This is a genomic window from Pseudomonas imperatae, from assembly GCF_057128625.1.
This window is the reverse complement of record NZ_JBSKHP010000012.1, coordinates 1-54,426: the sequence shown is the minus strand read 5'-3', so window position 1 is coordinate 54,426 and position 54,426 is coordinate 1. Positions and strand designations below refer to the sequence as shown.

55 protein-coding genes and 2 pseudogenes (1 of these 57 only partly in view) are annotated in these 54,426 nt (G+C 65.9%); 30 read left to right on the top strand and 27 right to left on the bottom strand.

What is annotated here, in order from left to right:
- From ACWKWX_RS16615 to gabT, 5 genes are all read right to left on the bottom strand, one after another.
- Positions 1-348 carry the 5' portion of a LysR substrate-binding domain-containing protein gene (locus ACWKWX_RS16615; protein ID WP_416423835.1) on the bottom strand. 540 nt of this gene lie to the left of the window's left edge, so 348 of the gene's 888 nt are visible here — the first part of the coding sequence; its start codon is at positions 346-348; its stop codon lies beyond the left edge, outside the window.
- A 140-nt stretch (positions 349-488) separates the two neighbouring features.
- Positions 489-1,952, bottom strand: coding sequence for an aldehyde dehydrogenase family protein (locus ACWKWX_RS16610; protein WP_483828337.1), 1,464 nt, complete (start codon positions 1,950-1,952; stop codon positions 489-491).
- A 125-nt stretch (positions 1,953-2,077) separates the two neighbouring features.
- Entirely contained in the window at positions 2,078-2,566 is a 489-nt protein-coding gene (locus ACWKWX_RS16605) for an Lrp/AsnC family transcriptional regulator (RefSeq protein WP_158153280.1), read from the bottom strand.
- Positions 2,567-2,611: 45 nt separating this feature from the next.
- Positions 2,612-3,253, bottom strand: coding sequence for an HAD family hydrolase (locus ACWKWX_RS16600; RefSeq protein ID WP_416423833.1), 642 nt, complete (start codon positions 3,251-3,253; stop codon positions 2,612-2,614).
- Between the two features lie 65 nt (positions 3,254-3,318).
- A complete protein-coding gene (gene gabT / locus ACWKWX_RS16595) occupies positions 3,319-4,614 on the bottom strand; it encodes a 4-aminobutyrate--2-oxoglutarate transaminase (protein WP_483828336.1) in 1,296 nt (431 codons plus the stop codon).
- Between the two features lie 190 nt (positions 4,615-4,804).
- Between gabT and ACWKWX_RS16590 the strand changes: the two genes are divergently transcribed.
- Positions 4,805-5,731 carry a 2-hydroxyacid dehydrogenase gene (locus ACWKWX_RS16590; RefSeq protein ID WP_483828335.1) on the top strand — a complete coding sequence of 309 codons (927 nt, stop codon included), beginning with the start codon at positions 4,805-4,807 and terminating at the stop codon, positions 5,729-5,731.
- A gap of 55 nt (positions 5,732-5,786) precedes the next feature.
- Here the strand turns inward: ACWKWX_RS16590 and ACWKWX_RS16585 are convergent, their stop codons facing one another.
- Positions 5,787-7,244 carry an NAD-dependent succinate-semialdehyde dehydrogenase gene (locus ACWKWX_RS16585; protein ID WP_483828334.1) on the bottom strand — a complete coding sequence of 486 codons (1,458 nt, stop codon included), beginning with the start codon at positions 7,242-7,244 and terminating at the stop codon, positions 5,787-5,789.
- Between the two features lie 190 nt (positions 7,245-7,434).
- Here ACWKWX_RS16585 and ACWKWX_RS16580 point away from each other — a divergent pair.
- Both ACWKWX_RS16580 and ACWKWX_RS16575 read left to right on the top strand, forming a co-directional pair.
- A pseudogene (locus ACWKWX_RS16580) lies at positions 7,435-8,253 on the top strand (MCP four helix bundle domain-containing protein); the annotation flags it as partial.
- Positions 8,248-9,111, top strand: a complete 864-nt coding sequence (locus ACWKWX_RS16575) for a methyl-accepting chemotaxis protein (RefSeq protein ID WP_483828441.1) — start codon at positions 8,248-8,250, stop codon at positions 9,109-9,111. The pseudogene ACWKWX_RS16580 and the gene ACWKWX_RS16575, both read left to right, overlap by 6 nt.
- An 87-nt stretch (positions 9,112-9,198) precedes the next feature.
- On the opposite strand, the gene argE is transcribed toward ACWKWX_RS16575, so the two are convergent.
- From argE to ACWKWX_RS16525, 10 genes are all read right to left on the bottom strand, one after another.
- Positions 9,199-10,350, bottom strand: a complete 1,152-nt coding sequence (gene argE, locus ACWKWX_RS16570; RefSeq protein WP_483828333.1) for an acetylornithine deacetylase — start codon at positions 10,348-10,350, stop codon at positions 9,199-9,201.
- Positions 10,351-10,355: 5 nt separating this feature from the next.
- The gene (locus ACWKWX_RS16565) at positions 10,356-11,567 is read right to left on the bottom strand and encodes an NAD(P)/FAD-dependent oxidoreductase (RefSeq protein WP_483828332.1); all 1,212 of its coding nucleotides are present in this window, start codon (positions 11,565-11,567) and stop codon (positions 10,356-10,358) included.
- On the bottom strand, positions 11,564-12,940 hold the full coding sequence (locus ACWKWX_RS16560) for an FAD/NAD(P)-dependent oxidoreductase (RefSeq protein WP_483828331.1): 1,377 nt from the start codon (positions 12,938-12,940) through the stop codon (positions 11,564-11,566). Before ACWKWX_RS16560 ends, ACWKWX_RS16565 begins: the two co-directional genes overlap by 4 nt.
- The gene (locus ACWKWX_RS16555) at positions 12,922-13,230 is read right to left on the bottom strand and encodes a (2Fe-2S)-binding protein (RefSeq protein WP_416423826.1); all 309 of its coding nucleotides are present in this window, start codon (positions 13,228-13,230) and stop codon (positions 12,922-12,924) included. The genes ACWKWX_RS16560 and ACWKWX_RS16555 overlap by 19 nt, the downstream gene beginning before the upstream one ends.
- Positions 13,227-15,071 (bottom strand): ABC transporter ATP-binding protein, encoded by a 1,845-nt coding sequence (locus ACWKWX_RS16550; protein WP_483828330.1) that lies wholly within the window; start codon positions 15,069-15,071, stop codon positions 13,227-13,229. Before ACWKWX_RS16550 ends, ACWKWX_RS16555 begins: the two co-directional genes overlap by 4 nt.
- Entirely contained in the window at positions 15,072-15,932 is an 861-nt protein-coding gene (locus ACWKWX_RS16545) for an ABC transporter permease (RefSeq protein ID WP_483828329.1), read from the bottom strand.
- Entirely contained in the window at positions 15,929-16,885 is a 957-nt protein-coding gene (locus tag ACWKWX_RS16540; RefSeq protein WP_416423823.1) for an ABC transporter permease, read from the bottom strand. The genes ACWKWX_RS16545 and ACWKWX_RS16540 overlap by 4 nt, the downstream gene beginning before the upstream one ends.
- Positions 16,886-16,993: 108 nt before the next feature.
- Entirely contained in the window at positions 16,994-18,637 is a 1,644-nt protein-coding gene (locus ACWKWX_RS16535) for an ABC transporter substrate-binding protein (protein ID WP_483828328.1), read from the bottom strand.
- A gap of 82 nt (positions 18,638-18,719) precedes the next feature.
- On the bottom strand, positions 18,720-19,994 hold the full coding sequence (locus tag ACWKWX_RS16530) for an NAD(P)/FAD-dependent oxidoreductase (RefSeq protein WP_483828327.1): 1,275 nt from the start codon (positions 19,992-19,994) through the stop codon (positions 18,720-18,722).
- 64 nt (positions 19,995-20,058) lie between these two features.
- Complete coding sequence (locus ACWKWX_RS16525) at positions 20,059-20,730, bottom strand: haloacid dehalogenase type II (protein WP_476300692.1); 672 nt, start codon at positions 20,728-20,730, stop codon at positions 20,059-20,061.
- Positions 20,731-21,232: 502 nt separating this feature from the next.
- On the opposite strand from ACWKWX_RS16525, the gene ACWKWX_RS16520 reads away from it, so the two are divergent.
- Together ACWKWX_RS16520 and ACWKWX_RS16515 are read left to right on the top strand one after the other, a co-directional pair.
- Positions 21,233-22,060, top strand: a complete 828-nt coding sequence (locus ACWKWX_RS16520) for a GNAT family N-acetyltransferase (RefSeq protein WP_483828326.1) — start codon at positions 21,233-21,235, stop codon at positions 22,058-22,060.
- Positions 22,061-22,077: 17 nt separating this feature from the next.
- A complete protein-coding gene (locus ACWKWX_RS16515) occupies positions 22,078-22,785 on the top strand; it encodes a cupin domain-containing protein (protein WP_483828325.1) in 708 nt (235 codons plus the stop codon).
- Between the two features lie 175 nt (positions 22,786-22,960).
- On the opposite strand, the gene ACWKWX_RS16510 is transcribed toward ACWKWX_RS16515, so the two are convergent.
- Positions 22,961-23,470, bottom strand: a complete 510-nt coding sequence (locus tag ACWKWX_RS16510) for a helix-turn-helix transcriptional regulator (RefSeq protein ID WP_483828324.1) — start codon at positions 23,468-23,470, stop codon at positions 22,961-22,963.
- Between the two features lie 670 nt (positions 23,471-24,140).
- On the opposite strand from ACWKWX_RS16510, the gene ACWKWX_RS16505 reads away from it, so the two are divergent.
- From ACWKWX_RS16505 to ACWKWX_RS16480, 6 genes are all read left to right on the top strand, one after another.
- Positions 24,141-24,362 (top strand): hypothetical protein, encoded by a 222-nt coding sequence (locus tag ACWKWX_RS16505; RefSeq protein ID WP_483828323.1) that lies wholly within the window; start codon positions 24,141-24,143, stop codon positions 24,360-24,362.
- A 64-nt stretch (positions 24,363-24,426) separates the two neighbouring features.
- Positions 24,427-24,681 (top strand): DUF3077 domain-containing protein, encoded by a 255-nt coding sequence (locus tag ACWKWX_RS16500; protein WP_416423814.1) that lies wholly within the window; start codon positions 24,427-24,429, stop codon positions 24,679-24,681.
- 197 nt (positions 24,682-24,878) lie between these two features.
- Positions 24,879-25,163 (top strand): hypothetical protein, encoded by a 285-nt coding sequence (locus ACWKWX_RS16495; protein ID WP_483828322.1) that lies wholly within the window; start codon positions 24,879-24,881, stop codon positions 25,161-25,163.
- Positions 25,164-25,247: 84 nt separating this feature from the next.
- Positions 25,248-25,565: a hypothetical protein gene (locus tag ACWKWX_RS16490; protein ID WP_483828321.1), complete on the top strand. Its 318-nt coding sequence runs from the start codon at positions 25,248-25,250 to the stop codon at positions 25,563-25,565.
- A 578-nt stretch (positions 25,566-26,143) separates the two neighbouring features.
- Positions 26,144-26,398, top strand: coding sequence for a hypothetical protein (locus ACWKWX_RS16485; protein WP_416423813.1), 255 nt, complete (start codon positions 26,144-26,146; stop codon positions 26,396-26,398).
- A 339-nt stretch (positions 26,399-26,737) separates the two neighbouring features.
- A complete protein-coding gene (locus ACWKWX_RS16480; RefSeq protein ID WP_483828320.1) occupies positions 26,738-28,312 on the top strand; it encodes a DUF4403 family protein in 1,575 nt (524 codons plus the stop codon).
- A gap of 307 nt (positions 28,313-28,619) precedes the next feature.
- Here the strand turns inward: ACWKWX_RS16480 and ACWKWX_RS16475 are convergent, their stop codons facing one another.
- On the bottom strand, positions 28,620-29,162 hold the full coding sequence (locus ACWKWX_RS16475; RefSeq protein ID WP_416423808.1) for a hypothetical protein: 543 nt from the start codon (positions 29,160-29,162) through the stop codon (positions 28,620-28,622).
- 176 nt (positions 29,163-29,338) lie between these two features.
- Positions 29,339-30,211: a LysR substrate-binding domain-containing protein gene (locus tag ACWKWX_RS16470; protein WP_483828319.1), complete on the bottom strand. Its 873-nt coding sequence runs from the start codon at positions 30,209-30,211 to the stop codon at positions 29,339-29,341.
- Between the two features lie 126 nt (positions 30,212-30,337).
- Here ACWKWX_RS16470 and ACWKWX_RS16465 point away from each other — a divergent pair, with 126 nt between their 5' ends.
- Entirely contained in the window at positions 30,338-30,949 is a 612-nt protein-coding gene (locus ACWKWX_RS16465; RefSeq protein WP_483828318.1) for a LysE family translocator, read from the top strand.
- A gap of 32 nt (positions 30,950-30,981) precedes the next feature.
- On the opposite strand, the gene ACWKWX_RS16460 is transcribed toward ACWKWX_RS16465, so the two are convergent.
- Complete coding sequence (locus tag ACWKWX_RS16460; RefSeq protein ID WP_483828317.1) at positions 30,982-31,299, bottom strand: TM2 domain-containing protein; 318 nt, start codon at positions 31,297-31,299, stop codon at positions 30,982-30,984.
- A gap of 221 nt (positions 31,300-31,520) precedes the next feature.
- On the opposite strand from ACWKWX_RS16460, the gene ACWKWX_RS16455 reads away from it, so the two are divergent.
- From ACWKWX_RS16455 to ACWKWX_RS16445, 3 genes are all read left to right on the top strand, one after another.
- Entirely contained in the window at positions 31,521-31,973 is a 453-nt protein-coding gene (locus ACWKWX_RS16455; protein ID WP_473006323.1) for a thiol-disulfide oxidoreductase DCC family protein, read from the top strand.
- Entirely contained in the window at positions 31,970-32,341 is a 372-nt protein-coding gene (locus ACWKWX_RS16450; RefSeq protein WP_483828316.1) for a DoxX-like family protein, read from the top strand. The genes ACWKWX_RS16455 and ACWKWX_RS16450 overlap by 4 nt, the downstream gene beginning before the upstream one ends.
- Positions 32,342-32,490: 149 nt before the next feature.
- On the top strand, positions 32,491-33,309 hold the full coding sequence (locus tag ACWKWX_RS16445) for a hypothetical protein (protein WP_483828315.1): 819 nt from the start codon (positions 32,491-32,493) through the stop codon (positions 33,307-33,309).
- Positions 33,310-33,376: 67 nt separating this feature from the next.
- Here ACWKWX_RS16445 and dapF read toward each other — a convergent pair whose 3' ends face one another.
- Both dapF and gstA read right to left on the bottom strand, forming a co-directional pair.
- Complete coding sequence (dapF, locus tag ACWKWX_RS16440) at positions 33,377-34,204, bottom strand: diaminopimelate epimerase (RefSeq protein ID WP_483828314.1); 828 nt, start codon at positions 34,202-34,204, stop codon at positions 33,377-33,379.
- A complete protein-coding gene (gstA, locus tag ACWKWX_RS16435; protein ID WP_483828313.1) occupies positions 34,201-34,848 on the bottom strand; it encodes a glutathione transferase GstA in 648 nt (215 codons plus the stop codon). The genes dapF and gstA overlap by 4 nt, the downstream gene beginning before the upstream one ends.
- Before the next feature lie 119 nt (positions 34,849-34,967).
- Here gstA and ACWKWX_RS16430 point away from each other — a divergent pair, with 119 nt between their 5' ends.
- On the top strand, positions 34,968-35,282 hold the full coding sequence (locus ACWKWX_RS16430) for a winged helix-turn-helix transcriptional regulator (protein WP_416423798.1): 315 nt from the start codon (positions 34,968-34,970) through the stop codon (positions 35,280-35,282).
- Between the two features lie 33 nt (positions 35,283-35,315).
- On the opposite strand, the gene ACWKWX_RS16425 is transcribed toward ACWKWX_RS16430, so the two are convergent.
- Entirely contained in the window at positions 35,316-36,224 is a 909-nt protein-coding gene (locus ACWKWX_RS16425; protein ID WP_416423797.1) for a LysR family transcriptional regulator, read from the bottom strand.
- 173 nt (positions 36,225-36,397) lie between these two features.
- Here ACWKWX_RS16425 and ACWKWX_RS16420 point away from each other — a divergent pair, with 173 nt between their 5' ends.
- Complete coding sequence (locus ACWKWX_RS16420; protein ID WP_473006316.1) at positions 36,398-36,826, top strand: DoxX family protein; 429 nt, start codon at positions 36,398-36,400, stop codon at positions 36,824-36,826.
- Positions 36,823-37,689: a pirin family protein gene (locus tag ACWKWX_RS16415; protein ID WP_483828312.1), complete on the top strand. Its 867-nt coding sequence runs from the start codon at positions 36,823-36,825 to the stop codon at positions 37,687-37,689. Before ACWKWX_RS16420 ends, ACWKWX_RS16415 begins: the two co-directional genes overlap by 4 nt.
- A gap of 102 nt (positions 37,690-37,791) precedes the next feature.
- Here the strand turns inward: ACWKWX_RS16415 and ACWKWX_RS16410 are convergent, their stop codons facing one another.
- Both ACWKWX_RS16410 and yjdN read right to left on the bottom strand, forming a co-directional pair.
- Positions 37,792-38,340: a GNAT family N-acetyltransferase gene (locus ACWKWX_RS16410; protein WP_483828311.1), complete on the bottom strand. Its 549-nt coding sequence runs from the start codon at positions 38,338-38,340 to the stop codon at positions 37,792-37,794.
- Positions 38,341-38,451: 111 nt separating this feature from the next.
- Entirely contained in the window at positions 38,452-38,880 is a 429-nt protein-coding gene (gene yjdN / locus ACWKWX_RS16405) for a VOC family metalloprotein YjdN (RefSeq protein ID WP_416423793.1), read from the bottom strand.
- 168 nt (positions 38,881-39,048) lie between these two features.
- Here yjdN and ACWKWX_RS16400 point away from each other — a divergent pair, with 168 nt between their 5' ends.
- The 10 genes from ACWKWX_RS16400 to ACWKWX_RS16355 all read left to right on the top strand — a co-directional run bounded on the left by ACWKWX_RS16400 (position 39,049) and on the right by ACWKWX_RS16355 (position 50,635).
- Positions 39,049-39,885 (top strand): aldo/keto reductase, encoded by an 837-nt coding sequence (locus ACWKWX_RS16400; protein WP_416423792.1) that lies wholly within the window; start codon positions 39,049-39,051, stop codon positions 39,883-39,885.
- Positions 39,886-39,926: 41 nt separating this feature from the next.
- A complete protein-coding gene (locus tag ACWKWX_RS16395) occupies positions 39,927-40,595 on the top strand; it encodes a class I SAM-dependent methyltransferase (RefSeq protein WP_483828310.1) in 669 nt (222 codons plus the stop codon).
- A 171-nt stretch (positions 40,596-40,766) separates the two neighbouring features.
- On the top strand, positions 40,767-41,276 hold the full coding sequence (locus ACWKWX_RS16390) for a sigma-70 family RNA polymerase sigma factor (RefSeq protein ID WP_416423790.1): 510 nt from the start codon (positions 40,767-40,769) through the stop codon (positions 41,274-41,276).
- 3 nt (positions 41,277-41,279) lie between these two features.
- Positions 41,280-42,230 (top strand): FecR domain-containing protein, encoded by a 951-nt coding sequence (locus tag ACWKWX_RS16385; RefSeq protein ID WP_473006312.1) that lies wholly within the window; start codon positions 41,280-41,282, stop codon positions 42,228-42,230.
- Between the two features lie 103 nt (positions 42,231-42,333).
- Positions 42,334-44,763, top strand: a complete 2,430-nt coding sequence (locus ACWKWX_RS16380; RefSeq protein ID WP_483828309.1) for a TonB-dependent siderophore receptor — start codon at positions 42,334-42,336, stop codon at positions 44,761-44,763.
- 127 nt (positions 44,764-44,890) lie between these two features.
- Positions 44,891-45,406, top strand: coding sequence for a sigma-70 family RNA polymerase sigma factor (locus ACWKWX_RS16375; RefSeq protein WP_416423787.1), 516 nt, complete (start codon positions 44,891-44,893; stop codon positions 45,404-45,406).
- Positions 45,403-46,359 (top strand): FecR domain-containing protein, encoded by a 957-nt coding sequence (locus tag ACWKWX_RS16370; protein WP_483828308.1) that lies wholly within the window; start codon positions 45,403-45,405, stop codon positions 46,357-46,359. Before ACWKWX_RS16375 ends, ACWKWX_RS16370 begins: the two co-directional genes overlap by 4 nt.
- A gap of 52 nt (positions 46,360-46,411) precedes the next feature.
- Positions 46,412-48,868, top strand: a complete 2,457-nt coding sequence (locus tag ACWKWX_RS16365) for a TonB-dependent siderophore receptor (RefSeq protein WP_483828307.1) — start codon at positions 46,412-46,414, stop codon at positions 48,866-48,868.
- Between the two features lie 347 nt (positions 48,869-49,215).
- Positions 49,216-50,052: a helix-turn-helix domain-containing protein gene (locus ACWKWX_RS16360; protein ID WP_483828306.1), complete on the top strand. Its 837-nt coding sequence runs from the start codon at positions 49,216-49,218 to the stop codon at positions 50,050-50,052.
- A gap of 94 nt (positions 50,053-50,146) precedes the next feature.
- Positions 50,147-50,635, top strand: coding sequence for a winged helix-turn-helix domain-containing protein (locus ACWKWX_RS16355; protein WP_416423783.1), 489 nt, complete (start codon positions 50,147-50,149; stop codon positions 50,633-50,635).
- 43 nt (positions 50,636-50,678) lie between these two features.
- On the opposite strand, the gene ACWKWX_RS16350 is transcribed toward ACWKWX_RS16355, so the two are convergent.
- A complete protein-coding gene (locus tag ACWKWX_RS16350; RefSeq protein WP_483828305.1) occupies positions 50,679-51,554 on the bottom strand; it encodes a LysR substrate-binding domain-containing protein in 876 nt (291 codons plus the stop codon).
- A gap of 145 nt (positions 51,555-51,699) precedes the next feature.
- Here ACWKWX_RS16350 and ACWKWX_RS16345 point away from each other — a divergent pair, with 145 nt between their 5' ends.
- The gene (locus tag ACWKWX_RS16345) at positions 51,700-52,992 is read left to right on the top strand and encodes an NAD(P)/FAD-dependent oxidoreductase (protein ID WP_483828304.1); all 1,293 of its coding nucleotides are present in this window, start codon (positions 51,700-51,702) and stop codon (positions 52,990-52,992) included.
- Positions 52,993-53,027: 35 nt separating this feature from the next.
- Positions 53,028-54,116: pseudogene (locus tag ACWKWX_RS16340) on the top strand (polyamine ABC transporter substrate-binding protein).
- Positions 54,117-54,274: 158 nt separating this feature from the next.
- On the opposite strand, the gene ACWKWX_RS16335 reads toward ACWKWX_RS16340, so the two are convergent.
- A partial coding sequence (locus ACWKWX_RS16335; RefSeq protein WP_483828440.1) for a hypothetical protein occupies positions 54,275-54,426 on the bottom strand: 152 nt, incomplete at its 5' end.

Below are 54,426 nucleotides of genomic sequence, written 5' to 3'. Positions count from 1 at the left end.
GGTGAAATCGGCCAGGCGGCGCACCAGCCATTTCTGCGCCAGCTCGGCGGTGACGGCAATGCGCAGCACGGCCTGGGAGGCCGGGTCACGCAACTCGTCACAGGCCTCGCCCACCAGTTCGAACGCCTGTTGCAGGCGTTGCAGCAGGCGCAGCGCGGCGGGCGTGGGGCGCACCTGGCGGCCTTCGCGCACGAACAACTCCACGCCCAGTTCGCCTTCCAGCTGGCGGATCTGGTGGCTGACGGCGCTGTCGGTGACGCACAGCTCGGCGGCGGCACGGCCGAAATGGGCGTGGCGGGCAGCGCATTCGAACGTGCGCAGGGCGGTCAGGGATGGCAGGCGGCGCATACAAGGGTCCTTGTGGTGATCAGAGTGCGTAGCCGCTGCCGCCAGGCTGCGCTGGCCCCTGAGTGCGCTGAAGATTTCCAGTGTGGTTGAGGGCCAGCGCAGCCTGCGGCAGCGGCTACGCGATTGTGTTGATCCCGCCGTTATTCGTAACCGATGATGGCCTTGGTTTCCAGGTATTCCTCGAAGCCGTGCACGCCGAATTCGCGGCCGTTGCCCGAGCGCTTGTAGCCGCCGAACGGGGCGTGGGGGTTCCAGGCCGGGTGGTTGAGCAACACCTGGCCGGCGCGGATGCGCGCAGCCACCGCGCGCACCACGCCCAGGTCGCTGCCCTGCACGTGGGCGCTGAGGCCGTAGACGGTGTTGTTGGCGATGGCCACGGCTTCGTCGAGGCTGTCGTAGGGGATGATGCACAGCACCGGGCCGAAGATTTCTTCCTGGGCGATGGCCATGTCGACGTCTACCTCGGAGAAGATGGTCGGCCGCGCGTAATAGCCAACGTCCAGCCCCGCCACCCGGCCGGGGCCGCCGCAGATCAGCTTGGCACCGGCGTCGATGCCGCTGGCGATCATGGCCTGCACGCGGTTGAACTGCGCCTGGTTGGCAATGGGGCCCAACACGGTGTCTGCCGACGCCGGGTCACCCACCAGAATGGCGTTGGCCGTAGCCGCCGCCAACGCCTCGATTTCCGCCAGCCGCGCGCGCGGCACCACCATGCGCGTCGGCGCGCTGCACGACTGCCCGACGTTGCGGAACGCGGTCATCACCCCCAGCGGCACCACCCTGGCAAAGTCGGCGTCGGGCAGCAGCACGTTGGGCGATTTGCCGCCCAGTTCCTGGGTCACCCGCTTCACCGTCGGCGCGGCCGCCTGGGCCACCAGGGCGCCGGCGCGGTTGGAACCGGTGATGGAAATCATGTCGATATCAGGGTGGCTGGCCATGGCCTCGCCCACCTCGGCGCCGCTGCCGTTGACCAGGTTGAACACCCCAGCCGGCACGCCAGCGTCATGCACCAGCTGGGCGAACAACAGCGCGCTCAGGGGCGACAGCTCGCTGGGCTTGAGCACCACCGTGCAGCCAGCGGCAATGGCCGCGGCGGCCTTGGCGGTGATCTGGTACAGCGGCCAGTTCCACGGCGTGATCAGCGCGCATACGCCAATGGCCTCGCGGACGATGGCCGTGCCGTGCTCCACTTTCTGGAACGGGTAAGCCGGCAGCAGGTCACGCACCACGCGAATGTGCTCGGCCGCCAGCGGCACCTGCAAGGTACGGGCGAAGCTGATGGCCGCGCCCATCTCCAGTGACAGCGCCTGGGCGAACTGCTCCGTGCGCTCGAGCATCAGCTCATGCAGCCGCGTCAGCACCTGCACGCGGGTCTCTACCGCCGACACGCTCCACTGGGCAAACGCAGCACGGGCGGCGAGCACCGCGTTGTCCACGTCCGCCGCGGAACCTGCGGCCACCTCGGCCACCACCGCTTCGGTGGCCGGGTTCACCACCGGCAGGCTGCCGGCCGCCTGCACCGGCAGGCACCAGTCGCCGTTGATGTAGAAGCGGCGCGTCAGGGCCGGGTCGATGCTGAAGGTGGTGGCGCTGTGGTCGGTCATTGGCGGGGCCCCGGAAAAAAGGAAAAAACCATGACGCCTACGCTAACAAACCCGCCCCCGCGCCGCGTGCCGTTCGCAGCGCCTGCATGGAAGGTTGTGCTGTATCGTCGGGGGTAAACGGCGCGTTAATGCCGGATCAGCTTGCGCAGGGGCACCACCTCTTTCATCACCGGTGACTTGATGACGATGTAGCTGAAGTATTTGGCGATGCCGATGTTCTTGTCGATGATGCTCTCGATCACTTCCTGGTAGTGCTGGATGCTGCGCGTCATGAAGCGCACCAGGTAGTCGTAGCCGCCGCTGATGAGGTGGCATTCGAGCACCTCGTCGACCTGGCGGATGTTGGCCTCGAACTTGGCGAAGTCCTCGCGCTTGTGGTCGCTGAGGGTGACCTCGGTGAAGATGGTCACCGACTCGGTGATCTTCGCCAGGTTGATGTGGGCCTTGTAGCTGGAGATGTACCCCGCCGCTTCCAGGCGCTTCACCCGCTGCAGGCAGGGGCTGGCCGACAGGCCCACGGCGTCGGCGAGGCTGACGTTGGTCATGCGGCCGTCCTTTTGCAGCTCGACCAGGATGTTGATGTCGATGCGGTCCAGTTTGACCATGCCTTCCATTGTGTAGCCCTCGAATGCCAATGTCCCTGAGGTTCTTCAATCAATTCAACGGCGTAACCATAGCTGATGTTGCGACACCAGGTCGGCGAGGCTGTTGATGCACTCGTCCACCGGGCATTCCCCCGCGTGCCGCCGGCCCCGGCGCAGCAGGCACACCGCGCCCTGCTGGGCAGGTTCGGGCAGGCTGGCGCGCACCCACAGCGCCTGCTCGAACGGCACCTGTTGCTGGTCGAGCCAGGCCTGGGCCTCGGCGGGCGCCAGCAGCTCCTCACCCTGGATGCCCAAGCGTTCGCACAAGGCTTCACGGTCCTGGGCGTCGCGGTCACACAGTATCACCAGCCGGTAGAACTTGCGCAGGTACAGCAAGGCCCCCGGCGCGTCCTCGAACAGCGGCCAGGCCACGGGCGTGCGGGCGAAGCTCAGGCTTTCCTCCCAGCTGGCCCGCAGCCCCAGCGCTTCGGCCAGCTGGCGGTGGGTAAAGCACAACAGGCCGGTAAAACCCAGTTCGTCGAACCGCGGATACAGGCCGTGCAGCACCTGTTCGAAGCGGTCCAGCACCAAGGCTTTTTCCGGCGCGGCGGGGCCACCGGTGAACAGGCCCTGCAGCGCCGTCCAGACGCCGCTGTCACGGTCGATCAGCACACCGTCACAGTCCAGCAGCAACACACGATAATCAGTCAGGCGCATGCCAACTTCATCCCTATGATGGACAACCGCGACCCAGGCGGCGACGCCCGGGCCTGTCGTGGAATTCAGGCAATCAAGACCCGTGCCAAGGCGCGGTCGAGAATGGCCAGGGCTTCGTCGAGCTCGGCGTCGCTGGTGGTCAGCGGCGCCAGGAAGCGCACCACGTTGCGGTGCACGCCGCACTTGATCACCAGCAGGCCACCTTCGCGGGCGGCGTCGATGACCTGTTGCGCCAGGGCCGCGTCGGGGCTGGCGCTGCCGTCGGCGCTGACCATCTCCATGGCCAGCATGAAGCCCTGGCCGCGTACGTCGCCAATGCGCGCGTGCCGCTGTTGCAGCGCTTCCAGGCCCTGGCGCAGGCGCGCGCCCAGCTGCTCGCTGCGGGCCAGCAACTGTTCGTCTTCAAAGGCGTCGATCACCGCCAGCGCCGCCGCGCAGGCCAGGGCGTTGCCGCCGTAGGTGCCGCCCAGGCCGCCCGGCGTCGGCGCGTCCATGATCTCGCTGCGGCCCACCACGGCCGACAGCGGCAGGCCGCCAGCGAGGCTCTTGGCCACGGTGACCAGGTCGGGCTGGATGCCGGCGTGCTGGAAGCCGAACCAGCGCCCGGTGCGGCCAAAGCCTGCCTGGATTTCATCGAGGATCAGCACAATGCCATGCTGCTCGGTGAGCGTGCGCAGGGCCTGGAGGAATTCGGGCGGCGCCGTGAGGAAACCGCCGTCGCCCTGCACCGGCTCGACGATGATGGCGGCCACGCGGTCCGGGGCGATCTGGGTGGCGAACACTTCTTGCAGCGCGGCCAGGGCGTCGTCGCTGCTCACGCCGCGGTACGGGTTGGGGTACGGGGTGTGGAAGATTTCCGGGGCGAACGGGCCGAAGTTCTGTTTGTACGGCTGGCTCATGCCGGTCAGGCTGCAGCCCAGCAGGGTGCGGCCGTGGAAGCCGCCGCGGAAGGCAATCACGCCGGGGCGGTTGGTGTGGCCACGGGCGATCTTGATGGCGTTCTCCACCGCCTCCGCACCAGACGTGAACAGCGCCGCCTTGTGCGGCACGTCAGCGCCCACCAGTTGGCTGAGGCGCTGGGCCAGCTCGATGTACGGTGGGTAGGCCACCACCTGGAAGCAGGCGTGGGAGACCTTTTGCAACTGCGCCTGCACCGCTTCGACCACTTTCGGATGGTTGTGCCCGATATTGAGCACGCCAATGCCACCGACGAAGTCCAGGTAGCGCTTGCCGTCCACGTCCCACAGCTGCGAGCCCTGGGCGCGGTCGATGACCAGCGGGTGGGCAGTGAGCACGCCGCGCGGCACCGATTGTTCACGCTGCTGCAGCAGGCGGGGAGTATCGTTGAGTTTGCTGTTCATCAGGGTTCCTCTGGCCATGCCCGGGAGTGGGTCTCGATGCCTTCCAGAGTACGGCTTGCGCGGAGCCGACTTGGCCGAACTTGCCTGCCAGCCTGCGCAGATCCACTGTTTTGCACGGCGCAAACGGCAGAATCGCTTGGCGCCGATGGCCCACAATAGGCCCAGCCCTTTTCATGCCGCCGAGGACACCATGGCCCTGCTCTACAAAGCCGACCCCCAGCGTGGCGAGCGCTGGCGACAACTGTTCGCCGCCCACGCCCCCGACATCGAGTTCCGCCAGTGGCCAGACATCGGCGACCCGGCCGACATCCACTACCTGGCCGCCTGGCAGGCGCCGGACGACCTGGCCACCCTGCTGCCCAACCTCAAGGCGCTGCTGGCGATTTCCGCCGGCGTCGACCAGCTGAACCTGGCCACCCTGCCCGCCCACCTGCCGGTGGCACGCATGCTCGACCCCGGCATTACCCAGGGCATGTGCGAGTACGCGACGTGGGCGGTGCTCAGCCTGCACCGCGACATGCTGCGCTACCGCGCCCAGCAACAGGCGGGCGTGTGGGAAGACCACGCGCTGGTGCCGGCCAGCCAGCGCCGCGTGGGCGTGATGGGGTTGGGCCAGCAGGGCCAGGCCATCGTCAACGCCCTGCAACCCTTCGGTTTTGCCCTGAGCGGCTGGGCCCGCAGCGCCCACGACCTGCCCGGCGTGGCGTGCTTTGCCGGTGATGCCCAGCTGCCGGCGTTCCTGGCCCAGTGCGACATTCTAATCTGCCTGCTGCCGTTGACCGAGCACACCCGTGGCATCCTCGACCGCCGCCTGTTCGCGCAACTGCCCCAGGGCGCCGGGCTGATCAACATGGGCCGTGGCGCGCACCTCAACGAAGCGGATTTGCTCGACGCCCTGGCCAGCGGCCAGCTCGGCGGCGCGGTGCTGGACGTGCTGGCCGAGGAGCCGGCAGCCGCCGACCACCCGTTCTGGCAGCACCCGCGCATCGTGCTCACCCCGCACATTGCCGCCATGACCCAGCCCGACAGCGCCTTTGCGGTGCTGCTGGACAACATCCGCCGGCACCAGCGCGGCGAGCGGTTGAATGGGCAGGTAGACCGCAGCGACGGTTATTGACGCGGCCTGCGGCCGCTGCTACGGGCCGTAGCAGCTGCCGAAGGCGGCGTCTGGTTCAGACACCGCCGATATGGAAGGCCTTGATTTCCAGGTACTCGTCCAAGCCATAGCGCGACCCCTCGCGCCCCAGGCCCGACTGTTTCACGCCACCAAACGGCGCCACTTCCATGGAAATGACCCCGGTGTTCAGCCCCACCATGCCAAAGTCCAGGGCCTCGCCCACCTGCCACGAACGCTGCAGGTTTTGCGTGAAGTAATACGCCGCCAGGCCATAGGGCGTGTCGTTGGCGATGGCGATGGCCTGGGCTTCGCTGTCGAAGCGAATCAACGGCACCAGCGGCCCGAAGGTTTCTTCCTGGGTGCAGAGCATGCCGGTGGTCACGTCGGCCAGCACCGTCGGCGCCACGAAGGGGCTGGTGGCATCCGGCACGCCGCCGCACAGCAGGCGTGCGCCCTGCCCCAGCGCATCGTCGACGTGGCGGGCGACCTTCTCCACCGCCGCCTGGTTGATCAGCGGGCCCAGGGTCACGCCGTGTTCCAGGCCATTGCCCAACTTCAGCGTGGCGACTTCCTGTAGCAGGCGTTCGGCGAAACGCTCGTAGATACCGCTCTGCACCAGGATGCGGTTGGCGCACACGCAGGTCTGCCCGGCGTTGCGGAACTTGCTCAGCATCAGCCCGGCCACGGCCTGCTCGATGTCGGCGTCATCGAAGACAATGAACGGCGCGTTGCCGCCCAGTTCCAGGCTCAGGCGCTTGATGTGCTCGGCGCTCTGGCGCATCAGCAGGCGGCCCACGGCGGTGGAACCGGTGAACGAGATCTTGCGCACGGTGGGGTTGCCGGTCAGCTCGGCGCCGATGGCCTGGGGCAAGCCGGTGATCACGTTGAACACCCCAGCCGGGATGCCCACGCGCTCGGCCAGCACCGCCAGGGCCAGGGCCGACAGCGGCGTCAAATCCGACGGCTTGACCACGATGGTGCAGCCCGCCGCCAGCGCCGGCGCGCACTTGCGGGTGATCATCGCGGTGGGGAAGTTCCACGGGGTGATGGCGGCGCACACGCCCACCGGCTGCTTGAGGGTAAGCAGGCGGCGGTCGCCGGCGGGCGCCGGAATGGTGTCGCCGTAGATGCGCCGGGCTTCCTCGGCGAACCATTTGACGAAGCTGGCGCCGTAGCGGATTTCGCCCTGGGCCTCGGCCAGCGGCTTGCCCTGCTCCAGGGTCATGATCAGCGCCAGGTCGTCGAGGTTGTCGAGGATCGCATGGTGCCAGGCCTCCAGCAACAGCGCACGCTGGGCCGCCGGGCGCGCGCGCCAGGCCGGCAGCGCAGCCTCGGCAGCCGCGATGGCATGGCGCGTCTCGGCGCCCAGCAGCGCCGGCACGCGGGCGATGCAGGCGCCGGTGGCCGGGTCGAGCACGTCCAGGGTGGCGCCGGTGTCGGCGGCCAGCCACTGGCCGTTGATGTAGGCGCGTTCGGCCAACAGGGTGGGGTCTTTCAGTCGGTTGCGCAGCATGGGACGGGTCCTGTGAGTCACGGTAGGTCCAGTCTAAAAACATGCGCCGCGCGCGGATGCCGAATACGCCGTGGCAACGGTGGCGAATGCTGAAAAAAAGCCGCCGGCAGCAGGTGCTGCTTAATTTTGACGTACCGGTCTATACAAAGTTGCCGAAGTGTCTATTCCGGGCCTCAAGCTTAAACGTTTCATGCCGAAAGAAGGGTATTACTTTGCCACTATCGAGACCTTCTTGATGAACCTTCGTCACTTGAACATCGCCCCCCGATCACTCTTGTGCTTCGGCTTTTTCGCCCTGCTGATCACCGCCCTCGGGCTGTTTTCGCTGTTCCAGTTCAGCCAGCTGAAAGGCTCGCGCGCCACCCTGCAGGAACAGGTGCTGCCCGCCGTGCAGACCATCGGCCGAATCAAGAGCGACCTGCTGACCATCCGCCTGGGCAACACCAACCTGCGCGTGGCCCTGAGCAGCCAGGGCGCGGAATTGGCACGCGGCAGCATCAACCGCGGCCGCGACGACCTGCAGGCCGACGTGCGCAAGCTCAAGGCCATGCTGCGCAGCGACGCCGGGCTGCAGGCCTATGCGCAGCTGGAAAACGCCATGGGCCGTTACCTGGAGGTGCACACGCGCTTCCTGCAGGCCATCGAACAGAAGCGTGACGACGTCGCCACCGCCCTCAGCCAGCCCACCGGCGAGCAGACCGTGGCCGGCAACCAGTTCAGCAGCGACATCGACGCCGTGGCCCAGCAGGTCAACCAGACCATGGCCGAGTCCGACGTGGTGGCCAACGATGCCTACAGCCAGGCGCGCAACGTGACCATCGGCGCCATCCTGGTGGCCCTGGCCGCTACCCTGGGCCTGGCCACGCTGTTCACCCGCAGCCTGGTAACCCCGGTGGCCCGCGCCCTGGCGGTGGCCGAGCAGATCGCCGCCAACGACCTCAGCAAGCCCATTGTCGTCGATGGCCGCGACGAGCCCGGGCGCCTGCTGGCGGCGCTGGCGCGCATGCAGGCCAACCTGCAACGCACCCTGGCCGAGCTGGGCGGTTCGTCCAACCACCTGGCGTCCACTTCTGAAGAGATGGCCGCCCTGACCCAGGACGCCCTGCACGGCATCCAGCGCCAGAACGACGAAATCAACCAGGCCGCCACCGCCATCAACCAGATGAGCGCCGCCGTCGAAGAGGTGGCGCGCAACGCCGCCCTGGCCTCCACCGCTGCCCGCGACTCCAGCCAGTCGGCGGAAAACGGCCGCCAGCGCGTGGACGAAACCCTGAGCGTGATCAACGCTCTGCACGAATCGGTGGGCGCCACCGCAGTGGAAATCGACGGCCTGGCCCTGCAACTCAAGGACATCAGCGGCGTGCTGGACGTGATTCGCGGGGTGGCCGAGCAGACCAACCTGCTGGCCCTGAACGCTGCCATTGAAGCGGCGCGCGCCGGCGATGCCGGCCGTGGCTTCGCGGTGGTGGCGGATGAAGTGCGGGCCCTGGCCCATCGCACCCAACAGTCCACGGCGGAAATCGAGACCATGATCGTCTCCATCCAGGGCGGCGCCAGCAAGGCGGTGACCTCCATGGGCCAGAGCAGCGAGCGCGCCCGCGCCAGCCTGGAAGTGGCCCAGGGCGCTGGCCAGGCGCTGGCCGAGATTACCGCGGCCATTGTGCAGATCAACGAGCGCAACGTCAGCATCGCCACCGCCACCGAGCAACAGGCGCAGGTGGCCCGCGAGGTGGACCGCAACCTGACCAGCATCCGCGACCTGTCGATCCAGACCTCGGCGGGCGCCGACCAGACCTCGTCGGCCAGTGGCGAGCTGTCGCGGTTGGCGGTGCAGTTGAATCAGGTGGTGTTGCAGTTCAAGGTGTGATGCAACCTTGTGGGAGCTGGCTTGCCAGCGAGGTTTTCAGTGGCCCCAACGGCTCGCTGGCAAGCCAGCTCCCACAGGTTACCGCCGCTACAGGGATTTCAGCAGGGTTTGCAGCAGGCGTTCGCAGGCTTGCAGCTGCGCCAGCTCCACATACTCATCGGGCTTGTGGGCCTGCTCGATCGAGCCCGGCCCGCACACCACCACCGGCACGTTCAGGCGCTGGGCGAACAGCCCGCCTTCGGTGCCGAACGCCACCTTCACCTGCGCCGTCTCCGGCGCGGCAAAGGCCTTCAGCCAACGCACGGCGTCAACCGTGGGCGAGGTGTCCAGCCCCGGGTAGGCGTTCAGGCTTTCAATGCGGATATCCGCCACGCCACTGACCTTCTTCGCCTCGCGGGCAATGGCCTCGGCCTGCTCGGCCAATTGCGCCAGCATCACCTCGGGGTCATCGGCCGGCAGGTGGCGAATCTCGAATTCCAGGGTGCACAGGTTCGGCACGATGTTCAGCGCCTTGCCGCCGTCGATGCGGCCGACGTGCACGGTGCTGTAGGCAATGTCATAGGCGTCGTCGTGGGCGCCCTGCTGTTGCAGCCGCTGCTGGGCGCTGCGCAGGCTGCCGATGAAGTCGCTGGCCAGGTGGATGGCGTTGGCCGCCAGCGGCGCCAGCGACGAATGCGCCTCCTGGCCGTGGCAGTGCACGCGGTACGAGGCCTTGCCCTTGTGGCCCAGGGCGAAGTGCATGTTGGTGGGTTCACCGACGATGCACAGGAACGGCCGCTGCGGCGCCAGGTGCAGCACGTCCAGCAGGCGCCGCACGCCCACGCAGCCAATCTCTTCGTCGTAGCTGAGCGCCAGTTGCAGCGGCCGTTGCAGCGGCTGCCCCGCGGCGCTCAGCAGCGCGTCGAGGGCCACGGCGATAAAGCCCTTCATGTCGCAGGTGCCACGGCCGTAGAGCTTGCCGTCGCTGAGCGTGGCCTGGAACGGTGGCCGGGTCCAGGCCTGGCCGGCCACCGGCACCACATCGGTGTGCCCGGACAGCAGCACGCCGGGCACGTCCCTGGGGCCGACGCTGGCGAACAGGTTGGCCTTGCTGCCGGCTTCGTCGTGCACCAGGGTGGTGTCGATGCCCTGGGCGTTGAGGAGCTGTTGCACGTAGTGGATCAGCGCCAGGTTGGACTGGCTGGAAGTGGTGTCGAAGCTGATCAGTTGCTTGAGAATATCCAGGGTGCGGGTGTTCATGATTTTCACGCTGCAGGGGCCGTTTTTGTGGGAGCTGGCTTGCCAGCGAGCTGTTGGGCCCCTGAAAAGCTCGCCGGCAAGCCAGCTCCCACAGAGGCGAAGCGGTTGATGTGGAAGTCGTGGATACGCGTGCTGGTGCTGCCGGTGGCGATCAGTTCGGCCATCACCGCGCCCACGCCCGGGCCCAGCTGGAAGCCGGCGCCGCAGAAGCCGAAGGCGTAGTACAGGCCGCCCACCTGGCCGCTGGGGCCCATGATCGGCAACGAATCGGGGGTGTAGCTCTCGATGCCGCTCCACACGCGGATGATGTTCAACGGCGCGATGCCCGGCACCAGCCGGCGCATCTGGCTGATCTGGTTGAGGATGCTGCGCGGCTCCACGTGGGCGCGGCGGTTGAGCATGTCCGGCTTGCTGCGATAGCCGCCGCCGATGACGATGTTGCCGCGGGCGATCTGGCGGAAATAGATCACCTCTTCGGGAATCTTGGTGTACACGCCAATCACCGTCTTCAGCGCATAGGGCACCGGCTCGGTGACGGCCATCTGCGGGCCGTTGGTGTCCAGCGGCACCGGCTCGCCGAACTGCGCCGAGAGCTTGTCGCCCCAGGCGCCGGCGGTCACCAGCAGGTTCGGCGCGCTGAAGCGACGGCCGTCGGTGGTGTCGATGTAAAAATCGCCGCCCACCTTCTGCACCTCGCGCACCTCGGTGCGTTCATGCACCGTGGCGCCGGCGCGAATGGCCGCGCGGGCGAACGCCGGGGCGGCCAGGCGCGGGTTGGCATGGCCATCGTGGGGGGCGTAGGAGCCGCCCTGCACCTCCGGGCCCAGGAACGGAAAGCGTTCGTGCAGGGCCTTGCCGCTGAAAATCTGCAGGTCCAGCTCGCGGGCCTCCGGCGCCTGGGCGTAGGCCTCAAGGTCAGCGATGTGCGCAGCGTCATAGCACACGCGCATGTGGCCACTGGGCATGAACTCCAGGTCTTCGCCGATCAGCGCCGGCAGGCGTTTCCACAGGTGGAACGAGCGGTTCGACAGTTCCAGCTGGCACAGGTAGCGGCCCTGACGGCGGACGTTGCCGAAGTTGACGCCGCTGGCGTACTGGCCGATCTGGTCACGCTCCAGCAAGATCACCGAACGGCCATGCTGACGCAGGAAGAACGCCGCGGCGGCGCCCATGAAGCCGCCACCGACGATGACTACGTCCGCCTTTTGCACGGTCATGGTGTTACCTCCTGCAAACTCAGGGTCAAGGGTTTGACCGGCGCCTGGCCGCGCTGACGGCCGACTTCGCGCACCGGCACGCCGGCCTCGGCGGCAATGATTTCAGCGCCGGCCTGGGAGCAGTAGCGCCCCTGGCAACGCCCCATGCCCACGCGGCTGAAGGCCTTGGCGCGGTTGACCTCGCAGGCGCCCTTCTCGCGCACCACGCCGCGCAGTTCACCGGCGCTGATCATCTCGCAGCGGCAGACGATGGCCTCATCCGGCAGGTGCTCGACCTGGGCCGCCGGCCACGGGAACGCCTGGGTCAGGCCGAGGCGGAAGCGCTCCATCTGCGCCAGCAGGCGGCGCTGGGCCTGCACCTGATCGTCCGCCACTGGCAGGCCCAGATCCTTGAGCAGCGCCAGGGCCGCCAGGCGCCCCGCCGCTTCTGCCGCGTCGGCGCCCCGAATGCGCGCACCGTCACCGGCGGCGTAGACGTTGGCCAGGGAGGTGCGGCCGTCTTCGTCGGTCTGCAGCAGCCACTGCCCCGACGCCTCGTCAAAGGCAAAGGCGCAGCCGGCCAGGTCCGCCAGTTGGGTCTCCGGGCGCAGGTGATAGCCCAGGGCGACGGCGTCACACGGCACGTGCAGCCGAACGCCCTTGCCGGTGCGCACGGTCACGCCCTCGACGCCGGTGCGCTCGTCACCGTGGATCTGCAGCGGCGTGACGCCCAGGTGCACCGGGATGCCGGCCTGGTACAGGCCCGCCAGCAGGCTGACGCCGCTGGCCAGCACGCCGGGGCGCGCCATGAGCTTGGGCGTGGCTTTCAGGCGCGAGTACAGCGGCGAGGTGTCGAGCACCGCCGCCACCTTGGCGCCGGCCTTCACGTACTGGCTGGCCACCAGGTACAGCAACGGGCCGGTGCCCATGAACACCACGCTGGCGCCGATGGACACGGCCTGGGCCTTCAGCGCGATCTGCGCGCCGCCCAGGCTGTAGGTGCCTGCCAGCTGCCAGCCGTGTACCGGCAACAGGCGGTCGGTGGCGCCGGTGCACAGCACCAGCGCGTCGTAGTCCAGCGCCGAATGGCGGCCCTGGCTGGCGCAGCACAGCTGCTGGTCGGCCAGGTTCCACACCAGGGTGTCGGGGCGGTAGTCCAACTGCGCGCGCAGCTGGTCGAAGCGCTCGTGCAGGGCGCGGGCCTTGCCGGCCTCGCTGCCGTACAGCTGCGTGTAGTCACGCTTGAAGCCTTCGGGCTGGCGCCGGTAGATCTGCCCGCCGGCGCGGCGGCCTTCGTCCACCAGCGTCGGGCGAATGCCCGCGGCCAGCAGGGTCTCGGCGCAGCGGATGCCCGCAGGCCCGGCGCCGACAATGGTTACCCGCGCAGTGGCCATAGTGCCTCCGGTTGTGCGGTGAGAATGTCCAAGCCGTCGCGCACCTCCTGGCTGCAGGCGCGCAGGCGCTCGCCGCTGCGGGTCCACACCCAGCAGTCCTGGCAGGCGCCCATCAGGCAGAAGCCGGCGCGGCGGCCGTTGTCGAATTCCGAGCCGCGCAGGCTGTCGCCGCAGGTCAGCAGCGCCACCATCAGCGTGTCGCCTTCCAGCGCCTGCACCGGCTGGCCATCGACCTTGAGGTGAACGGCCGGGCGTTGCTGCTCGGCCAGGCGGACAAAACGGGCACTCATGCGTAGGCTCCCTGGGTGGGCAAAATGAGGGTCGGTTGGCCAGCCGCCAGTTGCGGGCTGTCCAGGTGGCAGAGTATCTCGCTGCCGCCGACGATGGCGCGGCGGTTGGGCGCGGTGTGGTTGCACAGGCCTTCCACGCGCAGCGGGCAGCGGTTGAGGAAGGTGCACAGCTCGCGCTGGTTGGCCGTGGGTGCGCTGATGGGCGGCAGCTTGCAGGCCACTGCGGTGCTTTCCAGCCAGCCCTGGCGCAGCGCCGGCACCGAATTGATCAGCAGGTTGGTGTAAGGGTGGAACGGCGCCTGGGCCAGGGCCTGGCGGCTGCCGCTCTCGACGATGTGGCCGCTGTACATCACCGCCACGTCGTCGCACAGGGCGCGCACGGTGGAAATGTCGTGGCTGATGAACAGGTACGACACCTGCAGCTCGCGGCGCAGTTCGGCCAGCAGCTCGAGAATGGCCGCGCCGACCACGGTGTCCAGCGCCGAGGTGACCTCGTCGCAGAGGATCAGGTCCGGCTTGGCCGCCAGCGCCCGGGCCAGGTTGACGCGCTGCTTCTGACCGCCCGACAAGGCGCCCGGGCGGCGCTCGGCGAGGCTGCGCGGCAGCTTCACCAGGTCCAGCAGTTCATCGATGCGCTTGCTCTGCGCCGCGCCTTTCAGGCCGTGGTACGCGCGCAACGGCCGGCCGAGGATATTGGCGATGCTGTGCATGGGGTTCAGCGCCGTGTCGGCGTTCTGGAACACCATCTGGATGCGGCGGAACTGGTCGGCGCTGCGGCCCTTGAGGTCGCCGGACAGCGGCTGGCCGTCGAACAGCACCGTACCGCGCGCCGGTTGCAGCAGGCCAGCCACCACCCGCGCCAGGGTCGACTTGCCCGAGCCCGACTCGCCGATGATGCCCATGGCCTGGCCACGGTGCAGGGTCAGGTCGATGTCTTCCAGCACGCGGATGCGCGGCAGCCCGTGCAGGTCGCGCGGGCCATAGCCGGCGGTCATGCCCTGGATGGTCAGCAGCGGCGTGTTGCCGCGCGCCACGTCGTCCACGCGGATCTTCGCCGCCGGCCGCGCCGCGGCCAGCAGGCTGCGGGTGTATTCGTGGTTGGGCGACTTGAGCAGCGCGGCGGTGCCGTTGTCCTCCAGGATCTGCCCGCCGTTGAGCACGATGATCTGGTCGGCCATCTGCGCCACCACCGCCAGGTCGTGGCTGACGTACACCGCCGTGGCGCCGCGCTCGCGCACCACGCGTTTGAAGGCGCGCAGCACGTCGATCTGGGTGGTCACGTCGAGCGCCGTGGTGGGCTCGTCGAGCACCACCAGCAGCGGGTCGCTGATCAGCGCCATGGCCGCCATGACGCGCTGCAACTGCCCGCCCGAGACCTGGTGCGGGTAGCGCTCGCCGATGTGTTCCGGGTCTGGCAGCGCCAGGTCGCGGAACAGCTCGATGGCCTTCACCCGCAGCTCGTCGCGGCTGCCGCCCACGCCGTGGATCAGCGCGCCTTCCAGCACCTGGTCGATCAGCTTCTGCGCCGGGTTGAAGGCTGCGGCGGCGCTTTGCGCCACGTAACACACGCGGTTGCCACGCAGGGCCTGCAGCTCGCTTTCGCTCAGGGCCAGCAGGTCGTCGTCGCCCACCCGCACCTGGCCACCGGCAATGCGGCAGCCGCGGCGGGCATAGCCCAGCAGCGACAGGGCGATGGTGGTCTTGCCCGAACCGGACTCGCCGATCAGCGCCAGCACCTCGCCGCGTTCCAGGTTGAAACTCACGCCTTTGACGATCTCGGTCTCGCCGTGGTCGCCACAGGCATTCACGCGCAGGTCTTTGACTTGGATGAGATGGCTCATTCAGTGCCCTCCCTTGCTGCGCTGGCGACGGCTGGAAATGCTGTCGATCAGCAGGTTGATGCCCACGGTCATGGAGCCGATGGCCAGCGCCGGAATCACCAGCGCCGGTGCACCCTGGCTGAGGCCGCCGATGTTCTCGCGCACCAGCGAACCGAGGTCGGCGTCCGGTGGCTGCACGCCCAGGCCCAGGAAGCTCATGCCGCTGAGCAGCAGCACGATGAAGCCGAAGCGCAGGCCCAGGTCGGTGAGCACCGGGTTGAGCATGTTCGGCAGAATTTCCACGCAGGCGATGTACCAGCGCGGCTCGCCACGGGTGCGTGCCACCTGCACGTATTCCAGCGCTTCAATGTTCGTGGCCAGGCTGCGGGCGATGCGGTAGCAACCCGGCGCGTAGCTGAGCACCGCGGTGGCGATCAGCAGCTCCACCGAGGCACCGAACGCCGACACCACCACCAGCGCCAGCATCTTGCTGGGGATGGAAATCAGCGCGTCCATCAGGCGGCTGACGCAGCCGTCCAGCCAGCGCGACGACACCACCGACAGCAGCGCCAGCGCGGTGCCCAGGGTGCTGGCCAGCACCGCCGCCACCAGCGCCAGGCCGACGGTGAAGCGCGCACCAATCAGCACGCGGCTGAGCATGTCGCGACCCAGGTAATCGGTGCCCAGCGGGAAGGCGCGGCCCAGGTCGTCGAAGACGTTGCTGGACACCACGTCACCCACGCCATGGGGCGCCAGCAGGCCGCCGAATATGGCCACCAGCAGCCAGAACAGGCACACCACGGCGCCCACCACGCCCAGCACGGGGGTGCGCGGGCGGGCCAGGGGTTTGAAACCAGCGGACTTGCCAATGACGTTGTTCATCGCTGTCTCAGCCTCGGGTTGGAAATAATTGCCACCACGTCGGCCACCAGCACCAGCGCAAGGTAAGCGGCGCAGAACAGCATGGTGCAGGCCTGCACCAGGGCCATGTCGCGGTTGGTGACCGCGTCCACCATCAGGCTGGCGATGCCGGGGTAGTTGAAGATGGTCTCGACGATGACCACGCCGCCCAGCAGGTACGACAGGCTCAGGGCCACGGCGTTGACGATAGGGCCGATGGCGTTGGGCAGTGCATGGCGCAGCACGATGCGCACGGGGCTGGCGCCCTTGAGGCGGGCCATTTCCACGTAGGGGCTGTCGAGCTGGTCGATGACCGCGGCGCGGGTCATGCGCGCCATCTGCGCCACGATCACGCAGCACAGGGTGACCACCGGCAAGGCATAGGCGCGCAGGAATTCCAGCGGCGTGTGCACCTCGGCGGCGAACGACAAGGCCGACAGCCAGCGCAGCTTGACGGCGAAAATCAGCACCGCCAGGGTCGCCACCAGAAATTCCGGCACCGCCACCAGGGTCAGGGTGCAGAAGCTCAGCACGCTGTCCAGGCGCCCGCCACGGCGCATGGCCGAGACGATGCCCAGGGTCAGCGCCACCGGCACCGACACCAGCGCCGTCACGGCCGCCAGCATCAAGGTATTGGGCAGGCGCCCGGCCATCAGCTCGCTGACCGGCATGGCGTTGGACACCGACTCGCCCAGGTGGCCGGTGACCAGGCCCCCCAGCCAGTGCAGGTAGCGGACGATGCCGGGCTGGTCGAGGCCCAGCTGGGTGCGCAGCGCCGCCACCTGTTCGGGCGTGGCGAACTGGCCCAGGGCCTGCTGCGCGGCGTCGCCGGGCAGCACCGCGGTGATGGCGAACACCACCATCGACACGATCAGCAGCGTCAGGGCCACCAGCCCCAGGCGCCGCGCGATCAGCCAGTACAGAGTGTTGTGCATGGTACGTCTCCTGCACCGTTTTTGTGGGAGCTGGCTTGCCAGCGAGCTTTTGGGGGCCTGGAAAAGCTCGCTGGCAAGCCAGCTCCCACAGGCCCGCTAAAGCTCAGGTCACGCGTCCAGCCACACCTGTTCGGCGAACATGTAGCCCATGAAGCCGCCCAGCGGGTTGCTGCCGTAGCCCTTGATGCGCGCATCCACGCCGTCGATGTTGCTGATGAACACCGGGATGCCGATGCCGCAGTGGTCGTGCACCAGGGTCTGCATGTCCTTGTACATCTGGCTGCGCTTGGCGTCGTCGGTCTCGCCGCGCGCGGTCATCAGCAACTGGTCGAACTGCTCGTTCTTCCAGCCTGATTCGTTCCACGGCGCGGTGGACTGGAAGAACTGCGAGAAGATGATGTCGGCGTTCGGCCGCGGATTGATGTTGCCGAAGCTGATGGGGTGCTTCATCCAGTGGTTGGACCAGTAGCCGTCCGGCGGCAGGCGGTTCACGGTCAGGTCCAGGCCGGCCTGCTTGGCCGACTGCTGCAGCAGCACCGCCATGTCCACCGAACCTGTGGCCGCCGGCGAGGCCACCAGCGGCATCTTCACGCTGCTCATGCCGGCCTTCTTCAGCAGGAAGCGCGCCTTGTCCGGGTCGTACGGGGTTTGCGGCAGGTCGGCGTTGTAGTAGCGCGAGCCCGGCGCAATGGGGTGGTCGTTGCCCACCACCGCGTAGCCACGGAACACCGCCGACTTCACCTGTTCGCGGTCCAGCAGGTACTTCATGGCCTGGCTGAAATCGGCGTTCTGGGTGGGCATCTGGTCCTGGCGCAAGATCATGTCGGTGTAGTTGCCCGACGGCGCGTCCACCACTTTATGCCCGGCGCTGGCAGCAATGCGCTGGGTGGAGCGCGGGTTCACCTCGTTGATCATGTGCACGTCGCCCGACAGCAGCGCGTTCACCCGCGACGGCTCGTCGGAGATGGCGATGAACTCGATCTCGTCCAGGTACGGCAGGCCCGGCTTCCAGTAGTTGGGGTTGCGCGCCGCCACCGAGCGCACGCCCGGGCGGAACTCCTTGACGGTGAACGGCCCGGTGCCGATGCCCAGGTTGAAGTCGGTGGTGCCGGCCGGCACGATCAACAGGTGCGACACCGCCAGGATCGACGGCAGCTCGGCGTTCGGCGCGGTCAGCTTGATCTGCACTTCCAGCGGGCCGGTGGCCTTGATCTCGGCGAACTGCTCCATCAGCGGCATCACCTTGGAACCGGTGGCCGGGTCTTTGTGGCGGGTCAGCGAGAACACCACGTCGTCGGCGGTCAGCGACTTGCCGTTGTGGAAGGTGACGCCGCTGCGCAGGGTGATGATCCACAGGCTGGCGTCGGTGTGGTCGATTTTCTCGGCCAATTCCAGCTGCGGCACCAGGTGCGAGTCGAAACGGGTCAGGCCGTTGTAGAACATGTACTGACGGGCGTAGTCGGTGGACAGCGCGCCCTTGGCCGGGTCCAGGGTGTCGGCGGTGGACGAGGACATGCCCGCCACGCGGATGCGCCCGCCCTTCTTGCCCACGGTGGCGGGGCCGGCGTCGGCCTCGGCGGCGAACACCGAGCCGGCGCCGCCCAGCAAGCCACCCACGCTGCTGGCCATGATGCCGGCCACGCCGAGCATGCGCAGCGCTTCACGGCGCGACATGCCACGGTTCAAGCCTTCGAAGATACGTACGCTGTCGGGGCCGGTGATGAGCGCGGATTCGACCTTTTTGTCTGTCATGGCGGTGCTACCTGTCGATAATCGGGTTACACGAAGGGCTCGCGGTTGGCCGCGAACGTGCTTGAAGCGAAAGCAGGTTCAATCAGTGCAAGTGGTCCTGCAGGCGGTAATACGCGCCCACCAACGGCAGGAACCACGGTTTGCCGAAATGCCCCGGAATGGCCGGCCAATCCAGGCTGCGCCAGGGGTTGGCGGCGGCGTTGCCGTCCAGCACATCGGCCATCACCCGGCCCATGTGCACCGACATCTGCACGCCATGGCCGCTGTAGCCCATGGAGTGGAAAATGCCGTCGTGGGAGCCTGCGCGCGGCAAGCGGTCGGCGGTCATGTCCACCAGGCCGCCCCAGCAATAGTCGATGCGCACCTGGGCCAGCTCAGGGAACATCTGCGCCAGGGCGGCGCGCAGAATCTCGCCGCTCTTGGCGTCCGAACGCGGGCTGGACATGGCAAAGCGCGCCCGGCCGCCGAACAGCAGGCGGTTGTCCGGGGTTACGCGGAAATAGTTGCCGATGATGCGGCTGGTCACGTACGAGCGCTGGGCCGGCAGCAGGCGCGCCAGCACCGCCTGGGGCAACACCTCGGTGACGATGATGAAGCTGCCCACGGGCGCCATGCGCCGGCGATACCAGTTCAAGTCCCCCACCTGCGACGCCCCGGAGGCCAGCAACAACTGCCCGGCCTGTACCGCACCGCGCGCGGTGTGCACCTGGTAGCCGCCGGCCTTGGCCTGCCATTGGCTGACCGCGGCGTGCTCGTAGATCAGCGCGCCCTTGCGCGCCGCCGCCTCCGCCAGGCCCACGCCGAAACGCCCGACGTGCATCTGCACGCCGTTGCGCTGCAGCAGGCCGCCGTGAAATTGCCTCGAGTCCACCTCGCTGCGCACGTCTGCGGCCGACAGCAGCTCGACGTCGGCGTCCACCTCGCGGCGAATCAACTCATAGGTCCTGGCCATGCCGGCGAAATGCTCGGGCTTGGCCGCCAGCTTCAACTTGCCGTTGCGCTGGTAATTGCAGTCGATGCCCTCGCTGCGCACGATGTCATCGACGCTGGCCACCGCGCTTTCATAGGCCTGGTAAAACTCGCGCGCCTGGGTGGCGCCCAGCTTGGCCGACAGCGCCGCGTAGTCCTGGGCCACCCCCGTGTTGCACTGGCCACCGTTGCGGCCAGACGCCTCGCCAATCACCCGGCCCGCCTCGAACACCGCCACCCGTGCGCCCTTCATCGCCAGCGCGCGGGCCGCCGACAGGCCGGTAAAACCGCCGCCGACAATGGCCACGTCCACCTGCCCCTCCACAGGGCCCACCTGGCCAAGGCCAAAGGCCGGTGCGGTGTCCAACCAGTAGGATTCACTGCTCATGTCTTGCTCCTGCGGGCCACGGTTGAGTGCAGCTGCCACCGCGGTGGCAGCCAGGGGCGAACGGTCAGAGACCGACCAGGCCCGGCAGGCCGCCGATGTCGGCGATCTGGTTGTACTCGTAGCTGGCGTTGGCCGCCGGCTCGTGGCCACGGGCGACGAAGGCCTTGTTCCTGATGCCCATGTCGTGGGCCGAGAACAGGTCGTAGCGGAAGCTGGAGGACACGTGCAGCACGTCTTCCGGGCCGCAGCCCAGGTTGTCCAGCATGAACTCGAAGGCGGCCAGGCGCGGCTTGTAGACCTTGGCCTGGTCGGCGGTGAACACCTTGTGGAACGGCACGCCCAGCTTGTCGACGTTGGACATGATCTGCGAGTCGCTGGCGTTGGAGAAAATCACCAGGGGGATCTTGTCGGCGATTTTCGCAAGGCCGGCGGTCACGTCCGGGTGCGGGCCCCAGGTGGGCACGGCGTCGTAGTACAGGCGCGCCTCGGCTTCCTTGAAGGCCACGTTCCAGCGCTTGCAGGTGCGCTCCAGGGCGTTCTTCAGAATCACGTCGTAGGGCTGCCAGTCGCCCATCACTTCATCCAGGCGGTAGGCCGAGAAACTCTTGACGAAGGCGTCCATCTTGTCAGCCGGCACACGGTCGGCGAACAGCTCGCGGGTCATGGTGCCCATGTGGAAATTGGTGAGGGTGCCGTAGCAGTCGAAGGTAATGAATTTCGGGCGAAGAAAGCTCATGGTGCCGTTCCTGAGTTCGTGGAAGTCTGTGGCGCAAAGGCCCGGTATACAGTCCCGTGGAGGGCAACCCCTCCGTTGCGCAGCGACTTCATTACAACACCGTGAATTCAGCAGATGGCGTTTAAAGCGCAGCCTTGAAAACACAAAAAACCGTTTTGACGCGCTCCGGCAGCAGAGCGTGCTTCCTGCTCCACACGCGGGCAAACCGCAAAAAAGTGCGCTGTTTTGGGCCCGAAATACGGGGGTGGCGCGGGCGGCCCCAATAAACCACAGCAGATTCTGCGTCAGCGTAGACCAATGCAAGACGGGCGCCAGGTGCGTGCGCAGGCCTTATCTTGGGCTGCCCCTGGTATTTACTGCTGGCGCCCGCCTGGACTGAAGCAGTTAATGTGGCGCGGCGCTCATGGCGCTGCACAATCTGCCGAACTTGCCCCACCCTATTGCCACCCCCTTGGTGCAGGTGCGATACAAGGCGCCATCGCGACTCAAACGGAGCCTTTGCATGACTGATTACCAGTACCGCCCCATGACCGCCGCCGACGTGCCGGCTGCCCATGCTTTATCCGTCGCCTTGAAATGGCCGCACCGCGCCCAGGACTGGGCCATGCTGCAGAGCGTTGCAGACGGCTTCGTGGCCCTGGACCAGGGCCGCGTCATCGGCTCGGCCTTCGCCTGCCACCAGGGCGGCTGGTCGACCATTGGCCTGGTCATCGTCAGCGACGAATACCAGGGCCACGGCATCGGCCGCCGGCTGATGGACCTGGCGCTGGACAGCGTCGGCCCGCGCACCGCGCTATTGAATGCCACCGTGGCCGGCGCACCGCTGTACCGGAAAATGGGCTTCGTCGAGTTCGGGCAGATCCAGCAGCGCCAGGGCACCGTTGGCGTGGTTGCAGCAGCTTCTGCCGGGCGCACCCTGAACGCAGACGATCACCCACGCATGAGCTACCTGGCCAGCGCCGCCACCGGCCTGGACCGCGGCGCGGTGATGCACGCCGTGTTCCCCGACATCGAGCAGGCCGTAGGCCTTGATGTGGACGGCCAGCTGCAGGCCTTTGCCATCATTCGCCCGTTCGGCCGGGGCCGCTGCATCGGCCCGGTGGTGGCGCAAAATGCCGCCCAGGCCCAAGCCTTGATCGCCCAGCTGCTGGCCAGCGTGCCGGATGCCTTCGTGCGCATCGACATTCCCGTGGGCTGCGGCCTGGAAGGTTACCTGGACAGCGTCGGCCTGCCCGGCATCGACACCGTCACCTGCATGAGCCGCGGCGAGATACCCCAGGCCTGCGAAGGCGTGCAGGCGTTTGCGTTGGTGACACAGGCCATTGGTTGATTGATTGAGGAAGTGACATGTCGGCTTCAGTTGCAAGGGTATTGGCGTTTGCGGATGGGCGTGCGGCGTTTCACTCCGGTGAAGCAGGCGCGCTGGCAGAAGGCGACCCGTTCGGCGGGCACCGCAGCACCGTGTTCAGCGACGAACAGGGCTTCGCTGCGGGGCTGGCGGCCGTCTCGGGCCGGTACGACGTGGCGGCCTACCCGTTCACTGAAACGCTGGTGGTGCATGAGGGTGAGCTGAGCTTCACCAGCAATGAACAGACGATTGTGCTGAAGGCCGGGGACTGCCTGGTGATCGCGCGGGGCACGGCGTTTGCGCTGGATGCCAGTGCCGACGGGTTGTGGGCCTGGTTTGCCGCCACGCGCGCCGAGGCGGCCGTGGTGCCTGGGTTGACCGTGGTGAACCGCGACCTGCACCTGAGCCCGTCGGCGCCGCCCGATGACAAGATCCTCATCAGCCGCGCGCCGCAGTGCCGGGCGCAGGGGGTGTTTGAAGAGGGCCCGCTACGAGTTGGCGTGTGGGATTCGACGGCTTATGAGCGGCACAGCCGTGGGCATTTGTGCCATGAGTTCATGCACCTGACTGAAGGCAAGGTGACGCTGCGGTTGGCTGGCGGGGAGGAACTGGTGGTGCATGCAGGGGATACGGTGTTTGTGGCCAAGGGCACGTCTTGTGGGTGGTTGAGCACAAGCTATGTGCGCAAATATTACGCGGTGACCTGAGCCCCGAACGCAACCCGTGGGCACTGGCTGGTGCTGTGGCGGGCGCCCTTGTGGGAGCGGGCTCTGCCCGCGAAAAGAACGCCTCGGTGTACCTGGCTGAATTACGGTCCGCGTTGCTCATGACGCGGCCTGGCGGCCGCTGCTACAGATATCGCGTAGCCAGTGCTGCCAGGCCTTAAAACACCGCAACGGCCATCCCAGGATCACCCGCCACCCGCGCATTTTCCTTCCTGATGTTCACCTGCATCGCCACGCGCGCCACATCCAGCACAACGCGAGGCACCTGCTGGTACCCCTTACCCTCCATCCACCCCAGCACCTCGGCCAGATGCCAAATCGCAGAGCTGCCTTCATGCACCGGCGTTGGAAAGGTTGGATAACTGACCACCAGCTTGCGCATATTCTGCCGCGTTACCCCCATAACCTCGGCAACATCGGTAAGCCCCACCAGATCGGGTGTCGCCTCAATCAAACGGGCCTCGGGCACCGCCCGCTGAACGTCCGCCAACGCGCTTTCAACCGCTTCCCTGGCCGAGGCGGCTGCGCGCACGAATTCGAGCCCCAGCCGCCCTGGCTGGCCTACGCCGACCAATGCATCGTCACACCCCTGCTCTGCCAGGCGCTCGATAAGCGCGTCGGTGTCGTGGGTGGGTAGTTGGTACTTGAGAGTGAAGGTAAATTCCATCCCTGTTGCTCCGTGGCTTGCTGATGACGTGGTGCAGCGCAATTGGTTGTCAGGTGACAACCATGGCACACGCCGAGCCTCGGGGCAAGCTGGGGGTTGGCACGGCAACAGCGGCCCTGCCGCACGCTCTTACACTTTCAACCTTGCAGCATTTTCCGAGGGGATTACCCTACGGCTTCCACAGCGCAATGGCGGCTGTGTGTGGGGCGTCTTCGGATGCGCCGGGTGCCCGCGACCGGTTGACCAACCCGCACACAGCTGCCACCCACTTCCCCCGTAGCAGCTGCCGCCAGGCTGCGTCCCGGTCCCCCCGCACATCTCCAGATACAAATACCATCAGAAAAGTCCTAGGAAATTTCCTACAAGTTCCGCGATAATCGAATAATTAGCTTACATTTTCACGCTTGCGCCCATCGCCGCTCGTTACTAACCTCCCGCCACCGCTGCACAACAGCGGTCGGGTTTGGTCACCCGAGGTTGTTAGGCGCATCAGCGTCGCCATATCCATTTCCGCTCACAAGCGGTCTGGATGCTTTATGGCAGCTGTGCGCGGGGCATCTTCGGATGCGCTGGGTTCCTAACACCCCGGTTGACCAACCCTCGCACGGCTGCCACCTCATTGTTTGGTCACATTGACTGGCAGCTCCTTTAATGTGTTAGGAGAACCATCATGGTCAAGCCAACCCCCGATCCACCCTTCAGCAAAAAACCACCCCCCGATCACCCGCTCTACGCCTCCCCCTTGCCCCAAACCGAGTTCGACCCCAAGCGCGTGGTCGAACACTTCGTGCATCAAAGCACCCTGCTAGAGGTCGCACGCCGCAACGAAGCCCTGCACACCGCCAAACCGCCTCGATGGTGGCAATTCTGGCGCTGGCGTAAAGCCTGGTAATCGCAACGCGCTGCACGTGGCTGCCCCGGGCGGCCACGCTGGTTTACACATAGGGACATTGATCATGAGCGACTTCCAGGAAACCACCGCCCTGCCCTTCGGCATGCGCGACTCGCAACAACAGCCGTTCTTCAGCGTAAACCCAGGCATCAGCCTGGAAGACACCCTGTGCCACCTGGCACACCTGCTGCGCTGCGCCTACGACTCCGCCTACGAACTCACCGACGGCGACGGCATCGAAAAAGGCCTGGCCTGGTCCACCCTGCACCACATCGAAGGCGCCAAGGGGTTGGTGGATGCGTTGATTGCCGTGAGGTAAGCCATGCCCTGCAGCAGCGGCCCGTAGCCGCTGCCGCAGGCTGCGCTGGCCCTCGGCCAATTGCCTAGTTCCAACCAACGGAAATCCGGCTTTCATGGTAATTTTGCCTGTCGCAAAGACGTAGACAACTGCACGAAGACAGCGCCCCCACCAATGGCAAAGCTTGCCCTCAGGCACTCATGCCCCAAGGACTAAAAATGAATATGATTTCTTATTGGAAGGATCACCGAGAAATCCACGCCGACGGCGGCCTGGTACTTATCATCGGATGGTACGACCACAAAAACCAAGAGAATGGAGGGAGCAAAGCCTTAGGAGTCCATTGGGGAGACTACCCGCAATCAAGAGGCATACTAAGCCCTTGTGTAATTCCAGAATCAACTCGCTGCGCCATGCTTTCCGGGCTTTTACATCAAGCCTTATTAAACAACGACGCTCAGCAAACGCGAGCCATGATTGAAGCAATAGAGTTTTTTCAGTAGACAACCACCTAGCCGAAGTGACCTAAATAATGCGCACATCACTTCAGCAAACGCCAAGCCAAACCCGCTTTCATGGAGGACCGTATGAGCTTTCGCATAATAACCCTTACACAAGGCAATCTTAACAATAATCATCTCTACCTATCCAGCATCATAGACATCTTCCCACCGGATTCTATAGGCGGACCTAATGAAAGCACCGCCGGTACTGTGCTGGAGATTCACTGCGGCATCGGAGAGGCGATATTCACGGATATCGCAGGCGATAAAAAAATTTTCCGAAAACGATCATGGGTTGGCGACTTTTTCCTGGCTCACTCCATACAGGCCGGTGACAAGGTCGTAATCGAACGAACCGACCCCAATCGTTACCACATTTACCCAGCGCGACCACAGGCTTGAGCTAGGGATCGCACGACTGGAACAATGTTCCGCACTTTCACACTCACCTTATCTAAAAGCCCTAATAAACACCTACAAACCTCACAAAAATGCATTCGCCTGATCGCGCCCAAACGCAATCTATCTGGACAAAAAAAAGGGAACCAACTTGTTGGCTCCCCTTTTCGCCTATCACCGACTTCCATCCGCTGCGTCAATACAAAGGACTGCTGCGCTAAAACTTACGTTTCTGGTGCGCCCTTTAATACTGGTACCACACTAGCCAAATTGGTGCTCAACGTGTTGAGTTCAGCAATTCGGACGACCTGGGGTGTAGAGCACAAAAATAGTATCACTGGCAGGTTAAACGGACAATGCGAAACTAACATCAAGACTAAAATCGCCGGAACACAGGCAGCCCCCTCTAAATTCTAAGGGCGCTAGTAGCCGTCGCAGGCTGCGGTAGCCCTTGGCCACACTTCCAGCCTGATCCGCCATGCAGAATTCATCTTCTTGTTCGCCTATTCTATAGCATAATGAATACTCCACATTCGGCTTCACGCCGAACGACCCCGTTTCGTGCTGTATGGAATTTTGCAATGAACAGAGTAACCGGCCGTACCGTTTTGACCTGGGCGCTGCCCGCTTTGCTGGCCCTGCTGATGACGGGGTGCGCGAGCGATCGTTCGCGGTGTTATGCCAAAGCGCTGCCTACGCAGGGCGAAGGTGGGTTGGCGTGGGGGCCTAATGCGAAGGCTGCCGAGGGGAAGGCGGTGCGCGATTGTGCGACGTATGCAGGGAGAAGTGGGGGGACGCCGGGGACTTGTCGGGTTGTTTTGGTGAAGTGTAAGTAGGTTCAGGGTCAGTCGAAATCGGGAGCTGCTTCTGGTATTCACAGTAGCGGAAGCTGCCCCCACTTAAAAAATCCTCCAAGGCACATACATATAATATCAACCCCACACACTTTGCAAAAACACTTTCATAAAAACACCAACAACAGCAACTTCTGCCTCAACAATGAAACACCCAACTTACACGCATTAAAAATACCCACTAAAAATTTTTCTACCTATCTTTACACAGACAAGCCTCTGCTACCCTCACATTAACCAACCTTGATTCTGCCATACGCACAATCATCGGCCAGCGCTGACAACTGTATTTAACCTGGATAAACCCGCAGGGGGTGCACCATGGGCACTACATTGTTAAAACCAACGCTTGTTACCCTCCTTGCAATGCTATCCGCGTGCGGCAGGAACGACATCTTTGAAAAGCCCCAACCCGCTAGCCAGGCGCTTCCACCCGCGCCACTTGAAACCAGCTTCATCACTGTCGCAACAACGATTCCGTACAACTTAATACAAACAACGATCAATAATAATATCCCTGCATCCCAGACCATTGGTGGTAGCGGAGACGAACCTTGCGCCAATGTCCCTACCGTGAGAAAAGGCGGTGGGATCCTTGAAATTCCTTATCTTACAACCCGGCAAGCCTGTGCCGGCCACTCATGGAGCGCCACGCTGACAAAGGCCGGGCCGGTGACCGTGGGTAGAAACGGCGATGCCATGCGCGTTGCGGTTCCGATCGATATCAATGGTCACGCAGGGCTTAACGGTGACATAGCTTCCATTTTGAGGCTGAATGGAAAAAGCTTCTCTGCGACCGTACGCCCCATCGTCGATATCAAACTTGCCGTGAAAAGTGACTGGTGCCCGCAGATCTCCGCCACACCCACTCAGGATTGGGTAACCAACGCCAAGGTTGAAATCATTGGGCAAAACTGTGCCGGCATCGACCTTGGGGTGTTTGGGCATCCACGCTTCTGTGCAGGCCCGGTCAACCTGGACCTGACCAGCAAAGCGTCGCAAGCCATCAACGGCCAACAAGAGGCAATCAAGCGAGCGGCCGCCAGCGCCGTGGACTGCACGCAATTGCGCGACACCGTTCAAGCCCACTGGCGGCCCATTGTTATACCCATTACGGCCACCGGTAGCAGCCCGCTGTTTCTCAATATTATTCCGCAATCGCTGGCCATCTCCGAAGTGCAATCCACCGACAACGGGCTGCAATTGGCCGTGAGAGCGGGCGTCTTGGCGCATGTGGATGCCCAGGCGTCGAATGTCGATCCCCTTCCGCTACCGCCCCTTGAACCGCTGGCGGCGAACAGTAGTGGCCTACGCGTCGTCGTCCGGGCGACCGCCCCCTACGCAAGCATCAGCCAGGCCTTGAAGACATCCATCGTGGGCAAATCGTTTAGCACGCCATCACCTGCTGGCGAGATAGCCGTTACCCCTGAAGACGTTGATGTCTACGCCTCCAACGGCAAACTGGCAGTGGGTATCAAGATCTCTGCCAAGCTCCCGGGAAAACTCCTCGATACCCAGGGTTGGGTTTATTTGACCAGTACACCGCGCATCGCTGAAAGCGGGACGGCCATCGAACTCGACGACTTGAAATACTCCACGGTGCTGGACAACGAGTTTTGGCAAACCGTGGCCGCCGTCTTTGACGAGCAAATCCTCCAGCAACTGCAGGAAAACGCCAGGATTGATTTGCAGCAATCCATCGCCAAAAGCAGTGAGGCGTTGATGGTTAACATCAATGCCGCCACTATCCCCGGCGTCAAGATCACCGCCGAAAACCCTACTGCCCGGTTGTTGGATGTATCGCTCGATACCGCAGCGTTAGTTGCCACCGCGGCGGCCGAGATGAAGTTCTCGCTGGTGGTGACCGATGATGTCGCGCCCATGGCTGTTAAATAAGGGGGGGGGGCGGCCTATGGCGATTATCCTGCGTAACCTGCTCTGCGCGGCGCCCCTGTTGTTGAGCCTCGCTGCCTGCGACAAAGGTGAGGGAAGCCTGACAGCCGAGTGCTACCCCAGTATGTCGTCAACGGGGCACGTGGTAAAAGTCGCGCACCCCAAACGCCCTTCCGCCTGTACTTTTGGCGTTGTGATGATGTGCAATGCGTGCGTCTATGACGCTCAAGGTGCTTTGGAGCGGTCAGAGTCAGAAGTATGCGGTATTTGCATGGGTGGTAGTTTTTGATCAAAACGCAGTGACCAAGCCCTACCGACGATAAACCACCAATTCCCCGGATGTAGCAATCACCAAGCTCTTCCCCGACCAGGAAAACCCAAACGCCCTCAACTCACGCTCGACCGCCAACTTATGAAAAGCGCAGGGCTGTTTATAACGTTCGCCGTACAGCCACGACCCCGGTTCCACCAGCAACAGGTGATGTTCCGGCCAACTCAACGTTACGGTCTCAACACACCACCCATCCGGTGACGCAACGGGCAGCCCGCCCCCGCTGATCCCTGACGTTCGTATATTCATGCCGGCGAGCGGGCCTATTCCTTCGCACTCCAGGTAGGCATCGGTCAGTACATCGTCGGCATAATCGCGCGCGATCTTCGCTCCCGTAAGGCAATCGAATACGCCACGCCCAGAACTCGACACCACCAAAAGCAGCTCTGAATCGCGATGAAAGCCGATGTCAAACAACCCGGCTACGCAATACCGGGCAATCTCTATCCACGGATGCGGAGGCGCGGTTATTTTGCGGTCGTGGATCGCAGCGCGCAGTGGCGCTAGATGGTCAGTGGTCATTTGGGGCTGCATCAATTCCGATAGTTCGCCAACGATACCATGGGCTGCCGTGTGCTCCTCCAGATCAGCTGCAGCCTTCGGCAGCGGCTACACCAGGACTCCGTAGCAGCGGCCGCAAGGCCGCGTCCAGGCCCCTGCGGTTTTGCGGGGGCGTCGGACGCAGCCTTCGGCAGCTGCTACGTGGGTTTTATGGCGGCCATTTGTGCGCGAATCCACTGTAGGAAAACGCACCCTTTTCCGCCCTCCTCGAAGCCTCGCGGCGCCAGCAGGCAATACTTCGACCCATCGCGCCGAAACCCGAACGGCGCCACCAGCTGCCCCGACGCCAGCTCATCCTGCACCATCAGGAACGACGACAATCCTACCCCCAACCCCGCCGCAGCCGCCTGTATACAAAGGTAGAAATGCTCGTACTCCAACCGCGTCGACGCCGGTGCGGCCACTTCTGCCAACCGCAGCCAATGCTCCCAAGCCAACGGCCGGGTCTTGCTGCGCAACAGGCGCATCCCGTCCAGCTGCTGGTTTTCGGGCCATAGCGCTGGCGTGCACACCGGGCCTATCCATTCTTCGCAGATGGTTTCGCTGTACAGCGCCTCCCCCCAGTAGAAGTCGTCCCGCCGCACCGCCACGTCGGCGCCGGTGCGGGCGAAGTCGATGGGGCCGCCGGCGGTCAGCAGTTGCACTTGCAGGTGCGGGTGGGCGGCGTGGAAGTCCGGCAGGCGCGGGATCAGCCATTTCATGGCGATGGTCGGTTCGCAGGACACCACCAGCACTTCTTCGCGCGCGTCGCGGCGCAGGGTGTCGACGGCGCCTTCGAGCTGTTCGAAAAACGGCCCGGTCACGTTGTACAGCAGCCGGCCGGCGTCGTTGAGGAAGATGGCGCGGTTGCGGCGGTCGAACAGTTCGACGCCGATGCCCTCCTCCAACAGCCGCACCTGGCGGCTGACGGCGCCGTGGGTGACGTGCAGCAGACGCGCGGCCTGGACGAAGCTCTGGGTTTGCGCGGCGACGGTGAAGAAGTGCAACGCGGTGAGGGCTGGCAGCTTCATATAGGCGATGATTTCTCACAGATTTACTGCACTATAAATCGTTTTTATTCCCTATCGCAAAGCGCCACTCTGCGCGGCATGGCGCACGGTACCTGTGCGAAAACGTCGTGCAAAATGGGGAGAGGTATGAATGAGTTGTTGGCCGTAGCGGCGATCACGATGCTGGCGGTGATCAGCCCGGGGCCGGACTTTGCGATGGTCACCCGCAACAGCTACGCCTACGGCCGCCGCAGCGGGCTGATGGCGGCGTTGGGCATCGCCTGCGGGGTGCAGGTGCATGTGTTGTATACCGTGTTGGGCATTGCGCTGGTCATCACCCACTCGCCGATGGTGTTCATGGCGATGAAGCTGCTCGGGGCGGGTTACCTGATCTACCTGGGGTGGAAGTCGCTGAGCAGCACCTCGGCCTTGGAGGTGGACATAGCCCGCGGCCCGCGCCCGTCTGCTGGCAAGGCGTTCGGGATGGGGTTCCTGACCAACGCGCTGAACCCGAAGACGATGCTGTTCGTGGTGGCCACTTACAGCCAGGTGGTGCAGGTCAGCAACGGTTTGGCGACTGATTTGGGCTATGGGCTGTTCATGTCGCTGGCGCATTGGGGGTGGTTCAGCGTTGTGGCGGTGTTCTTTTCGGCAGAGGCGCTGCGCGGGCGTTTGCTGGCCAGGCAACGGGTGCTGGACAGGGTGGTTGGTGCGGCGTTGATTGGGTTGGGGGTGGGTTTGGCGCTGGCTGGGTTGTAGCCGCGGCTGTCAGGCGGCGGCTACAGGGCGCATCACGCTTGACTCTGTTGAATCAACGCTACTTCAAGACGTGCCTCGCGGCGCGCTTTTTCCGCGTGCTCCTGGATGATGCCCGGGATCAGGAACGCATCCACCAATAACCAGAGGCCGGTAATGATGAGCGGGAAGATGGTGAAACAACCGATAACGGTGATGATCAATTGAGCCACGGCAGTGCCCGTTTTACCCAGGTAAAAACGGTGTGCGCCGAAGCCGCCCATGAATAACCACAACAGGTAGGCAACGCCAGTGGACTTCTTGGCGTTTGCCACTTTCTGTTCAATAAGCATTTCGGCTTGCAGGGATGACATTCAGGTTTCCTTTCCCAATCGGGATTCCATGTGTCGAACTGACACGATCTTGGACAAAGCAAAACGATATCATTTTGCAATCAAGAAAGCATGTGCCTGGATCTGTAGAGACGTCCACGGTCCCGTAGCAGCGGCCACCAAGCCGCGTCCCAGGCGCCGCAGTGCAATGAGCGCATAGCGCGTTACACTGTTCCCCACAGCCCCACCCACGAGCCCCACCCATGCCCACCTCCCTGCGCCGCCCCACCCCCGCCCCGCTGCTGGCTCCCGGTGAAACCGTGGTGCTGTTCGACGGGGTGTGCAAGCTGTGCAACGGCTGGGCGAAGTTCCTGATTCGCCATGACCGCAGCCAGCGGGTGCGCCTGGCCACAGTGCAGTCGCCCGAGGGGCAGGCGTTGCTGGCGTGGGCCGGCCTGCCGGTGGATGCGTTCGACACCATGGCGGTCATCCGCGACCACCATTACTGGGTGCGCTCGGAGGCGTTTTTCGCGGTGGTGGCGCTACTGCCTGCGCCCTGGCCGGCGTTGCGGGCGCTGCGCGTTTGCCCATTGTGGTTGCGCGACTGGGCCTACGACCGCATCGCGCTCAACCGCTACCGGCTGTTCGGCAAATATGACGTGTGCCTGATGCCCACGCCGGACCATCAGCGGCGCTTTCTCAAGGCGCCGGCATGAACCGCCTGCGCCAGGCACATTGGCTGGGGCGTGGCGGCCTGGCGTTCATGTTTGCCTACCATGGGCTGGTGCCCAAGCTGATCATGACCGCCCCTGGGGAGCGCACGTTGCTGCAGGCCCATGGCCTCGGGGATGCGCTGTGGTTTTCCCAGGCGGCCGGGGTGGCCGAGCTGGCGCTGGCGGCGTTGTTGCTGTTCACGCCGGGGCGCAGTTGGCCGTTGCTGGTGGCGGGCGTGGCGTTGTTGGCGCTATTGGTGGATGTGGCGCTGGTGCAGCCATGGATGCTGGCGGATGCGTTCAACCCGGTGACCTTGAACGTGGCCGGCATGGCGCTGGCCGCAATCGCCTGGGTAACCCGGACTCCGTAGCAGCGGCCGCCAGGCCGCGTCCCAGGCGCCGCGGTGAACGTGGTGGGCTTCGGGACGCCGCCTGCGGCAGCTGCTACGGGGGGTGTTTATTCATCTTCCGGGGGGAGCTGCCGGCCTATGATGGGGGCTTTGCGGAAAGGGAGTTCCCCATGAAGTTGTCACGCCTTGCCTGCAGGGTCGCGTTCACGCTGTTGGCAACGAACATCGTCAACGTCTGCTTCGCCGCCACAGCGCTTACGCAGCCCAATCCACCGGCGGCGTCGATCTACGAGGCCATCGACCGCTACTCGACCATCGAAGACGCCACCAAGCGCACCGCCGTGGTGGCGGTGATGATCGCTCCGATGGTCCGCCAACTCGAAGCCAACCCAACGTTAGGCCACCCGTTGAATAACGCGTCCGCGCTCGAGCTCGCCAGTTCGGACGCCGCGTTCGCCCTGTTTCTGGGCGTTGCCTCGCTCGGCGCCACCTTCACCCCGCCCAATGCGCCCCTGACCTTGCCGTGCGCAGCGCTGGTGCGCCGCCCTGGGCTGATGGCGGCGCTGGGCTCGGTCTATGGCGGGGCCATTGACAGCCAACTGGTCGCTACGGACTGCGAAGCCACCCTGCCTGCCCTGCCCGCCCTGGATGCGTTGGCGCACGCTGCAGAACAGGTGCAGCCCGATTGCCCGGGGACGGTACGGTTCTCGCTGTATCGTGAATACACCAGGACGCGGCTGGCGGTGCGGTTGCACGACATGGCGCTGTGGCGGGCGGCCAGTGACGTGCCCGAGGCATCAATGCAGTACCCAGTGGACGAGCCGCGCTTTATCGCCGATCACCAGGCGTTGATGCGGCAAGCAGCCGCTGAGCTGGCGGCCTACTACACAAGCCAGTTCGCCGTGCCCGCCGGCGCAGCGCAAGAGCAGGCCCAACGGGCAGTTCACCTGACCGTCAGCGGCGCTTACAACCTGTGCATCATGGGCTAGCCGCAGCGCTGCGCCACACTGCTGGGCTTCAGGATAGTGAGGGGCGGGACGCCGCCTGCGGCAGCTGCTACGGGGGGAGAAAAGCGTCTGCCAGGCGCCCCGAGTACAGCCTTGCCACCGGCCCGGTCAACGTCACCGGCCCTACCCCATCCCACTGCACGGTCGTGCTGCCGCCATCGCATTCAACCCGTACCTCGCTGTCCAGCAGCCCCCGGCGCATGCCGTTCACCGCCGCGCCGCAGGCGCAGGAGCCCGACCCCAGCGCCACACCGCCACCGCGCTCCCAGATGCGCAGGCGGATGTGCTGGCGGTTGATGACCTGGACGAAATGCACGTTGGTTCTGGCCGGGAACAGCGCATGGTGTTCCAGCGCGGGGCCCAGGGCGGCCACGTCCACGGTGGCCAGGTCGTCCACGAAGTAGGTGCAATGCGGGTTGCCCATGCTGACCGCGGCAGGGCTGCCGGCGATGGGCAGCACGCGGGTGTCCATTTCCCTTGCCAGGGGGATGTCCGCCCAGCCAAGCGACGGCTGGCCCATGCTCACGGAAATATCGCCGGAGGCGGTGCGCGTGCAGGTCAAGAGTCCGCGCCCCGTACGCACCACCACTGCGGCGGTATTGCCCTCACGCATCAGAAAATCGGCGGCGCCGCGGGTGGCGCTGCCACAGGTGGCCAGGGGCGAGCCGTCGGCGTTCCAGAACACCAACTGCGCCTCGGCGTGCTCGCAGGGGAGCATCACGGCAAGCTGGTTGAAGCCGATGCCGCGGTTTCTGTCACCCAACCGTCGCGCCAGCTGCTCGGTGATGGCGACGGGCACGCGCCGGGCGTCGACAATGACAAAGTCGTCGCCGTTGGCGTGCATCTTGTGGAATTCAAGGAATGAGGTCGTGGTCATGCAAGCCCTTCTTCACGCAACGCTGTTAAAACCGCAGGCCGTGCCTTGACCCGTTCATGCCAGGCGCGAAGGTTGTGCAGGTGGTCAAAGTGGATGTCGGCCTTGTAGTAACTAGTCAACCAGCCGGCCTGCCCCCAGCCTGTCAGTGCAAACAGGTAGGCGTCCGCCACGCTGAAGGCGTCCCCCATAAGGTACGGCTTTTCGGCCAGTTGAGCATCGATCCAGTGGAAGCGTTGCTCAAGCTTGGGTTTGGCGGTGGCCACGTATGAACCGGCCAGGGCGGCGTACAGCAACGGGATAAAGCCCTTGTGCACCTCGGACGACAGAAAGTTCAACCACTCCTGTAGCCGGTACCGCGCCAGGCTGCCTGCTGGGGGCACCAGTTGGCACTCCGGTTTCAGGTCGGCGAGGTATTGCACAATCGCCGGCCCTTCGCGCAGCAAGGTGCCGTCCTCCAGTTCAAGGGCAGGCACGTAGCCCAGGGGGTTGACCGCGAGATAATCGGCGCCCGAATCGGTGCGGTGCTTCTTGTGGTCGACCTTGATCAAGGTCGCTTGCAGGCCCAGTTCATTCAGCACGATATGAGGGGCTAGCGAGCAGGACGCGGGGATGTAGTACAGCTTCACGGGCGAGCTCCAGAACATGGGGAAACGGCACAGTGGCGGCTTCGGGCCATTCTAGAGCGCGGGTATAAAATAAGAAGAAGGCAGTAATTTGTAGTATAGGTACAAAATGTATACCTGTTTGTCCGAGGCTTGAGCTGATGAAACACAACATATCCGGTTGTTCGGTGGAAGAAGCAATGCGCTTGCTGGGCGGGCGATGGCGCCTGTTGATTGCCTCATACCTGTTGGAGGGCCCCAAGCGTTTCAACGCCCTGAGGCGTGATATGCCGGCCATATCCCAGCGCATGCTGACGCTTGATCTGCGGGCGCTGGAAGAAGCGGGGTTGCTCAAGCGCACGGTGTTCCCTACCGTGCCGGTAACCGTTGAATACGAACTGACGGAGGACGGCAGGCGGCTGGCGCCGGTCGTGGAGGTGATGCGCGAGTTTGGGCTGTGGGTTAAAAGCCGCTGATGCAGAGGCCCGGACGCCGCCTGGCGGCAGCTGCTACGCCTGCCCGCCTGCCTGGTGCACAAACCGCTCGATCAACCACCTCGCCGCCGGCCCCGGCGGCTGATCGGTGCGGTAGATGACATCGAAGGCATAATGCCCACTCGCGTACTCGGCTATGTCCAGGTGCACCAGCCGGCCACTCGCCAGGTCCTCCGCTACCATCGGCGCCGGCATGTTCCCCCAGCCAATGCCCTCGCGCAGCAGCATGTGTTTGGCACCCAGGTCGGCGAGGCGCCAGGTGCGGTTGCCGAGCACGGCGAAGTCCTTGCCTTCGGTCAGGTGCGAGCGGTCGGACAGCACCAGTTGGGTGTGCGCCCGCACCGCGCCCGGCGGGTTGGCGCCGTTCATGGCCAGGGGGTGGTCGGGGGCGGCCACCGGGATCAGTTCGACGCTGCCGACGGCCATTTTCTCGATACCGTCAATGGCGTTGCTCATCGGCCCGCTGACGCCGAGCGTGGCGCCACGGTTGATCACCCGGTCGGTGACCGCGCCCAGCGCCTCCATGTGCAGATGCAGGGCGACCGTGGGAAAGGTTTCACGAAAGGATTTCAACGCATCCACCACCCGCTCCGCCGGCAGCATCACGTCCAGCACCAGGCGAACTTCCGCTTCCAGGCCCTGGAGCAGCCCCTTGACCTTGGCCCGCAGGCCGTGGATGCCGTGGGTGATGCTGCGCGCTTCGGCCAACACCGTGCGGCCCGCCTCGGTGAGCTGCGGCTTGCGGGTGGTGTGGCGGTCGAACAGCAGCACGCCCAGCTGCAATTCCAGGTTGGCGATCGAGTAGCTGACCACCGAAGTGGCGCGGTGCAGTTTCCTGGCGGCCGCCGCGAAACTGCCGACCTCGACCACGGTCATGAACACGCGCAGCTGGTCGAGTGTGGGGGTGCCGGGCTCGGTGATCATGCCGGTGTCCTTGACGATGAAGACCGACAGTATCCGCCTGCCTGCCCCAGCTTGCCTAATTTTTCGAACGTAGCGCACTAAATTAGCCGGCTATTCAGATGGTCGGCGCCGGCGCACCATTTCTTCACTGCGGCGGTTCATGGCGAATCCGCCCTCCCTGAAGGAAATACCCCATGACTGCAAACATTGCTCAAGCCGCTGCCACCCCAGGCAGCTCCGACGTGGCCCAGGCCTCGGTGTCGTTGATCGGCCGCGTGCTGCTCAGCACCATTTTCATCCTCTCCGGCTTTTCCAAGCTGGCCGCCCCGGCAATGATGGTGGGCTACATCAGCTCGGCAGGTTTACCCCTGCCCCAGGTGGCGCTGGTGATAGCCATCCTGGTCGAAATTGGCGGCGGCATCGCCCTGATCGCCGGCTACCGCGCCCGCGCCGTCGCGGCCGTGCTGGCGGTGTTCAGCGTGGCCACGGCGTTGGCCTTCCATAACGCCCTGGGCGATCAGAACCAGTTCATCCACTTCTTCAAGAACATCGCCATGGCCGGCGGGTTGCTGCAGGTCGTGGCGTTCGGCGCCGGCCGCTTCAGCCTGGATGCACGTAAATGAAGCCGGTAGCGCCCCGCGCGATCGCCTACCGCACCACCGGCAGCGGCCACGGCGCCATCGTCCGGCTGATGAGCCCGGGCGACCTGGGCCAGTGGCTCAAGCCCTTCGTGTTCCTGGACCTGTTTGAAGGCGAGAGTGCGTTCATCAACGGCATGCCCATGCACCCGCACTCGGGCATTGCCACGGTCACGCTGATTACCGAAGGCAACCTGCGCTTCGACGACGCCGACTCGGGCCAGGGCTTCATCGACTACGGCGGCGTGGAATGGATGCGCGCCGGCGGCGGGGTGTGGCACGGCAAGGAAATGTCGGTGGGTACCTCGCCACGCATCCAGGGCTTTCAATTGTGGCTGGCCCTGCCGCCGGCGCTGGAAAACGCCAGCGTCGACAGCCAGTACCTGGAGTCCCGCGCCATGCCCGAGGCGGGCCCGGCACGGGTGATCCTTGGCGAGTACCAGGGGGTGCAAAGCCCGGTGCGCGCGCCCACCGGGGTGAACTACCTGCTGGTGACGCTGGGCGCCGGGCGGTCCTGGACCTACACGCCGCCGGCCGGCCATGAGTCGCTGTGGCTGAGTGTCAGCCGCGGCGCCCTGGCCGCGCCTGACCGCGTGCTGGGGGGCGAACTGGTGGTCTTCGAGCCGGGCAGCGATGCAGTGACGCTAAGGGCTCTGGGCAAGGACGCGGTGTTCGTCATCGGCTCTGCCGCGCCGCATCCCTATGACCTGGCCCTGGGCGACTACTCCGTGCACACCAACCCACAGGCCTTGCGCGCCGGCGAGGCGAACATCGCCGCCATCGGCCGCCGGCTGCGCGAGTACCTGAAGCAGACACCTACCGCGAGCCCCATCCCAGTCTTCAAATAACCCCCGTAGCAGCGGCCGCAGGCCGCGTCCGAAGCCACCACTTCCTCCCGCAGTGCTGCGCTGGGCCGGACTCAAGGGCCAGGACGCCGCCTGCGGCAGCTGCTACGGGGCCGGTGGCGGCCAGGTGGCGGCGACGGCGCCGAACAGCAGCAAGTCGTGGAACACGCCGTCCTTGAGGAACGCCTGCCTGCTGCGCCCTTCCGGCGCCAGCCCGGCCTTTTCAAGCACCCGCGCCGAGGCGCTGTTGGTGGCCAGGCAGGCGGTGTGCACGCGGTGCAATTCCAGCGTTTGAAAGGCAAACAGCATGAGGTGCCGGACCGCTTCGGTGGTGAAGCCCTGGTTGCGAAACGCCGCGCCGATCCAGTAGCCCAGGTGGCCGCTACGGTGGCGCCTGGAGGGGCGCAGGTTGATGACGCCCATCAGTTCGCCTGCGTGGGTGTGGATACCTGCCACGTAATCCTCGTCGCGTTCGGCAGCCTGCCTGGAACGCTCGATGAAGGCGTGGGCCGCCTCTACCGTGTAGGGCGAGGGCATGTTCGCGGTGAAGGCGCGCACACACGGGTCATCGGCCAACTCGGCCAGGCGGGCGGCCTGTGGTGCGCTCAAGGGTTTGAGCAGCAGCCGGGGCGTGCGCAGTGTCGGTAGGTCCATCAGTGGTGCTCCCTGCTCCTGGCGCATCGATGTCGACGTGATACGGGACATGATGCGCCATGACTGTGAACGATAGGTGGGCCCGGACGCAGCCTTCGGCAGCTGCTACGTTTACGCGGCCCCGGGCTTTTTCTCCACGTTCACCATCCACGGCACGCCAAAGCGGTCGGTCAACATGCCGAAGCCCTGCGCCCAGAACGTCTCGCCCCAGGGCATGCGCACCGTGCCGCCCTGCCCCAGCCCGTCGAACCAGGCCTTGCCCTTGGCCAGGTCGTCGGTGGCCACCGACAGCGCAAAGCCGCCGTGGGTTTTCTCGCCGGGGGTGGGGTCGTCGCTCATCATCAGTTGGGTGGTGCCGATCAGCAGGTTGGCGTGCATGATGCCGTCGGGCGGTGCGGCGGGGCAGTCGGCGCCGCTCGACGCTTGCGGCGCTTCGGCGAAGGTCATCTTGAATTGCACGGTGGCGCCCAGCACGGCGCAGTAGAAATCAATCGCTTGCTGGCAGGTGCCAGGAAAAAACAGGTAGGGTTGCACGTTCATGACGCAGCTCCCAGGCAGTGGCGGCGCGAATGCACCGCCCCGTTCAACAGCATAACCCCTGTAGCAGCGCCCGCCAGGGCGCGTCATGGCCAAGGAGGCCTGCAACTTTTCCAGTGGCCGTCCCTCGAACCCAAAGACCTTTCGTTAAAGCCCGAGCAGGAGACTGACATGCCAACCGCTCCACTGATCACCCTCAACGACGGCGCACAAATCCCCCAACTCGGCCTCGGCGTCTGGCAGCTGGATGACGACCAGGCCTACGCGTCGTCGAAGGCCGCGCTGGCCGCCGGCTATCGGCATATCGACACGGCGATGATCTACGGCAACGAAGCCGGCGTGGGCCGGGCCGTGGCCGAAAGCGAGGTGCCCCGCGAGCAGATCTTCGTCACCACCAAGCTGTGGAACGCCGACCAGGGCTTCGACCGTACCCTGCGCGCGTTCGACGCCAGCCTGGAGCGCCTGGGCCTGGAGACCCTGGACCTGTACCTGATCCACTGGGCCATCCCGAAGAAAGGTGCCTACCGCGACACCTGGAAAGCCTTCGTGCGCCTGCAGGAAGAAGGCCGGGTGCGCTCCATCGGCGTGTCCAACTTCAATGCCGAGCACCTCACCCACATCATCGATGACACCGGCGTGGTGCCGGCGGTGAACCAGATCGAGATCCACCCCGACTTCAACCAGGCCGAGCTGAGCCAGTGGTGCCGCGCCAAGGGCATCGTCACCGAGTCCTGGAGCCCGCTGGGCCAGGGCGGCGAGCTGCTGCAACTGCCGCTGTTCGCCGAGATTGCCCAGCGTCACGGCAAGACGGCCGCCCACGTGATCCTGCGCTGGCACCTGCAGCAGGGCCACGTAGTGATCCCGCGCTCGTCCAACGCCCAGCGCATTGCCGCCAACCTCGACGTGTTCGACTTCGAGCTCAGCCCGCAGGAACTGCAGGCCATCGCCCAGCTCAAGCAGACCGGACGCCTGGGGCCAGACCCGCTGACCATCGAGATGGGCCTCTGACAGCGGCGCCCAGCGCTTGCGCTCACCCAAAGGACCTTGCCATGCCCACCCCCGAAGCCGCCCTGCTGCACAGCTGGCACCACAACGCCCAGGCCTGGACCCAGGCCGTGCGCGACGGCAGCATCGAAAGCCGCCGCCAGGTCACCGACCAGGCCATCCTGCTGGCGGTGCTGGGCCGCCAGCCGGCGCGCGTGCTGGACCTGGGCTGCGGCGAGGGCTGGCTGCTGCGCGCCCTGGCGCAGCGCGGCATCGAGGCGGTGGGCGTGGACGGCGACGCCACCCTGGTGGCAGCGGCGCAGGCGGCAGGTTCGGCGCCGGTGCACCTGGCCAGCTATGCGCAGCTGGCCGAGGCGGCGGTGGACGTGGGCAGCGGCTACGACCTGGTGTGCGCCAACTTCGCCCTGCTGCACCAGGACATCATCCCGCTGCTGGCGGCGATGGGCGCTTTGCTCGTGCCTGGCGGCGCCCTGGTGATCCAGACCCTGCACCCCTGGGCCGCGGCGGCGGGTGACTACCAGGATGGCTGGCGCGAAGAAACCTTCGCCGGGTTCCAGGGCCAGTGGCAGCCCATGCCCTGGTACTTCCGCACCCTGGCCAGCTGGGTGAACGCCCTGGACATGGCCGGTTTGCGCGTGGCGTCGATACAAGAGCCGCAGCACCCGCAAAGCCCGATGCCACAGTCCCTGCTGCTGACCGCCACCATCCCGTAGCAGCGGCCCAATGGCCGCGTCCCAAACCCCGCGGCATACCTGACACGGCGTGGTTGTAGGACGCCGCCTGCGGCAGCTGCTACCTAGGGCGGCCCGATACATATTGCCAAATGCCCGTACACTGAAGAAAATGAGATTCATTTTCATATGAACTCGTCTCAGGTATGAGCCATGTCCTCCCTCGACCGCACGCAGCACCCGGCCATCCACACCCTCTACAGCGAGCACCACGGCTGGCTCTGCGGCTGGCTGCGCAAACGCCTGGGCTGTTTCGACCACGCGGCGGACCTGGCGCAAGACACCTTCATTCGCGTGCTGCTGCAACGCAAGGCGCCTGAGCTGCGCGAGCCGCGGGCGTACCTGAGCAGCATCGCCCGAAGCCTGATGGTCGATATGTTCCGCCGCCGGGCGCTGGAGCAGGCCTACCTGGAAACCCTGGCCGCACGTCCGCAAGCCGAGGACATTTCCCCGGAAACCCGGCTGCTGATCATCGAGACCCTGGTCGAAATCGACCGGTTGCTCGATGGCCTGGGCCCGCGCACCCGCGAGATTTTCCTCATGGCCCAGCTCGACGGCCTGAGCTACGTGCAGATCGGCCGCGAGCTGAAGGTCTCGGTGAACACCGTCAAGAAGCATGCGGCGCGGGCCCTGACCCACTGCCTGCTGGCGGCCGAGGACTGAGCCGTGGCCCTGGATCACGCGGTGCTTGAAGCGGCGGCACGCTGGTACGTGGAGCTGCGCTGCGACGACGCCAACGACGCCACCCGCGAGGCGCACCACCGCTGGCTTGCAGCCCACCCCGGCCACCGCCAGGCGTGGGAACGGCTGGCGCGCCTGCAGGAACGTCTTGAACGGGTAGGCCCGGGCGTGGCGCGCCCTACCCTGGCCAGCGCGCGGCTCAAGCGCCGCGAAACCCTCAAGGTGCTGGCACTGCTGCTGGCGGGCAGCGGCAGCGCCGCCCTGTCCTGGCGCCTGACACCGCTGCCCACGCTGATGGCCGACCAGCGCACCGCCACTGGCGAGCAGCGCACCCTGCAGCTGGACGACGGCAGCCAGGTGCAGCTCGACACCGCCACTGCGGTGAATATCCGCTACAGCCCCCAGCTGCGCGAGGTGCAGCTGCTGCGCGGGGAAATCCTGGTGCAGACCGCCCGCGACGCCCAGGCCCGGCCGTTCGTGGTACACACCCCGCAAGGCAGCGTCCGCGCCCTGGGCACGCGCTTCGTGGTACGCAGCGAAGGCGAGCGCACCCGCGTCTGCGTGCTGGAGCACGCCGTGCAGGTGCGCACCGCGACGCTGCTGCCGGCGGTGCGCGTGGAGGCCGGCCAGCAACTGCAGTTCGGCGCCGACCAGCTGGGCCCGGTGCAGCCGGGCAACCGCCAGGCCGACGCCTGGACCCGCGGCATGCTGGTGGCCAACGACTGGCGCCTGCAGGACCTGATCAGCGAACTGCAGCGCTACCGCAGCGGCTACCTGGGGTGCGCGCAGCAGGTCGCCCAGCTGCGTATTTCCGGGGCCTTCCACCTGGCCGACATCAACGCCGTGCTGGACAACCTCGCTGCCACCCTGCCCGTACGCATCCGCCATTTCACCCCGTACTGGGCCCGCGTGGAGCCGGCCGTCGACGCCGGATGAAAAAAAATCGCCGGGGGTGTTGTCGATTTCAATTCTCGTTCGACTTGGTAGCAGAGACGCAATAAGCGCCATCACCACTGCCACAGGGGCGAAGGGAACACACATGTCTGCACGCAAGCCAACTTTCAATCGACCGCACCTGCTCAAGCGCGCGGTGCGCCAGGGCCTCATGAGCATCACCCTGGCCACGCCGATGACGGCGCTGCTGGTGGCACCCAGCGCCTGGGCCGAGGCCACCGCGCAGCTGCGCTTCGATATTCCCGCCGGGGCGGTGAGCGCGGCCCTGGAGCAGTTCTCCAGCGCCACCGGCGTCAACATCTCCTACGACCCGCGCACCGCCCAAGGGCAACGCTCGCCCGGCCTGCACGGCACCTACGCGGTGGACGCCGGCCTGCGCCAGCTGCTGGCGGGCAGCACGCTGCAGCCGGTGCTGCTGGCCAACGGCAGTTACTCGCTGATCCCGGCGGTGGACGCCGCCGTGCAACTGACGCCCACCAGCATCTCCGGCAAGGCCATGGACGGCAGCGCCGACCCGGGCCAGGGCTACGTGGCCACGCGCAGCAGCGCCGGCACCAAGACCGACACGCCGATCATCGAGATTCCCCAGTCGATCTCGGTCATCACCCGCCAGCAGATGCAAGCCCAGGGCGCGCAGACCGTCACCGATGCCCTGCGCTACGTGCCGGGGGTGAAGGTGGAAGCCTACGGCCTGGACCCCAAGGGCTTTGACTGGCTGTATATCCGTGGCTTCAACGGCCAGGCCACCAGTGACTACCTCAACGGCCTGCGCCAGCAGAACAACAGCTATGCCTTCTTCCGCAGCGAGCCCTACGCCTATGACCGCGTGGAAGTGGCGCGCGGCCCGGCGTCCAGCCTGTTCGGCCAGGGTGACGCCGGGGGCATCGTCAACCGCGTCAGCAAGCTGCCCGAAGCCGACCACGTCAACGAGGTGCAGTTGACCGGCGGCAACAACAACCGCCTACAAGGCCAGTTCGACGTCGGCGGCGCCTTGAACGCCGACCAGAGCCTGCTGTACCGCGTGGTGGGCCTGGCCCGCGACGCCGACACCCAGGTGAAATACGCCGACGGCCACCAGGTGGAAGACGACCGCCTGTACATCGCGCCCTCCTTCACCTGGGCGCCGGACGCCGACACCAGCCTGACCGTGCTCAGCGACTTGTTGCGCGACCACAACGGCGGCTCGCTGTTTGCCTACAGCACCCCCAGCGGCCACACCACCAGCACGCTGATGGGCGACCACAGCTTCAACCACCTGGACCAGGACCAGTACACCCTGGGCTACGCGTTCCGCCACCGCTTCAACGACACCTGGGAATTCCGCCAGAACGCCCGCTACGGCCAGGTGGACCTGATCTTCCAGAACCTGCTGCCCACCGCCGTCGACCTGGCCAGCGGCACCACCTCACGCATCGCCGACCGCTTCGACCAGCACATGGACACCTTCAACCTCGACAACCAGCTGCAGGCCGACTTCAGCACCGGCCCCCTGGTGCACAAGCTGCTGATGGGCGTTGACTACGCCTGGCAGGACGCCGACATCAGCCGCTGGCGCACCCTGGCGCCGACGCTGAACATCTACAACCCGCAATACGGCCAGAGCATCGCCCGCCCCAGCGCCGCCAACAGCATCAGCTCCATTGACTACGACCAGACCATCCAGCAGGTGGGCGGCTACCTGCAGGACCAGATCAGGTTCGACGACCACTGGATACTCACCGCCGGCGGCCGTTACGACTACGTGCGCAACGACCTCGACAACCACGTCGGCGCCTCCAGCAACCAGAAGGACAACGCCTTCACCGGCCGCGTGGGCCTGACCTACCTCACCGATTTCGGCCTGGCGCCGTACGTCAGCTACGCCGAATCGTTCAACCCCAACACCGGCACCAGCAGCACCGGCAGCGCCTTCGACCCGAGCATGGCGCACCAGTGGGAAGTGGGCGTGAAATACCAGCCCAGCGACGCCCTGCTGATGACCGTGGCCGCCTACGACCTGACCAAGACCAACGTGCTGACCAACCAGTTGGTGGGCGGCGTGACCACCGGCTACTCGGTGGCCTCCGGCGAACAGCAGTCGCGCGGCCTCGAGGCCGAGGTCAAGGCGCGCCTGGACCGCAACTGGGACCTGCTGGCGTCCTACACCTACACCCACGCCGAAATCACCAAAAGCAATAACGGCGACCAGGGCAACCGCCCGGCCAACGTGCCCAGGCACATGGCCTCGGCGTGGCTGAACTACAGCTTCCACGACACCCTGCTGGACGGCCTCAGCCTGGGCGGCGGCGTGCGTTACACCGGCGCCCTGTACGGTGACAACGCCAACACCTTCCACGTCGACAACTACACCCTGTTCGACGCCGGCGCCAGCTACCCTATCAACCCGCACCTGACCTTGTCGGTGAACGCCCAGAACCTGCTGAACACCGAGTACGTGGCCACCTGCGACGACACCTATGAGTGCTACCCGGGGCTGCGCCGCACCTTGCTGACCAGCGTCAAGTACAGCTGGTAGACCGTAGCGCGGCTGGACGCGGCCTGCGGCCACAGGCCGCGTCCGGCAACACCGCGCTACTTCCCAATCGCCACATGACAGATGATAATGCGACTATTTATCAAATAGACCCCTCGCAGGATCCGCCATGCAGCGCTCCGACCACCCAGCCCTCGTCGAACAACTCTACCGCGACCACAGTGCCTGGCTGCGCGGCTGGCTGTACCAGCGCCTGAGCAACACCGCCGATGCCGCGGACCTGGCGCAGGACACCTTTGTGCGCGTGCTGCAACGGCGCCAGCTGCAACCGCTGGCGCAGCCCCGCGCCTACCTGCACACGGTGGCGCGGGGGCTGGTGATCGACCTGTGGCGGCGCCGGGACATCGAACGGGCGTGGCTGGAAACCCTGGCCGAGTTGCCACCCCAAGAGGCGCCGTCGCCGCAGACCGGCCTGCTGGTCATCGAGGCGCTGATGGCCATCGACCGCCTGCTCGACAGCCTGCGCCCCATCGTCCGCCAGGCGTTCCTGCTGGCCCAGCTGGACGGCTTGAAATGCCCCGCCATCGCCCGCGAGCTGGGCGTCTCGGTACCCAGCGTGGAGCGCTACATCGCCCAGGCGCTGCGCCAGTGCTACGCCGCCACCTTCGGCGGTGACCTGCCATGAACCGCACGCCCGGGCACATTCCGGCGGCAGTGCTCGACGCCGCCATCGACTGGTCGCTGAAGGTCACCTTCAACACCCCGGACGCCGCGGCGCGGCAGGCGTTCGAGCACTGGCTGGCGGCGGATGAACTGCACCGCAGCGCCTGGCAGCGCATCCAAGGCCTGCATGGCCAATTCACCGCGCTGCCGGCGCAGGCCGCACGCGCCACCCTGAACAAACTGCCCGACACCCGCCTGCAGCGGCGCCAGCTGCTCAAGTTCGTGGTGCTGGCCGCAGGCGTGGGCGCCACGGGCTGGACCGCGGAGCGCCAGGCGCCCTGGCAGCGGCTGGTCGCCGACTACAGCACGCGCACCGGCGAGCACCGGCGCTGGACCTTGCCCGACGGCAGCGTGCTGGACCTGAACACCGACAGCGCTGCCAGCCTGGCCGTGAACGACGCGCACCGGCTGACCCTGCTGCGCGGTGAACTGGCCCTGGCCACGGCCCATGGCAACCCGCAGCCGTGGCGCCTGGAAACACCGGACTGCGAAGTGGCAGCCACTGATGCCCGCTTCGAAGCGCGGCTGATGGCCGACGGCACCTGCGTCACGGTCGCCCAGGGCCAGGTCAGGGTGACGGCCAGGGCCACCGGGACGCCCCTCACCCTGGCCGCCGGCGAACAATGGCTGGTGAGCAAGGCCGGCGCCCGGCCGCTGCCTGCCCCTGGCGCGGAACTCGGCGCCTGGCGCGACGGCATGTTGATCGCCCGCGGCCTGCCGCTGTCCCAGGTGCTGGCCGAGCTGGGCCGCTATCGCGTCGGCTACCTGGGCTGGGACGCCACGCTTGCCAGCGCGCCGGTGAGCGGCAATTTCAGCACTGTGAACCCGGAGCAATCGGTGGCGCTGATCGCCCGGGCGTACGGCTGGCGGGTGCGCCAGGTCACCCGCTACTGGCTGCGCGTGAGCGCCGCTTGAAAAAAACCTCGCTCAGGTTGATGGGGTTTGGCGACTGGGACGGCATAGCTACATGAACGCCCCATTCCTTCCCTTCGAGATTCCCGACGTGACCCAGCGCGCCACCCTTTCGCTTCGCCCCCGCCTGCTCAACCTGGCGCTGCGCCGCGCCCTGCTGTGCGGCAGCCTCTGCGCGCCCCTGGCCCAGGCCGCCGACCCGCTGCAGATCGACATCCAGGCCGGCAGCCTGGACAGTGCCCTGACCCAGCTGAGCCGTAGCCTGGGCGTCAACATCATCGTTGACCCACAGTTGCTGGCCGGCAAGCGCAGCGCCGGCCTGCACGGGCGCTTCACCGCCGACCAGGCGCTGCAGCAGTTGCTGGCCGCCAGCAGCCTGGACGTGGTGAAGCAGCCCGACGGCTTCGTGCTGGTGCCGGCGGCACCGGCCAGCACCGCGCTGGACCTGACGCCCACCGAAATCACCAGCAACCAGCTGGGCAACATCACCGAGGGCACCGGCTCCTACACCCCGGGCCTGCTCGGCACTGCCACCCGCCTGGTGCTCAGCCCCCGGCAGACCCCGCAGTCGGTGACGGTGGTGACGCGCCAGCACATGGACGACTTCGCCCTGGACAACGTCGACGACGTGATGCGCCACACACCCGGCATCACCGTGTCGGCGTACGACAGCGACCGCTCGAACTACTACGTCCGCGGTTTCTCCATCAACAATTTCCAGTACGACGGCATTCCCTCGGCAGTGCGCAACGTCGGCTATTCGGCAGGCAACACCCTCAGCGACATGGCCATCTACGACCGCATCGAAGTGCTCAAGGGCTCGCCCGGCCTGCTGGTGGGCGCCGGCTCGCTGGGCGGGACCATCAACCTGATCCGCAAGAAACCCACCGCCGATTTCCAGGGCCACGTGAGCCTGGGCGCCGGCTCGTGGGACAATTACCGCAGCGAGGTCGACGTCAGTGGCCCGCTCACCCCCACCGGCAACGTCCGTGGCCGCGCCGTCGCCGCCTTCCAGGACAAGCAGTCGTTCATGGACCGCTACAGCAGCAAGGCCGAGGTGTACTACGGCATCCTCGAATTCGACCTGTCGCCCGACACCCTGCTGACCGTGGGCGGCGACTACCAGGACAACACCCCGCGCGGTTCCACCTGGTCGGGCAGCTTCCCGCTGATCAACGCCCAGGGCGAGCGCAACAGCGTCAAGCGCTCGTTCAGCAACGCCGCCGACTGGAGCAGCTGGCGCCAGTACACGCGCACGCTGTTCGCCACCGTCGAACATCAGCTGGGCGATGGCTGGGTGAGCAAGCTGCAGCTGGACCACAAGCTCAACGGCTACGACGCGCAGATGGGCACTATCCAGGGCAACACCCCGGCCGCTGACGGCACCGCCCGCATCACCGCCCAGCGCTACCGCGGCGACACCACCAGCGACGCCGCCGATGCCTATGTCAGCGGCCCGTTCAACCTGTTCGGCCGCGAGCACGAGGTGGTGCTGGGCGGCTCCATCAGCAAGGCCGACTGGGATGGCAAGGGCTACTGGGAAGTGACCTTCCCCAGCGGCAACCAGCTGGACTTCTACAATTGGCACGGCAACGTCGACAAACCCTACTGGGGCACGGCGCAGCAGGTGAATGACGACGTGATTCGCCAGACCGGGGTGTACCTGGCCACGCGCCTGGCGGTCACCGACGACCTGCATTTCATCCTCGGCGGGCGGCTGGTGAACTACACCCTCACCGGCACCACCGACACCTACCGCGAGAGTGGCCGGGTCATCCCATATGCGGGCGCCGTCTACGACCTGACGAAGCAGTTCTCGGTGTACGCCAGCTACACCGACATCTTCATCCCGCAGGACTATTACAACCTCGACCGCAACGGCAAGCTGCTCGACCCCGACGAAGGCGAGAACTACGAGACCGGCATCAAGGGAGAATTCTTCGACGGCCGCCTGAACGCCAGCCTGGCGTATTTCCAGGTGAAGGAAAGCAACCGCCCGGTCTCGGACGACGCCTACAACAACCAGAGCCCGACGCCGCCCAACTACGCCTTCAAGGGCACCGACGCGCAGACCAAGGGCTTCGAGGCAGAGGTGTCCGGGCAACTGGCCAAGGGCTGGCAGCTGCAGGCCGGCTTCACCCACAAGGTAGTGCGCGACGACGGCAACGAGAAAATCTCCACCTTCGAGCCCGAGAACCAGCTCACCCTGTACACCACCTACAACCTGCCGGGTGCACTCAGCCAATGGACCGTGGGCGGTGGCGGCCGCTGGCAGAGCCGGGCCTGGCAAGCGATCTGGAACTCGCCCCATGACGAGTATGAAACCTTCGAGCAGAAGGCCTATTGGGTGGCGGACCTGATGACCAAATACCAGATCACCCCGCAGTTGTCGGCCACGGTGAACCTCAACAACCTGTTCGACAAGTACTACTACACCAACATCGGCTTCTATAACTCGGCCGTGTACGGTGAACCGCGCAACCTGATGGTGACCACCCGCTGGGACTTTTGACCGCAGTGCCCCCGGACGCAGCCTGCGGCAGCTGCTACGCGGGTGGGGTGTTGCGTCACGAACGCCGGATTTCGCGTAGCAGCGGCCGCAGGCCGCGTCACGGACGCCGGATTTTGCGTAGCAGCGGCCACGGGCCGCGTCACGGACGCCAGATTTTGCGTAGCAGCGGCCACAGGCCGCGTCACGGACGCCGGATTTTGCGTAGCAGCGGCCACAGGCCGCGTCATGGACGCCGGGTTTTGTCAGGTACAGCGCGGCGTTCTCGGACGCAGCCTGCGGCAGCTGCTACGCGGGTGGGGTGTTGTGGTTTACACTGCGGCGGCCTGCGCATACAAGGAGTCAGCTTCATGGCCTACCTGTCACCCAAGCTTGGCGGCGCGTCCACCGGGGTGTTCTGCCTGGAGACCAGCGACACCAGCGGCTACACCGTCGACTGGCACGCCCATGACGGTGACATGCTGCTGTTGCCGCGCCTGGGCGGTCTGCTGCTGGCCACCGAAAGCAACCCGCAGGCCTACCTGTCGAACCAGTCGTTCTCCTTCGTACCCGCCGGCTTCGCCCACGCCACCCAGGCGGCGCCGGGCCGGGAAAAACACATGACGCTGTACGTCGACCCCAGCTACGTGCGGCACCAGGGCCAGGCCTGCGGCTACCGCGGCTTCACCCGGCAGCTTGACCGCTCCGGGGTGTGGCCGGCCAGCCCGGCGCTGGAGAATATCCTGCGCCTGCACGACCAACTGCAGCACGGCACGTCGCCCCAGGCCTTCGCGCAGCAGTTGCCGCACCTCAACCAGCTGCTGTTCACCGAGTGCGCCCGGCTCATTGCCAGCCAGCCGGCGCACGCCCGGCCCCGCGACCACCAGCAACAGGCCCTGCTGGTGCAGGACATCCAGCGCTACGTGCGGGAAAACCTCGACCGGGACCTGTCGGTGGACGCCATCGGCCATGAGTTTCACCTGTCCCGGCGCCAGCTGACGCGCGTCTTCAAGGCCGTCAGCGAGCAGACCCTGGTGGAGTTCATCAATCGTGCGCGGGTGGAAAGCGCCGCCCGCCTGCTATCGGGCACCTCGCTGTCGATCCTCGACGTCAGCCTGGCGGTGGGGCTGCAGTCGCCCTCCTACCTGGCCCGGCTGTTCCAGCGTTTGCTGGGCGTAGCACCCAGCGAGCTGCGCCGCCCCGCCTGAGGCCCAAACGGGCGCGCCCATGGCCCGGTCGGGCGCATGCCGGCGCCCGGCCTTGGGCACACTGGCGGCGGGCAACGAACTCCGGGGAACGACCATGATTCGCGTGGGTGAAGCAACTGTCTGCATCGAGCGGCGTGAGGCCTTTGTGGCGGGCATGCCGGTGGCCCTGGGCAGCCGCGCCTTCGATGTGCTGGAAACGCTGATCGCCAGCCCCAACCAGCTGGTCAGCAAACAGGCGCTGCTGGACGCCGCCTGGCCCGACCTGTGTGTCGAGGAAAACAACCTCGCCGTGCAGGTCAATGCCCTGCGCCGCCACCTGAAGCTTGACCGCACCACCCTGCAGACCCTGCCCGGCAAGGGCTACCGCCTGCACATCAGGCCGGTTCCGGGCTGCGCGGCGCTCACCACTGACCGCGGCGTACTGGAAATCGAGTATGTGGAGTCGGTGGGCCTGGTCAGCCGCGTGCGCGGCAAGGAGGCGATCCGCGCCTTCCTGGGGGCGTTGTTGAGCAAGGTGCCGGAGTTCGAGGCGCACAACGTACGCTTCCAGATCGACCTGCCAGAGCACCTGCACCCTGAATAACCACACCGGCCGCGTCGGGGCCGGACGCCGCCTGCGGCAGCTGCTACCGGGTGGCCTGGGCCTGGAACCACTGCATCACCTGCGCGCAGGCCGGGTGGCTGGCGGCCGCGGGCTGCGGGCACAGGGCGTAGACGCCGCCGGTGCGCAGCGCCGGGCCGAACGGCACCACCAACACCCCGCGGTCCAGGGACTCCTGGGCCAGGGTCTGGTCGGTGACGGCCACGCCCAGGCCGCGGGCGGCGGCGTCCAGCGCCAGTTCGTCGAGGTTGAAGGGAATGTGCCGGTAGTCGGCCAGCGGCCGTTTGCCGTGGGCCGCCAGCCAGTCGCGCCAGGCCTGGCGATCGGCCGAGCGGTGCAGCAGGGGGAAGCGCAGCAGGTCGTCCAGCCCTGACAACGGCCCCAGCCCCGGCGCGCACACCGGTATCAGCGCTTCCTCGAACAGGGTCAGGCAGGCCGGGTCGGCGGGCGCCTGTGGCAGGTACAGAATGAACGCATCGCTGTCGCTGGACGGCTCCACCACCTCGGTGGCCACGGTTTCGATGGCCAGCGCTACCTCGGGGTGGCGCAGGTAGAAATCGCTGAGCTTGGGCAGCAGCCAGCGCACCGCCAGCGACACGTGCATGCGAATCCGAAACGGCCGCTTCTGCGGTGCCAGGCGTTCATGCAGCGCCTTCAACTGCGCCAGGATCTGCCGCGCGCTGGCCAGCACCTGCTCGCCCTCCGGCGTCACCTGCAGCCCACGGCTGTTGCGCAACAGCAGCGGCACGCCGAAATGGCTTTCCAGCTGCTGCACCTTGCGGCTCACCGCGCTCTGGGTCAGGCACAGGGCGTTGGCCGCCAGGGTGAAGCTGCCGCTGTCCGCCACTTCCACCAGCGCTTGCAGGCCTTGCAGCGACGGCACATGCCGATTGTTATCCATGCGTTTTCCGAATAGACGAATGCGAATTTAACGTTGGCCGCAGCCCGCGCCACCTCATAAATTGTAGCCACGACGGCCCACCACCGAAAGCCATCATGCCTATTTCGCATGCGTGGCCGGGGCCCGCACCTTATCGAGGCAAACCATGAACAATCACTGTGGCTGGATAGCGCTGGCAGGCACCGCCGCCCCGCGGGCCCCCCTGCACGGCAACCAGCAGGCCGACTTCCTGATCATCGGCGCCGGCATCACCGGCCTCAGCGCCGCCCATGCGCTGGCCGAAGCGCACCCCCAGGCGCGCATCGTCGTGCTCGACCGGCAACGCGCCGCCCAAGGCGCCTCGGCACGCAATTCCGGGTTCGCCGTGGCCCACGAGCACCCCGGGGCCCTTGAGCTGATCGGCCAGCCGGGGTTTGCCGGCTACCAGGCCGACACCGCCATTTCCCGCGCGGCCAACGATGCATTGCGTCAGCGCCTGGCGCGGCTGGCAATCGACTGCGAGTTCCGCGACGACGGCTACCTGTTTGCGGTCAACGACCCGGCCAAGCTCACCGACATCGACGCCACCCTGGCCACCCTGCGCGCCGTGGGTGCCCAGGCCCGCTTCCTGCAAGGCGCGGCGTTGCAGCAGCGCCTGGGCACCGGCCATTACCAGGCGGCCATCGAGTGCACGGGCGGCAATGCCCTGCTGCAGCCGGCGAAATACGTGCGCGGCCTGCTCGACACCCTGCCCGCCTCGGTCACGGTGCACGAACACACCGCGGTCACCGCCCTCGAACGGCTGGCCAGTGGTGGGTTACGTGCGGTTGCCGCACACGGCAGCGTCACGGCGCCACGGGTGCTGGTGTGCCTGAACGCCTTCATCGCCCGCAGCGGCCTGGACGCCAGCGCCACCTTCCCCATGGAACTCAGCGCCAGCCTCACCCGCCCCCTGAGCGAGCAGGAACTAGGCGACGTCACGCCCTGGGGCGTGCTGTCCACCCGCCCGCTGGGCGCCACCGTGCGGCTGACCCCGGACCGCCGGGTGATGATCCGCAACACCGCCGAATACCGCGGCACCGACCTCTCCGACGCGCAGCTGCTGCAGCGCCGCCAGCACCACTTGCAAGGCCTGCAACGGCGCTTCCCGTGGCTGACGGCCGAGGACATTCGCTACACCTGGACCGGCCACCTCAGCGCCTCGCGCTCGGGCCAGCCGTACTTCGCCGAGGTGGAACGCGGCCTGTACGCGGTGGCCGGCTGCAACGGCTCGGGCGTGGCCCGTGGCACCCTGTGGGGCCAGCTGCTGGCGGAACTGGCCAGCGACCAGCGCTCGCCACTGCTGGACGCCGTGCTCGACCGCGCCCGCCCCGGCTGGCTGCCGCCCAAGCCGCTGCTGGACATCGGCGCCTGGCTGCGCATGCGCGTGGAAACCGTGCGCGCCCGCAGCGAAATCTGAACAACAATAACCTCAACCCCGACAGGTCCTGGAACATGCGCGCACTCACGCTTTGCACCGCCACCCTGCTGTCCACCTTCGCCTTGGCCGCCCACGCCGACGAGCAGGTGAGCATCTCCAACTGGAACGGCTACATCGCCGACGACACCCTGGTGAACTTCACCCAGGCCACCGGCATCAAGGCCACCTACGACCTGCACGACAGCAACGAGGTGCTGGAGTCGAAACTGATGACCGGCAACTCCGGCTACGACGTGGTCAGCCCGTCCAACCACTTCCTCTCGCGGCTGATCAAGGCCGGCGCCATCCAGAAGCTGGACAAGAGCCAGCTGCCCAACTGGCAGCACCTGGACCCGGTGCTGATGAAGAAACTGGAGACCAACGACCCCGGCAACCAGTACGGCTTCCCCTACATGTGGGGCACCGCCGGCATCGGCTACAACGTCGAGAAGATCAAGGCGATCTTCGGCAACACCGACGTCACCCAGTCGTGGAGCCTGTTCTTCGACGAAGCCAACATCAAGAAGCTCAGCCAGTGCGGCGTGGCGATCATCGACAACCCCACCCAGGTGCTGCCCATCACCCTCAACTACCTGGGCCTGCCGCATCACAGCCATGAGCCCGCCGACTACCAGCAGGCCGAGGCGGCGCTGCTGAAGATTCGCCCGTACATCCAATACTTCCACGCCTCCAAGTACGTCAGCGACCTGGCCAACGGCAACATCTGCGCGGTGATCGGCTTCAACGGCGACATCGTCCAGGCCGCCGCCAGCGCCAAGGAAGCCCACAACGGCATCAACATCGCCTATTCGATTCCGAAAGAGGGCTCGACCCTGTGGATGGACATGGTGGTGATGCCCAAGGCCGCGCCCCACGAAAAGAACGCCTACGCCTACATGAACTACCTGCTCACACCCTAGGTAATTGCCAACATCAGCAACAGCATCCACTACGCCAACCCCAACAGTGGCGCTGAGGCCTACCTGACGCCTGCGGTGAAGAACGACCCGGCTATCTACCCGCCCAAGGACGTGCTGGACCGGGTGTTCATCGTCGAGGACCTGCCGCCGGCCATCGCCCGCCTGACCACGCGCTTGTGGACCAAGCTCAAGACCAACACCTGACCCCGTCGTCCGCGTAACGCCCGGACGCAGCCTGCGGCAGCTGCTACGCGAGGTCCGTCGTAGCAGCGGCCGCAGGCCGCGTCCAAACACCCCGCGCATCCCCAGGCACACCGCGCAACGGCCGGACGCGGCCTAACGGCCGCTGCTACGGGTGGTGTTCATACCGGCCGGGGCATCAGGAACCGCGCCAACGCCGGCAACAGCCACAGCGCACCAAACATGTTCCACAGCAACATGAACGTCAGCATCAGGCCCATGTCGGCCTGGAACTTGATGGCCGAGAAGATCCAGGTGCACACGCCGATCGCCA

What these genes read in the sequence shown, in the direction of transcription:
- ACWKWX_RS16610 (WP_483828337.1), bottom strand. Translation starts at nt 1,952, where the DNA reads ATGACCGACCACAGCGCCACCACCTTCAGCATCGACCCGGCCCTGACG.
- ACWKWX_RS16605 (WP_158153280.1), bottom strand. Translation starts at nt 2,566, where the DNA reads ATGGAAGGCATGGTCAAACTGGACCGCATCGACATCAACATCCTGGTC.
- ACWKWX_RS16600 (WP_416423833.1), bottom strand. Translation starts at nt 3,253, where the DNA reads ATGCGCCTGACTGATTATCGTGTGTTGCTGCTGGACTGTGACGGTGTG.
- gabT (WP_483828336.1), bottom strand. Translation starts at nt 4,614, where the DNA reads ATGAACAGCAAACTCAACGATACTCCCCGCCTGCTGCAGCAGCGTGAA.
- ACWKWX_RS16590 (WP_483828335.1), top strand. Translation starts at nt 4,805, where the DNA reads ATGGCCCTGCTCTACAAAGCCGACCCCCAGCGTGGCGAGCGCTGGCGA.
- ACWKWX_RS16585 (WP_483828334.1), bottom strand. Translation starts at nt 7,244, where the DNA reads ATGCTGCGCAACCGACTGAAAGACCCCACCCTGTTGGCCGAACGCGCC.
- ACWKWX_RS16575 (WP_483828441.1), top strand. Translation starts at nt 8,248, where the DNA reads ATGCAGGCCAACCTGCAACGCACCCTGGCCGAGCTGGGCGGTTCGTCC.
- argE (WP_483828333.1), bottom strand. Translation starts at nt 10,350, where the DNA reads ATGAACACCCGCACCCTGGATATTCTCAAGCAACTGATCAGCTTCGAC.
- ACWKWX_RS16565 (WP_483828332.1), bottom strand. Translation starts at nt 11,567, where the DNA reads ATGACCGTGCAAAAGGCGGACGTAGTCATCGTCGGTGGCGGCTTCATG.
- ACWKWX_RS16560 (WP_483828331.1), bottom strand. Translation starts at nt 12,940, where the DNA reads ATGGCCACTGCGCGGGTAACCATTGTCGGCGCCGGGCCTGCGGGCATC.
- ACWKWX_RS16555 (WP_416423826.1), bottom strand. Translation starts at nt 13,230, where the DNA reads ATGAGTGCCCGTTTTGTCCGCCTGGCCGAGCAGCAACGCCCGGCCGTT.
- ACWKWX_RS16550 (WP_483828330.1), bottom strand. Translation starts at nt 15,071, where the DNA reads ATGAGCCATCTCATCCAAGTCAAAGACCTGCGCGTGAATGCCTGTGGC.
- ACWKWX_RS16545 (WP_483828329.1), bottom strand. Translation starts at nt 15,932, where the DNA reads ATGAACAACGTCATTGGCAAGTCCGCTGGTTTCAAACCCCTGGCCCGC.
- ACWKWX_RS16540 (WP_416423823.1), bottom strand. Translation starts at nt 16,885, where the DNA reads ATGCACAACACTCTGTACTGGCTGATCGCGCGGCGCCTGGGGCTGGTG.
- ACWKWX_RS16535 (WP_483828328.1), bottom strand. Translation starts at nt 18,637, where the DNA reads ATGACAGACAAAAAGGTCGAATCCGCGCTCATCACCGGCCCCGACAGC.
- ACWKWX_RS16530 (WP_483828327.1), bottom strand. Translation starts at nt 19,994, where the DNA reads ATGAGCAGTGAATCCTACTGGTTGGACACCGCACCGGCCTTTGGCCTT.
- ACWKWX_RS16525 (WP_476300692.1), bottom strand. Translation starts at nt 20,730, where the DNA reads ATGAGCTTTCTTCGCCCGAAATTCATTACCTTCGACTGCTACGGCACC.
- ACWKWX_RS16520 (WP_483828326.1), top strand. Translation starts at nt 21,233, where the DNA reads ATGACTGATTACCAGTACCGCCCCATGACCGCCGCCGACGTGCCGGCT.
- ACWKWX_RS16515 (WP_483828325.1), top strand. Translation starts at nt 22,078, where the DNA reads ATGTCGGCTTCAGTTGCAAGGGTATTGGCGTTTGCGGATGGGCGTGCG.
- ACWKWX_RS16510 (WP_483828324.1), bottom strand. Translation starts at nt 23,470, where the DNA reads ATGGAATTTACCTTCACTCTCAAGTACCAACTACCCACCCACGACACC.
- ACWKWX_RS16505 (WP_483828323.1), top strand. Translation starts at nt 24,141, where the DNA reads ATGGTCAAGCCAACCCCCGATCCACCCTTCAGCAAAAAACCACCCCCC.
- ACWKWX_RS16500 (WP_416423814.1), top strand. Translation starts at nt 24,427, where the DNA reads ATGAGCGACTTCCAGGAAACCACCGCCCTGCCCTTCGGCATGCGCGAC.
- ACWKWX_RS16495 (WP_483828322.1), top strand. Translation starts at nt 24,879, where the DNA reads ATGAATATGATTTCTTATTGGAAGGATCACCGAGAAATCCACGCCGAC.
- ACWKWX_RS16490 (WP_483828321.1), top strand. Translation starts at nt 25,248, where the DNA reads ATGAGCTTTCGCATAATAACCCTTACACAAGGCAATCTTAACAATAAT.
- ACWKWX_RS16485 (WP_416423813.1), top strand. Translation starts at nt 26,144, where the DNA reads ATGAACAGAGTAACCGGCCGTACCGTTTTGACCTGGGCGCTGCCCGCT.
- ACWKWX_RS16480 (WP_483828320.1), top strand. Translation starts at nt 26,738, where the DNA reads ATGGGCACTACATTGTTAAAACCAACGCTTGTTACCCTCCTTGCAATG.
- ACWKWX_RS16475 (WP_416423808.1), bottom strand. Translation starts at nt 29,162, where the DNA reads ATGACCACTGACCATCTAGCGCCACTGCGCGCTGCGATCCACGACCGC.
- ACWKWX_RS16470 (WP_483828319.1), bottom strand. Translation starts at nt 30,211, where the DNA reads ATGAAGCTGCCAGCCCTCACCGCGTTGCACTTCTTCACCGTCGCCGCG.
- ACWKWX_RS16465 (WP_483828318.1), top strand. Translation starts at nt 30,338, where the DNA reads ATGAATGAGTTGTTGGCCGTAGCGGCGATCACGATGCTGGCGGTGATC.
- ACWKWX_RS16460 (WP_483828317.1), bottom strand. Translation starts at nt 31,299, where the DNA reads ATGTCATCCCTGCAAGCCGAAATGCTTATTGAACAGAAAGTGGCAAAC.
- ACWKWX_RS16455 (WP_473006323.1), top strand. Translation starts at nt 31,521, where the DNA reads ATGCCCACCTCCCTGCGCCGCCCCACCCCCGCCCCGCTGCTGGCTCCC.
- ACWKWX_RS16450 (WP_483828316.1), top strand. Translation starts at nt 31,970, where the DNA reads ATGAACCGCCTGCGCCAGGCACATTGGCTGGGGCGTGGCGGCCTGGCG.
- ACWKWX_RS16445 (WP_483828315.1), top strand. Translation starts at nt 32,491, where the DNA reads ATGAAGTTGTCACGCCTTGCCTGCAGGGTCGCGTTCACGCTGTTGGCA.
- dapF (WP_483828314.1), bottom strand. Translation starts at nt 34,204, where the DNA reads ATGACCACGACCTCATTCCTTGAATTCCACAAGATGCACGCCAACGGC.
- gstA (WP_483828313.1), bottom strand. Translation starts at nt 34,848, where the DNA reads ATGTTCTGGAGCTCGCCCGTGAAGCTGTACTACATCCCCGCGTCCTGC.
- ACWKWX_RS16430 (WP_416423798.1), top strand. Translation starts at nt 34,968, where the DNA reads ATGAAACACAACATATCCGGTTGTTCGGTGGAAGAAGCAATGCGCTTG.
- ACWKWX_RS16425 (WP_416423797.1), bottom strand. Translation starts at nt 36,224, where the DNA reads ATGATCACCGAGCCCGGCACCCCCACACTCGACCAGCTGCGCGTGTTC.
- ACWKWX_RS16420 (WP_473006316.1), top strand. Translation starts at nt 36,398, where the DNA reads ATGACTGCAAACATTGCTCAAGCCGCTGCCACCCCAGGCAGCTCCGAC.
- ACWKWX_RS16415 (WP_483828312.1), top strand. Translation starts at nt 36,823, where the DNA reads ATGAAGCCGGTAGCGCCCCGCGCGATCGCCTACCGCACCACCGGCAGC.
- ACWKWX_RS16410 (WP_483828311.1), bottom strand. Translation starts at nt 38,340, where the DNA reads ATGGACCTACCGACACTGCGCACGCCCCGGCTGCTGCTCAAACCCTTG.
- yjdN (WP_416423793.1), bottom strand. Translation starts at nt 38,880, where the DNA reads ATGAACGTGCAACCCTACCTGTTTTTTCCTGGCACCTGCCAGCAAGCG.
- ACWKWX_RS16400 (WP_416423792.1), top strand. Translation starts at nt 39,049, where the DNA reads ATGCCAACCGCTCCACTGATCACCCTCAACGACGGCGCACAAATCCCC.
- ACWKWX_RS16395 (WP_483828310.1), top strand. Translation starts at nt 39,927, where the DNA reads ATGCCCACCCCCGAAGCCGCCCTGCTGCACAGCTGGCACCACAACGCC.
- ACWKWX_RS16390 (WP_416423790.1), top strand. Translation starts at nt 40,767, where the DNA reads ATGTCCTCCCTCGACCGCACGCAGCACCCGGCCATCCACACCCTCTAC.
- ACWKWX_RS16380 (WP_483828309.1), top strand. Translation starts at nt 42,334, where the DNA reads ATGTCTGCACGCAAGCCAACTTTCAATCGACCGCACCTGCTCAAGCGC.
- ACWKWX_RS16375 (WP_416423787.1), top strand. Translation starts at nt 44,891, where the DNA reads ATGCAGCGCTCCGACCACCCAGCCCTCGTCGAACAACTCTACCGCGAC.
- ACWKWX_RS16370 (WP_483828308.1), top strand. Translation starts at nt 45,403, where the DNA reads ATGAACCGCACGCCCGGGCACATTCCGGCGGCAGTGCTCGACGCCGCC.
- ACWKWX_RS16365 (WP_483828307.1), top strand. Translation starts at nt 46,412, where the DNA reads ATGAACGCCCCATTCCTTCCCTTCGAGATTCCCGACGTGACCCAGCGC.
- ACWKWX_RS16360 (WP_483828306.1), top strand. Translation starts at nt 49,216, where the DNA reads ATGGCCTACCTGTCACCCAAGCTTGGCGGCGCGTCCACCGGGGTGTTC.
- ACWKWX_RS16355 (WP_416423783.1), top strand. Translation starts at nt 50,147, where the DNA reads ATGATTCGCGTGGGTGAAGCAACTGTCTGCATCGAGCGGCGTGAGGCC.
- ACWKWX_RS16350 (WP_483828305.1), bottom strand. Translation starts at nt 51,554, where the DNA reads ATGGATAACAATCGGCATGTGCCGTCGCTGCAAGGCCTGCAAGCGCTG.
- ACWKWX_RS16345 (WP_483828304.1), top strand. Translation starts at nt 51,700, where the DNA reads ATGAACAATCACTGTGGCTGGATAGCGCTGGCAGGCACCGCCGCCCCG.